62 protein-coding genes and 1 riboswitch (1 of these 63 running past the window's edge) are annotated in these 56,714 nt (G+C 44.0%); of the genes, 43 read left to right on the top strand and 19 right to left on the bottom strand.

The window, feature by feature from the left end:
* Both G8O23_RS12080 and G8O23_RS12075 read left to right on the top strand, forming a co-directional pair.
* Positions 1-306, top strand: the final stretch of a protein-coding gene (locus G8O23_RS12080) for a NupC/NupG family nucleoside CNT transporter (RefSeq protein WP_219932505.1). The gene continues 1,008 nt to the left of window position 1, outside the view; the window shows 306 of its 1,314 coding nt (coding positions 1,009-1,314); the start codon falls outside the window, past its left edge; the stop codon is at positions 304-306.
* Between the two features lie 58 nt (positions 307-364).
* Positions 365-1,123, top strand: a complete 759-nt coding sequence (locus G8O23_RS12075; RefSeq protein WP_166365158.1) for a carboxypeptidase-like regulatory domain-containing protein — start codon at positions 365-367, stop codon at positions 1,121-1,123.
* Between the two features lie 86 nt (positions 1,124-1,209).
* Here the strand turns inward: G8O23_RS12075 and G8O23_RS12070 are convergent, their stop codons facing one another.
* The 5 genes from G8O23_RS12070 to G8O23_RS12050 form a co-directional block, all read right to left on the bottom strand.
* Positions 1,210-2,823 (bottom strand): ABC-F family ATP-binding cassette domain-containing protein, encoded by a 1,614-nt coding sequence (locus G8O23_RS12070; protein ID WP_166365156.1) that lies wholly within the window; start codon positions 2,821-2,823, stop codon positions 1,210-1,212.
* Positions 2,824-3,805: 982 nt separating this feature from the next.
* On the bottom strand, positions 3,806-4,444 hold the full coding sequence (locus G8O23_RS12065) for an AlbA family DNA-binding domain-containing protein (RefSeq protein ID WP_166365154.1): 639 nt from the start codon (positions 4,442-4,444) through the stop codon (positions 3,806-3,808).
* An 8-nt stretch (positions 4,445-4,452) separates the two neighbouring features.
* Positions 4,453-5,637, bottom strand: coding sequence for a serpin family protein (locus G8O23_RS12060; protein WP_166365152.1), 1,185 nt, complete (start codon positions 5,635-5,637; stop codon positions 4,453-4,455).
* A 93-nt stretch (positions 5,638-5,730) separates the two neighbouring features.
* Positions 5,731-6,762, bottom strand: coding sequence for a 23S rRNA (adenine(2503)-C(2))-methyltransferase RlmN (rlmN, locus tag G8O23_RS12055; protein ID WP_166365150.1), 1,032 nt, complete (start codon positions 6,760-6,762; stop codon positions 5,731-5,733).
* A gap of 97 nt (positions 6,763-6,859) precedes the next feature.
* Positions 6,860-7,525, bottom strand: coding sequence for a ferredoxin--NADP reductase (locus G8O23_RS12050; protein ID WP_166365148.1), 666 nt, complete (start codon positions 7,523-7,525; stop codon positions 6,860-6,862).
* 134 nt (positions 7,526-7,659) lie between these two features.
* Between G8O23_RS12050 and G8O23_RS12045 the strand changes: the two genes are divergently transcribed.
* The 28 genes from G8O23_RS12045 to G8O23_RS11915 all read left to right on the top strand — a co-directional run bounded on the left by G8O23_RS12045 (position 7,660) and on the right by G8O23_RS11915 (position 25,807).
* Positions 7,660-7,953: an ArsR/SmtB family transcription factor gene (locus G8O23_RS12045; RefSeq protein WP_166365146.1), complete on the top strand. Its 294-nt coding sequence runs from the start codon at positions 7,660-7,662 to the stop codon at positions 7,951-7,953.
* Positions 7,954-8,061: 108 nt separating this feature from the next.
* On the top strand, positions 8,062-8,304 hold the full coding sequence (locus tag G8O23_RS12040; RefSeq protein ID WP_166365144.1) for a thioredoxin family protein: 243 nt from the start codon (positions 8,062-8,064) through the stop codon (positions 8,302-8,304).
* Between the two features lie 119 nt (positions 8,305-8,423).
* Complete coding sequence (locus G8O23_RS12035; RefSeq protein ID WP_166365142.1) at positions 8,424-8,849, top strand: nitrophenyl compound nitroreductase subunit ArsF family protein; 426 nt, start codon at positions 8,424-8,426, stop codon at positions 8,847-8,849.
* A gap of 3 nt (positions 8,850-8,852) precedes the next feature.
* Positions 8,853-9,566, top strand: a complete 714-nt coding sequence (locus tag G8O23_RS12030) for an aromatic aminobenezylarsenical efflux permease ArsG family transporter (RefSeq protein WP_166365140.1) — start codon at positions 8,853-8,855, stop codon at positions 9,564-9,566.
* Positions 9,567-9,640: 74 nt separating this feature from the next.
* The gene (locus G8O23_RS12025; RefSeq protein ID WP_166365138.1) at positions 9,641-10,972 is read left to right on the top strand and encodes a permease; all 1,332 of its coding nucleotides are present in this window, start codon (positions 9,641-9,643) and stop codon (positions 10,970-10,972) included.
* A gap of 346 nt (positions 10,973-11,318) precedes the next feature.
* Positions 11,319-13,346: a hypothetical protein gene (locus G8O23_RS12020; protein ID WP_166365136.1), complete on the top strand. Its 2,028-nt coding sequence runs from the start codon at positions 11,319-11,321 to the stop codon at positions 13,344-13,346.
* Between the two features lie 158 nt (positions 13,347-13,504).
* The gene (locus tag G8O23_RS12015; RefSeq protein WP_166365134.1) at positions 13,505-13,975 is read left to right on the top strand and encodes a hypothetical protein; all 471 of its coding nucleotides are present in this window, start codon (positions 13,505-13,507) and stop codon (positions 13,973-13,975) included.
* Positions 13,976-13,983: 8 nt separating this feature from the next.
* Entirely contained in the window at positions 13,984-14,511 is a 528-nt protein-coding gene (locus G8O23_RS12010; RefSeq protein WP_166365132.1) for a permease, read from the top strand.
* 75 nt (positions 14,512-14,586) lie between these two features.
* Positions 14,587-14,919, top strand: coding sequence for an ArsR/SmtB family transcription factor (locus tag G8O23_RS12005; protein WP_166365130.1), 333 nt, complete (start codon positions 14,587-14,589; stop codon positions 14,917-14,919).
* Positions 14,920-14,979: 60 nt separating this feature from the next.
* Positions 14,980-15,369 carry a rhodanese-like domain-containing protein gene (locus G8O23_RS12000; RefSeq protein WP_166365128.1) on the top strand — a complete coding sequence of 130 codons (390 nt, stop codon included), beginning with the start codon at positions 14,980-14,982 and terminating at the stop codon, positions 15,367-15,369.
* A gap of 3 nt (positions 15,370-15,372) precedes the next feature.
* Positions 15,373-15,996 (top strand): sulfite exporter TauE/SafE family protein, encoded by a 624-nt coding sequence (locus tag G8O23_RS11995; RefSeq protein ID WP_219932504.1) that lies wholly within the window; start codon positions 15,373-15,375, stop codon positions 15,994-15,996.
* Positions 15,884-16,153, top strand: coding sequence for a TSUP family transporter (locus G8O23_RS17710; protein WP_394351922.1), 270 nt, complete (start codon positions 15,884-15,886; stop codon positions 16,151-16,153). The genes G8O23_RS11995 and G8O23_RS17710 overlap by 113 nt, the downstream gene beginning before the upstream one ends.
* 138 nt (positions 16,154-16,291) lie before the next feature.
* Positions 16,292-17,731: a rhodanese-like domain-containing protein gene (locus G8O23_RS11990; protein WP_166365126.1), complete on the top strand. Its 1,440-nt coding sequence runs from the start codon at positions 16,292-16,294 to the stop codon at positions 17,729-17,731.
* Positions 17,732-17,774: 43 nt separating this feature from the next.
* The gene (locus G8O23_RS11985) at positions 17,775-18,221 is read left to right on the top strand and encodes a rhodanese-like domain-containing protein (RefSeq protein ID WP_166365124.1); all 447 of its coding nucleotides are present in this window, start codon (positions 17,775-17,777) and stop codon (positions 18,219-18,221) included.
* Positions 18,222-18,331: 110 nt separating this feature from the next.
* Positions 18,332-18,469, top strand: a complete 138-nt coding sequence (locus G8O23_RS11980; protein WP_166365122.1) for a hypothetical protein — start codon at positions 18,332-18,334, stop codon at positions 18,467-18,469.
* Positions 18,470-18,573: 104 nt separating this feature from the next.
* On the top strand, positions 18,574-18,912 hold the full coding sequence (locus G8O23_RS11975; RefSeq protein WP_166365120.1) for an ArsR/SmtB family transcription factor: 339 nt from the start codon (positions 18,574-18,576) through the stop codon (positions 18,910-18,912).
* 17 nt (positions 18,913-18,929) lie between these two features.
* Positions 18,930-19,349, top strand: a complete 420-nt coding sequence (locus G8O23_RS11970) for an arsenate reductase ArsC (RefSeq protein WP_166365118.1) — start codon at positions 18,930-18,932, stop codon at positions 19,347-19,349.
* Between the two features lie 2 nt (positions 19,350-19,351).
* Positions 19,352-20,158, top strand: a complete 807-nt coding sequence (gene arsM, locus G8O23_RS11965) for an arsenite methyltransferase (RefSeq protein WP_166365116.1) — start codon at positions 19,352-19,354, stop codon at positions 20,156-20,158.
* A 29-nt stretch (positions 20,159-20,187) separates the two neighbouring features.
* On the top strand, positions 20,188-21,249 hold the full coding sequence (arsB, locus tag G8O23_RS11960; protein ID WP_166365114.1) for an ACR3 family arsenite efflux transporter: 1,062 nt from the start codon (positions 20,188-20,190) through the stop codon (positions 21,247-21,249).
* Positions 21,250-21,433: 184 nt separating this feature from the next.
* Entirely contained in the window at positions 21,434-22,207 is a 774-nt protein-coding gene (locus G8O23_RS11955) for a pyrroline-5-carboxylate reductase family protein (RefSeq protein ID WP_166365112.1), read from the top strand.
* Between the two features lie 120 nt (positions 22,208-22,327).
* Positions 22,328-22,388: riboswitch (Fluoride riboswitch) on the top strand.
* Between the two features lie 16 nt (positions 22,389-22,404).
* Positions 22,405-22,782, top strand: a complete 378-nt coding sequence (gene crcB / locus G8O23_RS11950; RefSeq protein ID WP_166365110.1) for a fluoride efflux transporter CrcB — start codon at positions 22,405-22,407, stop codon at positions 22,780-22,782.
* A gap of 3 nt (positions 22,783-22,785) precedes the next feature.
* The gene (locus G8O23_RS11945) at positions 22,786-23,139 is read left to right on the top strand and encodes a DUF190 domain-containing protein (RefSeq protein ID WP_166365108.1); all 354 of its coding nucleotides are present in this window, start codon (positions 22,786-22,788) and stop codon (positions 23,137-23,139) included.
* Between the two features lie 60 nt (positions 23,140-23,199).
* Entirely contained in the window at positions 23,200-23,670 is a 471-nt protein-coding gene (locus G8O23_RS11940) for an HAD family hydrolase (RefSeq protein WP_166365106.1), read from the top strand.
* 82 nt (positions 23,671-23,752) lie between these two features.
* Complete coding sequence (locus tag G8O23_RS11935; protein ID WP_166365104.1) at positions 23,753-24,196, top strand: rhodanese-like domain-containing protein; 444 nt, start codon at positions 23,753-23,755, stop codon at positions 24,194-24,196.
* A gap of 233 nt (positions 24,197-24,429) precedes the next feature.
* On the top strand, positions 24,430-24,657 hold the full coding sequence (locus G8O23_RS11930; protein WP_166365102.1) for a hypothetical protein: 228 nt from the start codon (positions 24,430-24,432) through the stop codon (positions 24,655-24,657).
* 151 nt (positions 24,658-24,808) lie between these two features.
* Complete coding sequence (locus G8O23_RS11925) at positions 24,809-25,048, top strand: thioredoxin family protein (protein WP_166365100.1); 240 nt, start codon at positions 24,809-24,811, stop codon at positions 25,046-25,048.
* Positions 25,048-25,380: a TraR/DksA family transcriptional regulator gene (locus tag G8O23_RS11920; RefSeq protein ID WP_166365098.1), complete on the top strand. Its 333-nt coding sequence runs from the start codon at positions 25,048-25,050 to the stop codon at positions 25,378-25,380. Before G8O23_RS11925 ends, G8O23_RS11920 begins: the two co-directional genes overlap by 1 nt.
* Before the next feature lie 7 nt (positions 25,381-25,387).
* Complete coding sequence (locus tag G8O23_RS11915) at positions 25,388-25,807, top strand: rhodanese-like domain-containing protein (RefSeq protein WP_166365096.1); 420 nt, start codon at positions 25,388-25,390, stop codon at positions 25,805-25,807.
* Between the two features lie 9 nt (positions 25,808-25,816).
* Here G8O23_RS11915 and G8O23_RS11910 read toward each other — a convergent pair whose 3' ends face one another.
* From G8O23_RS11910 to G8O23_RS11900, 3 genes are read right to left on the bottom strand one after another with little or no spacing between them, the layout of a single operon-like run.
* A complete protein-coding gene (locus G8O23_RS11910; RefSeq protein ID WP_166365094.1) occupies positions 25,817-26,893 on the bottom strand; it encodes an endonuclease/exonuclease/phosphatase family protein in 1,077 nt (358 codons plus the stop codon).
* Between the two features lie 52 nt (positions 26,894-26,945).
* Positions 26,946-27,833 (bottom strand): rhomboid family intramembrane serine protease, encoded by an 888-nt coding sequence (locus G8O23_RS11905; RefSeq protein WP_166365092.1) that lies wholly within the window; start codon positions 27,831-27,833, stop codon positions 26,946-26,948.
* Positions 27,834-27,843: 10 nt separating this feature from the next.
* Complete coding sequence (locus tag G8O23_RS11900) at positions 27,844-28,590, bottom strand: rhomboid family intramembrane serine protease (RefSeq protein ID WP_166365090.1); 747 nt, start codon at positions 28,588-28,590, stop codon at positions 27,844-27,846.
* Positions 28,591-28,883: 293 nt separating this feature from the next.
* Between G8O23_RS11900 and dnaE the strand changes: the two genes are divergently transcribed.
* The 3 genes from dnaE to G8O23_RS11885 all read left to right on the top strand — a co-directional run bounded on the left by dnaE (position 28,884) and on the right by G8O23_RS11885 (position 33,567).
* Positions 28,884-32,486 (top strand): DNA polymerase III subunit alpha, encoded by a 3,603-nt coding sequence (gene dnaE / locus G8O23_RS11895; RefSeq protein ID WP_166365088.1) that lies wholly within the window; start codon positions 28,884-28,886, stop codon positions 32,484-32,486.
* A gap of 103 nt (positions 32,487-32,589) precedes the next feature.
* The gene (trxA, locus tag G8O23_RS11890; RefSeq protein WP_166365086.1) at positions 32,590-32,907 is read left to right on the top strand and encodes a thioredoxin; all 318 of its coding nucleotides are present in this window, start codon (positions 32,590-32,592) and stop codon (positions 32,905-32,907) included.
* 84 nt (positions 32,908-32,991) lie between these two features.
* Positions 32,992-33,567 (top strand): LOG family protein, encoded by a 576-nt coding sequence (locus tag G8O23_RS11885; protein WP_166365084.1) that lies wholly within the window; start codon positions 32,992-32,994, stop codon positions 33,565-33,567.
* Here the strand turns inward: G8O23_RS11885 and ribD are convergent.
* Complete coding sequence (gene ribD / locus G8O23_RS11880; protein WP_219932503.1) at positions 33,564-34,655, bottom strand: bifunctional diaminohydroxyphosphoribosylaminopyrimidine deaminase/5-amino-6-(5-phosphoribosylamino)uracil reductase RibD; 1,092 nt, start codon at positions 34,653-34,655, stop codon at positions 33,564-33,566. The two genes, G8O23_RS11885 and ribD, sit on opposite strands and share 4 nt — an antisense overlap.
* Before the next feature lie 41 nt (positions 34,656-34,696).
* On the opposite strand from ribD, the gene prmC reads away from it, so the two are divergent.
* The 4 genes from prmC (at position 34,697) to G8O23_RS11860 (ending at position 38,173) form a co-directional block, all read left to right on the top strand.
* Entirely contained in the window at positions 34,697-35,569 is an 873-nt protein-coding gene (gene prmC, locus G8O23_RS11875) for a peptide chain release factor N(5)-glutamine methyltransferase (protein ID WP_166365082.1), read from the top strand.
* A gap of 352 nt (positions 35,570-35,921) precedes the next feature.
* Positions 35,922-36,380 (top strand): regulatory protein RecX, encoded by a 459-nt coding sequence (locus G8O23_RS11870; RefSeq protein ID WP_166365080.1) that lies wholly within the window; start codon positions 35,922-35,924, stop codon positions 36,378-36,380.
* A gap of 161 nt (positions 36,381-36,541) precedes the next feature.
* On the top strand, positions 36,542-37,669 hold the full coding sequence (locus G8O23_RS11865; protein ID WP_166365078.1) for an ImmA/IrrE family metallo-endopeptidase: 1,128 nt from the start codon (positions 36,542-36,544) through the stop codon (positions 37,667-37,669).
* Between the two features lie 3 nt (positions 37,670-37,672).
* Entirely contained in the window at positions 37,673-38,173 is a 501-nt protein-coding gene (locus tag G8O23_RS11860) for a DUF4411 family protein (RefSeq protein ID WP_166365076.1), read from the top strand.
* Between the two features lie 88 nt (positions 38,174-38,261).
* On the opposite strand, the gene fumC is transcribed toward G8O23_RS11860, so the two are convergent.
* From fumC to G8O23_RS11825, 7 genes are all read right to left on the bottom strand, one after another.
* Entirely contained in the window at positions 38,262-39,647 is a 1,386-nt protein-coding gene (gene fumC, locus G8O23_RS11855; RefSeq protein ID WP_166365074.1) for a class II fumarate hydratase, read from the bottom strand.
* A 91-nt stretch (positions 39,648-39,738) separates the two neighbouring features.
* Complete coding sequence (locus G8O23_RS11850; RefSeq protein ID WP_166365072.1) at positions 39,739-40,464, bottom strand: head GIN domain-containing protein; 726 nt, start codon at positions 40,462-40,464, stop codon at positions 39,739-39,741.
* Between the two features lie 213 nt (positions 40,465-40,677).
* A complete protein-coding gene (locus G8O23_RS11845) occupies positions 40,678-42,294 on the bottom strand; it encodes a fumarate hydratase (protein WP_166365070.1) in 1,617 nt (538 codons plus the stop codon).
* A 59-nt stretch (positions 42,295-42,353) separates the two neighbouring features.
* Positions 42,354-42,698 (bottom strand): ArsC/Spx/MgsR family protein, encoded by a 345-nt coding sequence (locus G8O23_RS11840; protein ID WP_166365068.1) that lies wholly within the window; start codon positions 42,696-42,698, stop codon positions 42,354-42,356.
* 69 nt (positions 42,699-42,767) lie between these two features.
* Positions 42,768-43,499, bottom strand: a complete 732-nt coding sequence (locus tag G8O23_RS11835; RefSeq protein WP_166365066.1) for a GIN domain-containing protein — start codon at positions 43,497-43,499, stop codon at positions 42,768-42,770.
* A 9-nt stretch (positions 43,500-43,508) separates the two neighbouring features.
* The gene (locus G8O23_RS11830; RefSeq protein ID WP_166365064.1) at positions 43,509-44,645 is read right to left on the bottom strand and encodes an acyloxyacyl hydrolase; all 1,137 of its coding nucleotides are present in this window, start codon (positions 44,643-44,645) and stop codon (positions 43,509-43,511) included.
* Between the two features lie 105 nt (positions 44,646-44,750).
* Complete coding sequence (locus G8O23_RS11825) at positions 44,751-45,569, bottom strand: 2,3,4,5-tetrahydropyridine-2,6-dicarboxylate N-succinyltransferase (protein ID WP_219932502.1); 819 nt, start codon at positions 45,567-45,569, stop codon at positions 44,751-44,753.
* Between the two features lie 158 nt (positions 45,570-45,727).
* Here G8O23_RS11825 and G8O23_RS11820 point away from each other — a divergent pair, with 158 nt between their 5' ends.
* The 3 genes from G8O23_RS11820 to G8O23_RS11810 all read left to right on the top strand — a co-directional run bounded on the left by G8O23_RS11820 (position 45,728) and on the right by G8O23_RS11810 (position 49,979).
* A complete protein-coding gene (locus G8O23_RS11820) occupies positions 45,728-48,142 on the top strand; it encodes a prolyl oligopeptidase family serine peptidase (protein WP_166365062.1) in 2,415 nt (804 codons plus the stop codon).
* A gap of 135 nt (positions 48,143-48,277) precedes the next feature.
* Positions 48,278-49,057 carry a carboxypeptidase-like regulatory domain-containing protein gene (locus tag G8O23_RS11815; protein ID WP_166365060.1) on the top strand — a complete coding sequence of 260 codons (780 nt, stop codon included), beginning with the start codon at positions 48,278-48,280 and terminating at the stop codon, positions 49,055-49,057.
* Entirely contained in the window at positions 49,035-49,979 is a 945-nt protein-coding gene (locus tag G8O23_RS11810; protein WP_166365058.1) for a pyridoxal-phosphate dependent enzyme, read from the top strand. The genes G8O23_RS11815 and G8O23_RS11810 overlap by 23 nt, the downstream gene beginning before the upstream one ends.
* Before the next feature lie 1,049 nt (positions 49,980-51,028).
* On the opposite strand, the gene G8O23_RS11805 is transcribed toward G8O23_RS11810, so the two are convergent.
* The gene (locus G8O23_RS11805) at positions 51,029-52,069 is read right to left on the bottom strand and encodes a hypothetical protein (protein ID WP_166365056.1); all 1,041 of its coding nucleotides are present in this window, start codon (positions 52,067-52,069) and stop codon (positions 51,029-51,031) included.
* A gap of 224 nt (positions 52,070-52,293) precedes the next feature.
* Here G8O23_RS11805 and G8O23_RS11800 point away from each other — a divergent pair, with 224 nt between their 5' ends.
* The 3 genes from G8O23_RS11800 (at position 52,294) to G8O23_RS11790 (ending at position 53,954) form a co-directional block, all read left to right on the top strand.
* A complete protein-coding gene (locus G8O23_RS11800) occupies positions 52,294-53,055 on the top strand; it encodes a hypothetical protein (protein WP_166365054.1) in 762 nt (253 codons plus the stop codon).
* Between the two features lie 75 nt (positions 53,056-53,130).
* Positions 53,131-53,472, top strand: a complete 342-nt coding sequence (locus G8O23_RS11795) for an ArsR/SmtB family transcription factor (RefSeq protein ID WP_166365052.1) — start codon at positions 53,131-53,133, stop codon at positions 53,470-53,472.
* A 38-nt stretch (positions 53,473-53,510) separates the two neighbouring features.
* Positions 53,511-53,954 carry an arsenate reductase ArsC gene (locus tag G8O23_RS11790; RefSeq protein WP_166365050.1) on the top strand — a complete coding sequence of 148 codons (444 nt, stop codon included), beginning with the start codon at positions 53,511-53,513 and terminating at the stop codon, positions 53,952-53,954.
* 109 nt (positions 53,955-54,063) lie between these two features.
* Here the strand turns inward: G8O23_RS11790 and G8O23_RS11785 are convergent, their stop codons facing one another.
* Positions 54,064-56,121, bottom strand: coding sequence for a M56 family metallopeptidase (locus tag G8O23_RS11785; protein WP_166365048.1), 2,058 nt, complete (start codon positions 56,119-56,121; stop codon positions 54,064-54,066).
* Positions 56,108-56,509, bottom strand: coding sequence for a BlaI/MecI/CopY family transcriptional regulator (locus tag G8O23_RS11780; RefSeq protein WP_166365046.1), 402 nt, complete (start codon positions 56,507-56,509; stop codon positions 56,108-56,110). Before G8O23_RS11780 ends, G8O23_RS11785 begins: the two co-directional genes overlap by 14 nt.
* Positions 56,510-56,714 lie beyond the last annotated feature (205 nt).

Below are 56,714 nucleotides of genomic sequence, written 5' to 3'. Positions count from 1 at the left end.
GAAGATATAACCCTGCTTGGTCGGTTGCTTGGCGAAAAGCTAATCATGACCGAATTCATTGGATATGTTAGCTTAGCTGAATTAAAGGCAGCAGGGGCTTTCGCCAGCGAGAAATCGATAATTATGGCCACCTATATGCTTTGCGGATTTGCCAACTTTGCCTCCATTGGCATACAAATTGGAGGGATTGGCTCGCTAGCCCCGGGCAAGCGGGTTCTTCTATCGCGTTACGGTATGAGAGCACTTCTTGGCGGCACACTGGCCTCGCTAATATCGGCAACCATTGTGGGAGTTATTTTGGGTTAGTTTTTCAAAAATAAAATTTTTGCACACTAATAATTGTGTAAACACTAACCCAATTCCTATGAAAAGATTTTTGTTCTCACTGCTAGTATCATTAGCAGGTCTGTTCGTATCGTTACCTTCTGTTGCTCAGTTTGAGCAGATGAAGAATAAGTTTGATGATGTTCTGCTCGAAATAGAGGAGGATATTTTCACGCTCCGGTTTGCCAATGCTGTAACTGGCGACCCTGTGCCCAATGCAACCATTCTGGTTGAAAACCTAGGCGAATTCACCACCGATGAGGAGGGGAAAATCACTTTTCCCCGTCAGCCCGACGGCATGATGCGGGTGCTATTCAAAAAGGACAAGTTTATCTCGGCGGTGTTTAACGTTGAGGTGATTGTGGAAACCATATTCTTCAACCGGTTCTCGGTTTCACCCATCATGAATATCGACCAGTTTAGGGTGGTGCTCGATTGGGATCAAAGGCCAAACGACCTGGATGCTCACTTCGTGAAATCGAACCAGTACCACATAAGCTACCGAAACACTCGTGTACTAGCCGATGGAACGGGTATGCTCGACAGGGACGATATGGATGGCTATGGGCCTGAGACTATTACCGTGGAGCGAATCGACTCAAACGGTGAATACATCTACTCGGTGCATAACTACTCGCATCATGTAAGCAGCTCGGCAGTTCCACTTTCCCAGTCGAAGGCAACGGTTAGGGTGTATGGCAACAACAGGTTGCTAAAAACCTATCAGGTTCCGCAGAACCACCAGGGCAAAACCTGGAATGTTTTCAGAATTGCTAATGGGCAGATAATTGACTTATAACCAATTGTCAACGCAACAGTACAGAGCAAGGCGCAGCTTCAGCTGCGCCTTGCTTTGTATTTACCACTTAATGTTCTGAAAAAGTGCTACCTGTACAACGAGTTTTGCAGCTCCTTAATTTTATCATCGGCTATGTAATCGTCGTACTCCATAATCTTATCAATTATACCGTTTGGTGTAATCTCAATTATTCGATTGGCAACGGTTTGAATAAACTCATGGTCATGCGAGGCCAAAAGGATATTCCCCTTAAAACGCGTTAGCGTATTGTTAAATGCCTGAATGGACTCGAGGTCGAGATGGTTTGTGGGCGTATCCACCACCAGCACGTTGGCGTTAATAAGCATCATACGGGCTATCATGCAACGCTGCTTCTCACCACCCGATAGCACTGTGGAATCCTTGTAAATCTCCTCGCCCGAGAAGAGCATTTTGCCCAGATACCCACGCAGAAAGGCTTCGCTGGTATCCTCCGAGAACTGTCCCAGCCAATCTACCAGCCTCATCCCCTTTTTAAAAAACTTTGAGTTATCGAGCGGTAAGTAAGAGTTCGCGATGGTTTGGCCCCACTCATAGGTTCCAGAGTCGGCTCTTGAAACTCCATTTATGATATCGAAAAATGCTGTCATTCGCCGGTGATCGCGCGAGAGGAACACAATCTTCTCATCCTTCTCAACGGTAAAGCTCAAATTTTTAAAAAGTACCTCCCCGTTTACGCTTTTGGTTAGGTTTTTCACCTCTAGAATCTTATTGCCCGGATCGCGCTCGGGAGTAAAAATGATGCCCGGATACTTACGGTTCGATGGTTCAATCTCCTCGTAGTTGAGCTTTTCAATCATTTTCTTGCGGCTGGTGGTTTGCTTCGATTTGGCCACGTTTGCGCTGAAACGCTGAATAAACTGAAGAAGCTCGGCCTTCTTCTCCTCGGCCTTCTTGTTCTGCTGCTGCTGTTGGCGAAGAGCCAGCTGGCTCGACTCGTACCAGAAGCTGTAGTTACCGGCAAACTGCTTAATCTTACCAAAATCGATATCAACAGTATGTGTACAAACCGAATCTAAAAAGTGCCTATCGTGCGAAACTACCAGAACCGTGTTCTCGAAATTCGACAGGTAGTTCTCGAGCCAGCGCACGGTCTCAAGATCCAGGTCGTTGGTGGGCTCATCGAGCAGAAGATTATCGGGTTTACCAAAAAGTGCCTGTGCTAGCAGCACACGGACCTTCTCCTTACCGCTGAGCTCCTTCATGAGCTTGTAGTGCTGGTTTTCCTTAATACCCAAACCGCTTAGCAGCGAAGCGGCATCGCTCTCGGCGTTCCAACCATCCATTTCGGCAAACTTACTTTCCAACTCGGCGGCCTTAATTCCATCCTGGTCATTAAAATCGGGCTTGGCATATATAGCATCCTTTTGCTGCATTATATCCCAAAGCACAGTATGCCCCATAAGCACGGCGTTAAGCACAGTAACCTCATCGAATGCAAAGTGATCCTGCTTTAGCACCGAGAGCCTTTCGCCGGGGCCAAGGCTAATCGATCCACGGGTAGAGTCTAAATCGCCCGAGATAAGACGAAGGAGGGTTGATTTTCCTGCCCCATTTGCCCCAATAATGCCGTAGCAATTGCCCGGTAAAAACTTTAGGTTTACATCCTGAAAAAGAAATTTCTTGCCAAATTGAATGGCCAAGTTGGAAACTGTAATCATAAATTATGGTGATATTATTATTAATTATACTGTAGAACACCTATAATAATCGCAATTAATGGAACCAAAAGTTGGAAGACAGAAGCTTGGTAAGATATTGCTTCTGACAGTTTAACCCTTAACCCAGCATCAAAGGCAATGTAAAATCCCAAAACCTCACGAGTCCTTAACTAAATATGCGTTAGTTCCCTTAACGATAATCTGAAAAAGGGTGCAAAAGTACTCATTTACTTTGCCATAAAAAATCTTTTCTAATTCTTTTACAACAATTTGCGGGGACACCTTAGTTTTTGTGCTTGCTTAAGGATATTGCTTGATGCTACTTATGGCTGTTGGGAAGTAAGAAAGTCGAAAGTCAGAAAGTCAAAAGTTTTGAGGAGTGAGTGGGCGATGGTTAATATTTATTCTTCTTTGCGGCCTAGCGTCTTAGCGTCGTAAATTTTTAACACAGAGGATTTTTTGCTTGCTTGCGGCGAGGGCTTGCTGTTGCTTATGCATATTGGGAAGTCAGAAAGTCGAAAGTCAGAAAGTCAAAAGTCTTGGGGAGTGAGTGGGCGATGGCGAATAGTTATCTTTCTTTGCGGCTTAGTGCCTTAGCGTTGTAAGTTTTTAACACAGAGGATTTTTTGCTTGCTTGCGGCGAGGGCTTGCTGTTGCTTATGCATATTGGGAAGTCGAAAGTCGAAAGTCAGAAAGTCGAAAGTTTTGGGTGGAGAGTGGGCGATGGCGAATAGTTATCTTTCTTTGCGGCCCTGCCTGCCTTTTTTTTGGCAGGTTAGCGATTTGGCGTTAGATTTTTGGCAGGCCTGCCTGCTATCTTTTTGGTAGGTTGGCGTGAGATTCTTTGAATGAAGAATGTAAAATGTAAAATGATGAAGTTGGGTAGGGAGTGGGCGTTTGTTTACATTTATTCTTCTTTGCAATTTTGAGTATTAACGTTAAAAAGAGGGGGAGGGATGGAAATTGCAGAAGGCTAATCGTTTCAATCAACCTCTTTTGTAACCTCAAAAAAATCGCCTTCGTGGGTCGATTTAAAATCGACAACTCCCAAAACAACCAAATTTACAAGCCTTTTCTCAGCCTCGGCGTACGACATGAAAGCGGCGCGGCCACACTGCTCAACAGTAACCATTTGCTTGGTTCTAATAAAATCGAGCAAAGTATTGTCCTGTGCAGTTAATGAAAGCTGAACGGCTTTTCGGTAGCGGATAGCTTTCCATATTTTCACCTGTAGTGGTGTGGCCACCATATTCTCGTCGTCGAGTCTAAAGTAGGCTTTCCATTTCCCGCCTTTATCGGGTGCTTTGTATAAATTTTTTGGATCGTGCTTAACGTAAACCTCTAGCACAATTTTTCCGTTAATTTCCCAATGGGTAATTTTAAACTTAACCTCGGGTTTGCAGTACATTTGGGCAGCGCCCTCTAGCATATAGAACTCCTCGTCGGAGTTTACGCCCGACACATTGCCATTGTCCTTAACCCCAATCAGCAGCGTACCGCCTGCGGTATTGGCAAAGGCGGCCAGCGAACGGGCTATCTTTTTTGAGTCGGAAATGGAATGCTTAAAATCGAGCTGCTGATGCTCGCCCTGGCTAATAAGGTTCGCAATATGTTTGCTCACTGCCTGTGCTAAATATTTGGATTTGTAACTCGCCCCATGAATAGGATATTACCATCCTTATTCTCGCGGATTATAAAGATAAAGGGTCTATTGGCAAAAAACTCTACGGGCATCGTAATCGACTTGAGTACAATAACTACTGCTGTTGCAGCAGCAGCCTCGGTTCCCTCTTCCGATACCTCAACAAAGGCTTTGTGAAACACCTCGTCAATCTTCAAATCGTTACTTCTCGACATCCTAGAAAGATTAGCTGCATTGCTAAAGGCTATTGGCATCCCCATATCCGATAGTACGGGTTTAAGCTGGTACTCGGCATCGAACTTAAATTTGGGAAACATAAGCTGCACCTCCTTCTCCGAGAGCTTGCTGATGTATTCGTTCAAATTATCGACGCTCAGTCCTCTTTCAATCTCGCCAATCGATCTGTCCTCGTTTGGCAGCAACACAAGCATTGAGAAGTCGTTGCCTTGGTATGGAAGCTCAAGCAGACTTATACCATCACCCTGATATACGTTGAATTTCTCCTTGGCATTCATCATAGGGGTTTTCACCTGCTTACCCTCTAACGTGGTAAAGATATCGTCGCGGGTATTCTCCGCTTCGAACTTTTTATCCCACTGTCCCTTGAAGTATATGGCGTTGGTAAGAACCATTTTGGTTAGGCTCGATATGGATCCATCGGGCAGCAAGTCCTTTATTCTATCGCGGGTTAGCTCCTCAACCCACTGGTTAATTTCAATACGACTTGCATTAGGGTTTCCGCTGAAATCGAGCCTTTTTACTGGGGAGTTATACAATTTTTGTGTGGTACGTAGGTATCGGCATTTAAAACGGTAGCTATTTTCGGCCCACAGCTGGTTGGCCAGGGCAATATCAACGCCCTCCGATTGCTTATCTAACAAATTGCTTTGAAGTTGGCCCATTTGGGCGTGAAAATTCTTATCGTTGTATGGGAAGTTAAGCACCTCGGATATTTGCTTTTTGGTTTCGCCATCGGCTCCGGCGTAGGTCATCCCTAGGGCCATACTAATGCTAATGGGAGAGAAAAAAACATTGTCGTTATCGGCCTGTGCAAACTGTTTGTACATACTCAACGCAAAGGAGTTGGCCTCGGTGGCGGTATAGCTAGTTTGCTGAGAATTGGCTATGCTAAATATGAGCATAAGGACAAGTGTTAGGCTACTCGTTTTCATATCGCAATGGTGTATTAATGATGGCAAGTTAGCAAATAATAGTGAAAAACCATGAACCCAAGGCAAAGGCTGTGCCAATAGGCATCGAGGTAATTACTTCTTCTGATTTAACAGCTCCTTGGTGGAAAGCAGTCCACATGCCGCCTGAATATCCTCGCCTCGGGATGCCCGGATAGTAGTAAATAATCCTTTGGCTGTTAGAGCATCTCGGAATGCAAGAATTTTTTCATCCGAAGATCCTCGGAGCGGGCTATCGGGGATGGGATGAAAACGAATTAGGTTTACCCTACAATTAAGGTTACTAAGCAACCTTGTTAGCTCCTTTACGTGGCGTGGGGTATCGTTTACCCCATCGAACATAATGTACTCGAACGAAACGCGTCGCTGTCCCGAGAAATCGTAATTCCGAATCTCATCAACCACCTCTTGAATGGGGTAAACATTTTGTATGGGCATGAGCGCCCGGCGCTCATCGTCGAATGGGGTGTGCAGGCTCACGGCCAAGTGGCACTGGCTGTGCTCAAGGAACGTAATCATAGCTGGCTTAACGCCAATGGTAGAAACGGTAATACGGCGTGGGCTCATGGCCATTCCCCAATCGGATGTGAGAATTTCGAGCGATGCCAGCACATTATCGAGATTATCGAAGGGTTCGCCCATACCCATGTACACAATGTTGGTAATCCCTTGCCACTCGGGGATGCTACGGAGTTGGTTCACAATTTCGCCTGCCGACAGGTTTCCCTGAAAGCCCTGCTTGCCAGTCATGCAGAACAGGCAGCCCATTTTGCAGCCCACCTGCGACGATACGCAAAGCGTAGCCCTGTCTGCATCGGGAATATATGCCGCCTCAACAAACTTAAGCGACTCGGTGGTAAACAGATATTTTTTTGTTCCATCGACCGACGCTGCCACTTTTTTTGGTTTTACCAAACCTATACGATACTTCTCGCTCAGTTTGCGCCTAGCATCGAGCGACAGATTGGTCATCTGGTCGATACTCTCGATATCCTTTTTGTATAGCCAGTGGGCTATCTGCTTTGCAGTGAATTTGGGTAAGCCTTCGACCAGCACCAAGTCGGTTAGCTGCGAAAGGGTTAGTCCGAGAAGAGGGGGTTTTGGCATATCTTAAACGCTAAGGCGCTAATGCGCAAATTTAATTTACAAATTAAGTTGAGATTCTAAACCTATTGCTTCGCGCCTTTGCGTTTTTGCGTTACAATTAAAAGTAAATCTCCGCATTGATACTCCCAAATGGCACTCCCCTAGATATCAACACATCGCGGGTATCAACAACCATCTCGGCGCTGCCGCAAAGGTAATACTTTTTGGTGGTATCGAGGTTTTGCCACTGCTTTAAGTAGTCGGTTACCCTCCCCTGAAAGTAATCGTCGGCAGGGCAGCGGGAGCAGCACTGGATATAATTACGACCAAGCTTTTGGGTTAGGTAATCGCTATAGTAAAAGTACTCGGGGTAGCTAACACCGTGAATTAGCGTAGGGTTATTCCCTTTCTCCGAAAGAATTCTGGACATAAACGGTGCAATGCCCGTACCCGCAGCAACATAAACAGCGTCATCGGAGAACTGCGTGAACGTTCCAAATGGTTCCGAAACCAAAATCTCATCGCCAGATCGAAAAAGCGGCAAGGCAGGTGATAGCTCTCCCCCCGATTTCTCGGCATAAAGGATATCAACCATCTCGGCCTTCTCTGCACTGGCAATGCTGTATAACCTTGGGGCAATCTCCTTGTTAATCCCAAGCCCAATTACTTGCCCCGCTTTAAAATCAAAATTCCTTTTAAAAGAGAGAATATACGCACCATTGGCAATTTGCCTATGGCTTAAAATTCGCTGTTTGGCGTATTGTAGGTCGTTCCAACTTTTCATTATATAAATATTTTAATAGTTAACCCTAAACACCAACATTAGTTCAAATGATTTAAAAATCTAAAAAAATCATTTCGTATTTCGCCGAAATAAAAACATTTCGTAATATTGCGAAATATTATAACTTATCATCTATGACAAAGCCAAACTATACCGATAGACAAATAGCCCTAGCCCGTTACGCCAAAGCGTTGAGTCATCCGGCAAGGGTTTCAATAATGGAAATTCTCTCGAAGCAAAGCTGCTGTTACAGCGGCGATATAACCAACGACCTTCCCATTGCCCGTAGCACGCTATCGCAGCACTTAAGCGAGCTTAAAGAGGCAGGATTGATACAAGGCGAGTTTAATCCGCCCAAAATTAAGTACTGCATTCGCAAAGAGGGATGGGAAGAAGCAAAGCGGATGATGGGTGAGTTTTTTGAATGATGAACAAGGATTGATGATTTTTGATTTTGGAAGTAACGAATACTTCATAAATCTAAAATCGTTAATCTTCAATCGATATTCATATTATTAATAAAATTAACTCAAATTATGGAAATAAAGGTACTAGGTCCCGGCTGCCCAAAGTGTAAAACACTCGAACAGGCCACACAAAATGCGGTTAGCGAACTTGGCATTGATGCCAATATTACAAAGATTGACGACATTGTAGCAATCATGAACTACGGCGTAATGCGCACACCAGCATTGGTAATCGACGAGAAGGTAATCTTCTCGGGTAAGGTACCAGGCGTTAGCGAGCTAAAGGAGATCATCACAAAAAATAAGCAATAAAGCGTCATTGCGAGCGCTCTTTGCGAAGCAATCTTTTAACAAACAATCTCTTCGTTTCCTCAAAAAGGATTACGAGACTCGCAATTACAAAAGTGTTTAACCAAATAAAAAACTAAACAATGAAAAGAATTGCATTAGTACTATCGATTGCGTTAATAGCAATGATTATGGTAAGCTGCGGAGGCTCAACCGAAAAAAAATCTACAGAAACTACAAAGGCTGAAGTTGCCGAAACGGCAAAGGTAATGGTTTACTACTTTCACAGTAAGCAACGCTGCAAAACCTGCTTAGCTATTCAGGATGTGGCAGGGCAAACCATTTCTGAGAATTTTGCAGATAACGCAGATGTACAATTTGTTGAACTCGACTATACAGAAAAAGCCAACGAGGCCATTTCCACAAAGTACGAGATAGCAGGCAGCAGCCTGATTATTGTATCGGGTAACGAGCACGTAAACCTAACCAGCGCTGCATTTGCCAATGCAGTTAGAAATCCCGATGTGCTTAAGGAAACAATTGTTAACGAGGTAAACAATCACTTGTAGCCCATGGAGCTTCTGCAAAACCTAATAGACAACTCTCAGTTCCCTATACTTACAGCCTTTGCGTTGGGGTTAATGACCGCCATTAGCCCCTGCCCCTTGGCCACCAACATCTCGGCCATTGGCTTTATTAGCAAGGATGTACAGAACAGAAGAAGGGTTTTTATCAACGGTGTAATATACACCCTTGGGCGTGCAATAACCTATACATTGCTTGGAACTATTCTGATAGTAATTTTAAGGCAGGGCTCAAGTATCTTTAAAATACAAAAGGCTATTAGCACCTATGGCGAGATGTTTATTGGCCCACTACTCATTATAATTGGGGTGTTCATGCTCGATCTTATTAAAATAAACCTTAAAGGCTCGGGAAAACTCTCGGCTAAAGCCGAGGAAAAAGCCAGCGGGGGAAGCCATTGGGGTGCATTGCTTCTCGGCATTGTGTTCGCCCTGGCCTTTTGTCCCTATAGCGGAGTGCTATACTTTGGTGGGCTAATTCCACTGTCGGTTTCATCGACAACTGGTTACTTGCTACCGTTTGTCTTTGCCATTGCAACAGGGCTGCCAGTAATTATCTTCTCGTGGATATTGGCCTTCAGCGTTTCTAGTATAGGTAGCGTTTACAACAAGATAAAAACCTTTGAGCTTTGGTTTCGCCGGGTGGTTGCCGTGCTGTTTATTGGGGTTGGGCTGTACTACACAATTATTGTATTCACCTAGCCCGTTAAGTTTCACAGCTAAATGCAATAATATTTGTGTCTTTGCGATTTTGCGTTTAGCATCAAAAAAAATCAATGGAAATTAAAAAAGAACTTCAAATCCTATACTGGATTGTATTTTTCTTTGCCCTGGCATTCTTTATGCCTATTGATAGCGCTAGTTTCCGCACAGCGGTGGATGCTACCCTGGATTTAACCAAGTGGTACGCTCAGGAGCATGTTGTGCTATGCCTACTTCCCGCATTCTTTATTGCGGGCGTAATCTCGGTATTTGTAAGTCAGGGGGCGGTGCTAAAGTACTTTGGTGCCAATGCTAAGAAATGGATAGCCTACACTGTGGCTTCGGTATCGGGAACCATTCTGGCCGTATGCAGCTGCACCATTCTACCCCTTTTCTCGAGCATTCACAAGCGTGGTGCTGGCCTAGGGCCTGCTGTGGCATTCCTATACTCTGGGCCTGCCATTAATATTTTGGCAATAATTCTTACCGCTCGAATCCTCGGGTTCGAGATGGGAGTTGCCCGTATAATCGGTGCAGTGGTTTTTGCCATAGTTATTGGTAGCATTATGTCGTTTATTTATCGTAAGGAGGAAAAAGCTAAGAAGGAGGAGCAAATGAACATTCAGCTCCCTCCCGAAACTCGACCCATGTGGCAAACCTCTTTCCATTTCTTTATCCTTGTATTGATTTTGGTATTCGCCAACTGGGGCAAACCCTCAGCCGACGAAACCAGCGGCGCCTGGTACTTTATATGGAGCAATAAGTGGTACATCACCAGTATTTTCGGTATAGGCTTGGTTTACTCGCTTATCAAAATTTTGAAGATTAAGTGGTGGTGGGTAATATCAGCAGCCGTTGCCACTGGCGTATCAGGTGTGCTTGCTTCAACATATATTGGTGGACCACTAAGCCCACTTGTTCCTATGCTTGTGGCCATTACTGGTCTTAGCATCATCACGCTAAAAAGGGATGATGAGAATCGCGAATGGACACTAGCCTCATGGGACTTTGCCAAGCAGATCATGCCATTACTGGCATTGGGCGTTATTGTAGCAGGATTTTTACTTGGCTCAACCCACGACGAGACCAATATACCTGGCATTATTCCAAGCCATTGGATATCGAACCTTGTTGGTGGCAACTCAATTTTTGCAAACTTCTTCGCATCAATTGTGGGTGCATTCATGTACTTTGCCACGCTAACGGAGGTGCCAATAATACAAGGGCTAATTGCATCGGGTATGGGCAAAGGCCCTGCACTGGCATTACTACTGGCCGGGCCATCGCTATCGCTACCCAACCTGCTGGTAATCCGTGGTGTAATGGGAACTAAAAAAACCGTGGTTTACCTAGTACTAGTTGTAATTATGGCCACCATTAGCGGGATGATTTTTGGGGCGATGTAGGATATGTAGAGCCAACAAGGAAATAATAACATTACAGAAGGGGCTCTTAGATTTTAATCTAAGGGCCTCTTTCCTTTAGGTGCTAATGAACTAAAAAAATTGGCAAACAAATCTATCTAGATTGACTTTATAGCTAGCCACATACATACGGCATAGAATGTTTTACTACTCCGAAACGACCAAAACCCTTATGTAGAAAACAAACCTAAACGTTCAAGGAATCCTAGAAAACATTTACAAGTATTTATTCTCATCCAGGTTGTCAGAAAAAAATTTCAAACTGGTGCCTTAGGTGCAACCTAGATTTAAACAAAAGAATATTAAACCATCTAAACATAATTAAACTATGAAAATCTCTACAAAAATTAAGTTAACAAACCTAGCAGTTTTAATAGCTATTACGCTGCTTACAAGTTGTGGCGCACACAACAAGCTCAGTTCCCCGTCGAGAACATACTACCAAGACGCAAGAAGTCTATACCGCGACAACATGGAAATTGAGGCAATATACCTAGCTACACAAGGGGTTCTTGCCGATCGTGCCTATACTAACTCCAAGGAGTTTCTGTACGAGAACTTCGATAACACCATGCAGAAGATTCATGCTGAGCTAAAGCAGTACGAGAACACCAAGGATACTGCCCAAGCAGTAAGAAGACTGCATATCTACAGCACGCTTGTTGATATCTACAGCAACATCGCCAAAATTGATATGCCTTTAAAGCATCATAAAAACAAGTGGCAATGGGAAACCAAATTCATCGACTACTCTAGCCATAAGGAAGAAGCAAAAGAATACGCATATACAGTCTTCTATAATTTTGCTGTACAGAAACTGCATGCAAGCACAACTAGAGAAGAGGTTACTAACGCAAACTCAATTTTTGCAACAGGGCACAACCGCTACACCGAATCTGGTACTGAAAAAAGGCAAGAATCGTTAAAAAACTTCCAGAACGAGCTATTTGCATATGGAGATAAATTTAAAGATGCCGACACCTGGGAGAAGGTAATACCTGCAGCCCAAGCTTTTTTCCACGCAAAGTCGCTACTTAACGATACTGCACGAGCCGATGAGGAGTATGTATATACTTCAAAAAGAGTGTCGAAACTACTAACCGAGGATGGAAAGGCACACACATCAAAGGGCGATATCCCCTCGTTGCTGCGCGCCGAGCAGCTGTATGGTTGGGCCGTTGGCTGGGACAAAGACAATACCGAAGCCGCAAGACTGCAGGAGGAGATTAAACCAACTATTGCAGAGGCTTACTACCAAGAGGCCGTAGCTGCCGAGCGACAGCCTAACGTTAACTTGGCTGAGGTTAAGCAGATGTATGAGAACGCTCAGAAATGGGTTCCCAACTATAAAGACACCGAGGCTAGAATATATAGCCTTACCATACGCCAAGAGATTATTGTGTTTCAGAAAAATGTTGCCAGCACTCAAAGGGAATACAATGAAATACAGGGCAGCGTGAATACGGTTAACAAGGCCGCCAACTCTGCCGATGAAGTAATGGGTAAAATTACGTACATATCAAGTTCTCTTAAGAAAATTGACAAAACTATGGGAACCGCTAACGCAGCTCTAAAACCAATTAGTTTAATACCGGTTATAGGAATTGTTGCTGCTGGTGTGGACAGGGCAGTTTTTATGGCCAAGGTTCCTGTTAGTAAAAGTGTGTCAACTTTTAATAAAGCCGAGAAACCATTTATCACACCTGCAAAAAACGCAACAGCAAAGATGAAGAGTGTTTCTAACTCCACTAGCGACAAAATGAAGAGCATAAACAACGCCATGACTAGCGGCCAGAAAACAGCAAGAGACCTTGAGAACAACATTCATAAGGTGAAAGATGTTGAGGCGCTTAAGGCAATTGAGGCGGCGATAAGGGAACTAAACAAAAGTCTGAATGTAGCCGAAACTCAATTTAAAGGTTTTAACAATACCACAAACGAAGTGGTGAAAGCTGCAAATATGGTAATTGAGGTATCAAAAGTTATTGCACCCGTTGAGGGGGGGATAAAGGCCATTGAGCCTGCATTAAACCAAGTTGGTAAAGTTACTAAGGAGATAGACAAGGTTTTAAGCCAAAAGGTATTTGGTTTTTCTGTTAAGGACGCCCTCTCCAAAGCCGATTACATTGCTAATGCTGCAATGAAACTCCTAGAGCCCGCCATGAAAGGGTTAGGAATAGAAATCCCTCAAATACCAGGCATTGCTGAGTTGGAGGCTGTCATTGAGGAATTTAAGCCCAAGTACGAAGCTGTTGATAAGGCCAGAGCTGAACTTGAAGGCCAGTTCAAAGCATTTGCAGATATTGAAGGGAACTTAACCAAGAACCTAAAAATAATTCAAAGTCATATCAACTAGTTAATGATATAGTCCAATAATCGCTTATTGCCCCCCTATCCCTAAACATAGAAAAACGGGTGGTAGTAAGCGATTGTTATTTTTGAAAGCACAAGGGTACAAACATTCATCTGTTTTATACCTTTGTGTTTTCTGTTTAATGCTTCATTTTGTTTAGAATGAAACTACTAATCGTCGTCTCGCTAGTTGCAATATCTATTTCGGTAATTGCCAATAGGCAAAAAACGCTGGATGGGTTAAAGCGTGGGTTGATGATGTTCCTTAAACTGCTCCCAACGCTTATCAATGTACTTATTTTGGTTAGCATATTCTTATACCTTGTCCCCAACGATAAATTAGTGCTGTGGATGGGCGAAAGTTCAGGGGTTGAGGGGTACATTATTGCAGGCATCACTGGCTCTTTATCATTAATTCCCGGATTTATTGCCTTTCCCCTGGCTAGCGTGCTAATTAAAAGTGGTGTTTCGTACCCCGTTTTGGCTATGTTTATCACCACGCTGCTAATGGTTGGAATTTTCACTCTGCCAATTGAGAAGCAATACTTTGGCTGGCGGGTTAGCCTTCTCCGAAATGGATTAAGCTTAGTTGGAGCCGTAATTTGTGCATTAATAATCGGATTATTCTATTGATGTTAAAAATGCCACTTAAAGTTAAACCCATACTAAAATACTCATTTGTAATCCTCTTTGGATTACTAATTGGACTTTCGTGGCTATTTGATTTTGCCATAGGTAAAGAGGTGTCGAAAAACTTCTGGGATTTCTTTGTGGAGATGATGCTATTTCTGCCCTTGATGTTTATTCTGATTGGACTATTCGATGTTTGGGTTCCTCGCGACAGGGTTGAGAAACATATTGGCCACGAGTCGGGAATAAAAGGTACGTTGCTGGTTATCGTTTTGGCCACGCTTCAGGCTGGACCGCTATACGGCACGTTTCCGTTTGCCTATTTACTCTGGAAAAAGGGCTGCTCGGTTAAAAATGTGTTTATATACCTAGGTGCCTACTCCACCATAAAAATCCCAATGCTCACCTTCGAAATTGGTTTTCTTGGGCTAAAGTTTTCCCTCCTACGCTCGCTCATAACTCTTGCTGTGTTTATTATCATCGGATACCTGATGGAATGGATTATTGGGAATAAAAATTTTAGGATGACGCAACCATAATCTATAAAATTTTTACTATGTTTGTTGCCTGTTTGGCAAATTAACCAAGTAGGTTTTACTAAAAACTAAGTGCACATGACGGTTATAACCAATATTTACCAAAAGGAAGCAGGCATTTTTAAAGCCCTATCGCACCCTACCCGGCTTTTTATACTTGATGTCATCAACAAGGAGCCACATACAGTTTCGGAACTGGCTGACATGGTAGGCATTGATATTTCAACCATGTCAAAGCATCTCGATATAATGAAACGATACCAAATAGTTGTGGGCGAAAAGAATAAGAACAGCGTGTACTACAAGCTTAACATTCCCTGCCTGTTCGAGTTTTTTAAATGTGCCCAAAGAATTAGCACTAGTGATCACTCGGGGTGTCAAGCAGAGTGCTTTATGAAGATTATTAAGTAACACTTCTACATACACCAAATTATCAATATCAACCCAAAGTTTAGTTAAAAGACAATTAATATGAATGAGTTAGAAAATGTAATTGAAGAGATGGATTTCATTTTTTTTGCAACCGCACAGCATAAAATTGAGCCAGATGCTTTCCTAAAATCAAAAGAAGCAGTTTTTTTAGATGTGCGCGCATCGGAAGAAACGCAAACAGTAAAGTTTCATCTAAAGCTACATATACCTGTGCTTGAAATTCCTTTAAATGAAATTCCTAAAAGGATTAACGAAATACCAAAGGATAAGCTTATTGGCATATTCTGCTCTTCGGGGGTAAGGTGCGTTATAGCGTTTGCATACCTTAAAGCCAAAGGGTTTAAGCAGGTGAAAATACTTGAAGGAGGATACAGCAACCTTATGACCAACCTGCTTCCGGGTAAAATTTACAAACACATCAACAGCTAGGCAATGGATATTCTGTTATTGGCCGTTATTATATTTTTGCTTGCTGCAGTAATGACAACAACAGGGCGTGGAGGTGGAAACTTCTACGTTCTGGCTCTCGCCCTTTCGGGAATAGGAATGCACCAATCAGCCACTACGGGTCAGTTTATCCTAGTTATTTCGTCGCTTACAGCAACCCTTTTCTTCGCAAAGCGAAGAATAACCGATTGGAAACTCATAGCTTTAATAGGAACAATGACCATCCTATCGGCTTTTCTGGGAGGCTTTTTTTCTGGAAATTTCGATGGGAAAGTGCTAAAGATTGTCTTTGCGGTTTTTATCACCATCGCATCGTTTCTAATGCTTAAACCCGTTAAAGAGAAGAAGAACCTGAATAATAGGTTTTGTATTACACTAAAATCAGGCGAAAACGCCTACAGGATTAACCTGCTGCTTACCATTCCATTTGTTTTGGTCACCGGATTTATTTCGGGGATGGTTGGTATTTCGGGGGGGTTCGTTCCTTGTGCCGCTAATGGTTTTGGCTATTGGCGTGCCAATGCACATTGCCGTGGGTACATCAACCGCATTGGTAATGTTCACTGCTTCGGCAGGATTTTTAGGGCATCTTACCACTGGCCATTTTGATGCCTCCATAGCGTTACCTCTTGCTGTTAGTGGTGTCATTGGTGCTTTTGTTGGAACCCGAATGACCGTGAAGTTTAATGCAAAAAAACTTAAAATCATTTTTGCTTCCACTTCTTTTATTGCTGCCATCATTATGGTTTTCAAAATCTTTTACTAAAATATCTTACAAACAAGTTTATAGGTAGGAATTCTTTAAAGATCTTTTTACTTTACGCTAAACTCAGCTTATGCTTATATAAGGAATACTTTAGGATAAATAAACCCCAATAATTCGCATAGTTCAAAATCAAAAAAAATGAAAGTAGCTTTAAACATTACCATTTTTCTCCTGCTCTCATCCATAGCAATGGGGCAAACCGTAACCGAGGTAACATCAAGCGAGTTTAAGCCGATGATTGAGAAACGCAGCAAGCGCCGCTCGGTGATAGTTGATGGTCGTAGCACCGAAATGTTTAACGCTGGGCATATTGCTAATGCTGTAAATATTGATGCATATAGCAACGATGCGGGCGATAAGCTGGCAAAACTTAAACACAACAAAACGCTTTACATTTACTGCACCAAAACCAATAGAATAAACCAAATGGAGAAAATCCTAAAGGATATTGGGTACAAGGGCAATATTGTGAAAATGGTTGATGGGATAACCGGATGGAAAGCCAATGGTTTTGAACCCGTTTTGGGGAACAGCTATCAAGCTGAAACCAAAACCCCCGTTGCCACAACAAAAGATAGCAAAGTACCTAAAGGTAAACCCATTGTGCAGGTTTTTGGTAACTTCGATTACAACGCTACCCAAAATGCACAAAAGCAATACGGATTTTGGTTTGGACGAGCACATTTTGGCTACGAACATCAGTATAGCGAGCAGTTCGCCGGAAAAATTATTATCGATGCTGGGAGGCCCACAACGGTAGGACAAATTCAGATTACCGACCCAATTGGCAATGAGCTAAATGTTAGTAATTCATCCAAAGAGGGCAGCTACCACACCATGACCCTAAAGTTTGCCTCGCTGGAGTGGAAACCTAACGAAGTTATAAAAATACAAGCTGGAAGCATACTTCAAAACCACTACATCACTCAGGAAAAATTTTGGGGTTACCGCTACCTTGCCCCTACTTTTCAGGATCAGTACTTCGGGATTCCAAGTGCCGACCTGGGCGTTATTGCCTACTTCACAATTAACAAGATGTTTGGTTTTGATTTGGCGCTAACTAACGGTGAAGGTTTTCGATTTGACCAAGATCAATACGGTGACGTAAAACTTGCGGCAGGGCTTAATTTTAATCCTATCGAAGGTTTGCAAACCCGACTTTTTTACGATTTTACTAGTTCGCAAAACCCCGCCAAGCCAGCAGACCAACAGCTGCTTTCAGCATTCGTAGGGTATAAGCACGAGAATGCATTTCGGCTTGGCGGCGAGTACAACTACCGCATGAATCATCTCAATATCAACGAGCATAACCTATTTGGGTTTTCAATTTACGGAAGTTTAAGGGTTGCCGAGAAAGTTGAGCTCTTTGCCCGTTACGATAATTTACAATCGAATTCACTTAGCGGTGAGCAAAACGGTTGGTACTTCGACAGCACCGGTAATGCTTACATCACGGGTATTCACTACAATCCGGTAAAAGGCATTAACCTTTCTATAAACTATCAGGGATGGAGTCCAGAGAATACGAGTTTAGATTTTCAGCACCATATCCTGCTTTCATTTGAGTACAGATTATAAAACTCTAAATAATTGGTATTTATCAACCTAAACAACGCTAGCCATGAAGTTAAAAACATTAATACTATTTTTTACGCTTTTCTGCTTGTCCATTACGTCTAAGGGACAGAAGCTAACTATTGAAAACTACCTGCTCAACTTCGATTATGAAGCACGAATTGAGATGAAAATTAGAAGCAGCCAACTGGCAGATCTTATCAAAAAAGGGGAAGTTCAACTGGTTGATATTCGCTTTGAGGAGGAGTTTAAATCGTGGAATATGCCTTTTGCCATAAGCATTCCCTTACCAGAACTACCTAAGAATCTGCATAAAATCAGCAAGGATAAGCTAATTGTTACCGCCTGCCCTCACAACGACCGTGCAATTATAGCCATGGTATACCTAAAAACGCAGGGCTACAAGGTTAAGTACCTTTCCGATGGATTGCTTGAACTTGCTAACTACCTGCGAGGGAACAATGCGCTGAAGTTTATTGGGGAAGATGATTAATGGGCATTAAACTCAAGAGTTTTGATAGTTGTTAAATTATCAAAAGCAATGCCTTGGAAGAGAACATATTTGGTCTGCTCAAACCCATTGAATGTGCGCGTTTATAAGATATGGTGGCATATAAACCAAGCAATGATGGAACTCACAAATTGATTTTACTTACCGCTGTTGGAACAAATATTAGCACCTCGGTTAAACGGCTTAAGCAAACCTACATTCTGGCAATTAACGGTTACCCTGCTATCTGATAAAGAAATGTACTAATGCAATCAATTTAATAATTTTTTAACGTAAAGAAGTTTTATTACACACTTGAATGTCGTATGTTTGCGGCATTAGTTATTAAAAGACGATGAATAAATCAGAAAAATTTGACAAAGAGCTGCAGGAGTTAGCAAAATTTGCAAGGGTTATATCGCACCCAGCAAGGCTAGCTATACTAAAGTACTTGGCCGAAACAAAAACCTGTATCTCGGGCGATATCTCTGAGCATTTGCCTTTGAGCCGAACAACCGTATCACAGCATCTAAAAGAGTTGAGAGACTTGGGGCTTATTAACGGAACTATTGATGGGCTAAAGATAAATTATTGCATATGCGCAACCGAACTTGAAAGATTTTTAAATCTTTTTAATGGGTTCTTCTCTACTATTGATTTGCAAAACGTATCGTGCTCAAATAATTATTATTAAAACAATAAACTACAACCATGAAAATTCTAATTCTCTGCACCGGCAATAGCTGCCGCAGCCAAATGGCTCACGGATTTTTACAATCATTCGACAATGAAATTACTGTTCGTTCCGCAGGAACCCAGCCAGCCGCACAGGTAAACCCCAGGGCGGTTAAGGTAATGAGCGAGGTGGGTATCGACATTAGCCATCACACACCAAAAATGGTTGATGAGTACCTGAACGACGAGTGGGACTACGTGATCACAGTTTGCGATGATGCCAACGAGACCTGCCCCGCATTCTTTGGAAAGGTTAAGCATCGCCTGCACATTGGCTTTGAGGATCCCAGCCACGCCACCGGAACCGATGAGTTTATATGGAGTGAGTTCCGCAGGGTCAGGGATCAGATCAAGGAGCGATTCCATAAATTTTATGCTGATGAAATTAAAGCATAGCCATGAAACCTAACGATATAAAAATTTCCGTACGAGAGAAGTACGACAAGATAGCCCAAAGCAGCAACCTCAAACTCGACATATCGTGCTGTGGCACCTCTAGTTGCTGCGATGGGTTTGGCTTTAGCATGATTGGCGATGAGTACAACAATATTGATGGTCATAATCCCGATGCAGACCTTGGTTTGGGCTGTGGTATTCCAACCGAGTTTGCGAACATTAAAACGGGCGATGCCGTTTTAGATTTGGGCAGCGGAGCAGGCAATGATTGCTTTGTAGCAAGAGCAATTGTGGGTGAAAAGGGTAGGGTTGTTGGGCTCGATTTCTCCGAGGCCATGCTTGCCAAGGCAAATGATAATGTAACAAAACTTGGCTACAGCAACGTCACCTTTGTTAAAGGCGATATTGAGCAGATGCCCCTTGGGGGCAACCAGTTCGATGTGGTAATTTCAAACTGCGTGCTTAACCTTGTTCCCGATAAAAACAAGGCTTTTGCAGAGATATTAAGGGTACTAAAGCCGGGCGGGCATTTCTGTGTATCCGATGTGGTTGTTAAGGGCGATTTACCAGAAAAACTGAAAGCCGATGCCGAGATGTACGCTGGATGTGTATCTGGAGCGTTACCAATTGAAGAGTACCTTGATGCCATTAGGCAGGCGGGCTTTGAAAATGTTAATGTTCACAAGCAGCGAAAAATTGATATTCCTGAGAGTATTCTTAGGAATTATCTTAACGATAATGAGATTCATAGTTTTACCAATGGCGATATAGGCATATACTCAATCACTGTGAGTGGGACAAAAGTGTAATAATATCTAACCATAAAAAAAGAAAAGCAATGAGCAAAGAGTTCAAGGAGATTACAATTACCGGTAAACCTAAAAAAACTATCGGTCTTTTTGAAAAATACCTAACCATATGGGTAGCCCTGGGAATACTGGTGGGTATTGCCATAGGCCATATTGCTGGCGATAGCATTGAATTTATTAGCAGCCTTGAAATTGCAAGGGTGAATATTCCTGTGGCAATCCTAATCTGGCTCATGATTTACCCCATGATGCTACAGGTGGATTTTTCGAGCATAAAAAAAATTGGGAAGAAGCCTAGAGGAGTGGTATGGACCCTTATAATTAACTGGCTTATTAAGCCTTTTACCATGGCTTTCTTTGCTTGGCTTTTCTTCTCCAAACTTTACCAAGCATGGATTGATCCATCGATGGCGGGCGAATATATTGCTGGAGCCATTATACTGGGAGCCGCCCCCTGTACTGCTATGGTATTTGTATGGAGTTACCTTTCCGACGGCGACCCCAACTACACACTGGTTCAAGTCTCGGTAAACGATCTGATAATCCTTGTTGCATTTATTCCAATTGTTGGACTATTACTTGGCATTACCGATGTGGTTATCCCCTACGATACCCTGGTGGCTAGCGTGCTAATTTTTGTTGTTGTACCTCTGGTTGCAGGAGTCATAACCCAACGAATTCTACTAAGTAGTAGAGGAGAGAAGTGGTTCAAGGAAGTTTTCTTACCAAGGCTAAAGCCCGTTAGCATCATTGCTTTGCTAGTAACACTAGTTTTACTATTCGCCTTCCAAGGTCAGAACATTATTAGCAATCCCCTAATAATACTACTTGCCGCTGTTCCACTTGTAATACAAACCTACTTTATCTTCTTCATTGCTTGGTACGGTGGCAAAAAGTTAAAACTACCATACCCTGTGTGTGGTCCGGCGGCCATGATAGGTGCCAGTAACTTTTTTGAACTGGCCGTTGCGGTTGCCATTGCGCTGTTTGGGTTGCAATCGCCAGCTGCACTGGTAACTGTGGTAGGAGTATTGGTTGAAGTTCCAGTGATGCTTTCTTTAGTGGCATTTGCCAATAGAAATAGGTTTTAAACTACATTACACTTAAAAGAACTCCTTTTACTCACCGTGGAAGGAGTTTTTCATTATATCAACAATTAGTATTGATCTTTAAATCATTGTTCCCTAATTTTACATAGAATTTTGATTCAAACCATCAGAAACTTATAAATTACAAAGATTGAAGAAATCAAAAATTAATTAAAAACAGTTTGCTATGAAAACAAAATCAATTGGTTTTATTGGAGGCGGAAGGATAACCAAGATCTTTCTGAAAGCATTTCAAAACAAGGGTGTGGATTTATCGTCAACCATTGTGTTCGACATGAATAGCGATGTCCTATCTGGCCTAAAAGGGCAATCCCCCGATATACAAACAGTTAATACGGCCGATCAACCCGCACAATGCGACATTGTATTTATTGCCCTGCATCCTCCAGCAATTATGGAGTCGCTTACTCAGGTTTCTACAAAGATTTCTGAGAATGCAATGGTCATCTCCCTTGCCCCCAAGATTTCAATTGATAAAATTGCCACGCAGGTAAAATCGCCCAACTTAGCGCGGATGATCCCCAACGCCACCTCATACATTAACGAGGGCTACAATCCAATTAGTTTTGCTAAAACCTTTAACCCAACACATAAACAGGAATTACTAAAACTTCTTGAATTACTTGGTAAAACATTTGAGGTTGATGAGCCAAAGTTGGAGGCCTACGCCATACTATCGGCCATGCTACCAACCTATTTCTGGTTCCAATGGCGGGAACTTATCAGGCTTGGCGATGAGATGGGCTTGTCAAAGATTGAGCGTGAGCAATCTGTTCATCAGTCGATGGTGGCAGCCCTAAACACCTACTTCCATTCTGGATTAACCCCTGATGAGGTGATTGACCTTATCCCCGTAAAGCCCATTGGCGAGCATGAAGAAAGTATTAATGATATATATAGAGATAAACTTTTTTCGCTTTTCCAAAAGATTAAGCCATAATTAAGCTTTTGAGCCACTCTTAAATTTCAAGTGAATTCGACCAAAGATATTCAACGTTTTTTGAACTTCTTAGGTCGAATAGTTCTTGCTAATTTATCATCTTATATTTTCACTATCTTTGCTACCTCTGGCTATGGGGCTAGCCATAAACCGCTTACATGCTAATGGCTCCTGCAACAATCAATATATTTAGTAAAATGCTTCGTTTAATTCTTATTGTTGGTGCTGGCGGATTTATTGGAACCGTTGGCCGTTTCCTGCTCTCGCGCCTAATTCACGCCAACACCCTTACCTCGTTCCCTCTGGGAACTTTTACCGTAAATATTATCGGCTGCCTACTTATTGGCATTATCTATGGAATATCGGGCAAAAGCAACATCATTAGCCCCGACCTACGGCTATTCCTTACCGTTGGGGTTTGCGGTGGGTTCACCTCATTCTCTACCTTTAGCAGCGAGAATATCTTCCTGCTAAGGGATGGCAACTTTGTGCTTTTTGCCCTATACACCAGCCTTAGCGTATTTCTTTGCTTAGTGGCCGTTTACCTTGGAAACCTTATTACTAAACTATACTAACCTATGGAAACCAATAGAGAAGCCAAGCATTTGCGCATTTTTATTAGCAACACCGATAAGTTTAGGTACTCGCCCCTTTACGAGGTAATTGTATTTGCCGCCAAGCGCTACGGTATGGCGGGCGTCACCGTACTCAAAGGGGTGATGGGCTATGGATCGAGCAGCACGGTTAAGTCGATGAAGTTTTGGGAGATCACCGAAAAACTACCCCTGGTAATTGAGATAATTGATGAGGCCGAGAAGGTGGAAAGCTTTGCCAAAACCATTTTGCCCTACTTCGATAAGCTGAAAACGGGTTGTGTTATGACTATTGAGAAGGCGAATATCCTCTTATACAAAACAGGACAAAAGCATTAGATTTTTATTGTCTGTTTTTTAAAACTAACACGGTGTAGGTGCACAAAACATAGGATTGATATGATTAGAATTAATATCCCCAATATAGAGCCAATTGTTGCCGAGCATTTAGTGCTCGACTACAACGGAACACTAGCCATCGACGGACAGCAAATTAATGGCGTAATTAAACTGCTCGGCAAGCTCTCGGAGCACCTTTCGGTTCACGTTATTACTGCCGACACGTTTGGAACGGTTGAGAAAAGCTTTGCCAATACCAATATCAACGTAAAAATTATTGATGGGAAAGAGCAGGGGAGGCAAAAGGCCGATTTTGTTGCCAGCCTAAACCCCCAATCGGTTGTGGCCATTGGTAACGGAGCAAACGATGCGCAAATGCTTAAACTGGCTACTCTTGGCATTGCAGTTGTTCAAGCCGAAGGAGCATCGGTTCAGGCGCTGATGAATGCTGATATTATATGCACCAGCATAATTGACGGCCTTAATCTTCTGCTAAACCCCAAACGTATTGCAGCTACTCTAAGGATATAGTATTCAACATTCTCCTTAGTCATCCTGTTACTATCATTTAGCACATCCATACCATATTTATTATCTTTGCAAAAAAATAATTATGAATACTACCGATACACCAAAGCACCAAGCCTTTACCCTGCCCGGGGTTAGCCATATTGGCTCCTATGCAGCCGCCGATGCCGTTGCAAACCATAACGCACTTATTGTTGATATAAGGGAGGACGATGAGCTCGACATTATCAAGTTCGACTCCACCGAGGTAATCCATCTGCCCATGTCGGTAATTGCCGATAGGTATGGCGAGCTGCCCAAGGACAGGCCGCTTATAGTTGCCTGCAACAACGGCGTGCGAAGCGTTAAAGCAGTAAATCTGTTGAACTACCAAGGGTATAGTAACGCCAGCAACCTCGACGGGGGTATTATTCAGTGGAACCGCGATGGGCTGCCGCTTATCCTTCGTCAGGATTTAATTGATGATGCCGAGCACTGCGGAGGCCACAATCAGTCGGGCGGTTGCGGTGGATGTGGCTGCGGATGTTAGTAAATTTTAAATAGCAAAGGATAAATGGCTACACCTCCTATAATCACTGGAGCAATCAGTCAACCAATCAGTGAACCTTATAGTTGGCAGTTGGCAAGAAGCAGTTGGCAATGGGTTACCGTTGCAACTAGGAACCCGTCACTCGTTAGCTAATCCTGCTCTCGTTATCTCGTCAAATAATGACGAGACCCGAGACAGGCAGGTATCCAATCAATCAACCAATCATTTCTAATATGCCAACATTCTACTGCAAAACGTGCGATTTAAAATTTGAAGCTGAGGGCACAAAACAGGAGTGGATAGACCCAACCTTTGGCCCCTGCAGCAAGCTAACTGCTCCTTGTCCAACCAATGGCGAGGAGTGCAGCGAGTATCAACCACCAAAACAATCGAAAGAAGCTGCTATGCCTAGCGCCCCTGCGTGTGGTATGCAAGGAGGGTGCTGTGGGTGCGGAGGGTAAGAAACAAAGAATAACAAATAGTGAAGGATTAGGACACCAAGGACAAATGCACAAAATGATAATGACCAATCCAAACCAAAACTTCATCTTTCGAAATTCGAGATTCAGTGTTCGATATTAAATCACATTAACCTATAAACAAATCAAAACAATGGATATTAAGGTTCTCGGCCCCGGTTGCCCAAACTGCTTACGGCTCGAAGCAATGTGTCGTGAAATTGCGGATGAGCTTGGCATAGATGCCAAAGTTGAGAAGATAACCGACGTAAACCTGTTCCCCAGCTACGGCGTGTGGCTTTCGCCTGGACTAATAATTAATGGAGAACTAAAAATCCAAGGGAAAATGCCTACACCAGCCACACTAAAGGGGTGGATTAAGAGTGCAACATAATGGACCAAGCCAAAAAGCAAGAATTTGAAGCGCTTATTGCATACGAAATTGAAAAAACTCAAAAGATAATTGAGGACTTCAAGCAGATATCGCAGCCAGTTGCACCCGACAATGCAATAGGGCGCGTATCGCGAATGGATGCCATTAACAATAAGGCGGTTGCTGACGCAGGTTTAAGGCAAGCCGAAGATAAGCTGAAGAAGTTAAACTATGCCCTTAGCAAAATCGATTCCGAAGAGTTTGGAATATGCCGCCGCTGTGGTGGCGATATCCCTTTAGGAAGGCTTGCGCTTATGCCCCAGAGCTTATTCTGTGTGAAATGTGCAAAATGAACTGAGTATGAAATACTTTTTCGAAGGGTATGGATTTACCATTGATGGCATGCTACACCTCTCGCCCCGCGAGGCCAACGAGCTGTGTAAGAATGGTGCAATCCTACTCGACCTCCGTCTTGAACTCCTCCTTAAAAACAAACTTTTCGATGTTCCAGAATGTCTCTACTGCCACGATAAGGAGATTGAAAACTACTACCACCACCTACCCACCGACCGCCCAATAATTATTGCCGATGCCGTGGGAATTCACAGTAAGGAGGTGGTCGAATTCCTCCAGGGCAAAGGGTATACTAACGTGGCAAATCTTGCTGGCGGAATTCATGACTGGGAGCGCGATGGGCTTCCGCTTATTGTTGACAAGGATCAAACCATGACCGGAGGTTGTATGTGCCAGCTAAGGGTTTGGAAAAAGAAGAAGGATTAGAAATTGTTCCTACTCCTTTCGCAAGGTGGCCACCACAGGGTAATGATCGGAATGGTAAACCCTTGGGCTGTAGTAGCTGGTAGCCGAAAACTTTGGGTTGTACAAAATGTAATCAATCCTAAACGATGGGAAAAAGCCCTTGTACGTATACCCTACCCCAGCCCCTGCCTCAACAAACGCATCGTTCAGGTTTTCCCTCATTTTTCGGTAGTTGTAGGATATGGGCGACTCGTTTAAGTCGCCACAAACTATCACAGGGTATGGGCTGCTTAGTATGTGGTCGGTGACCAGCTCCACCTGCTGAGCTCGCTTGCGCAACGCATCCCTAAATCTGAATGAAATATCTTTGATTTCGTCCATTGCCTGAGCTTCCTTCCGGCTACTTTGGTTTTGTAAAAAACTTATATTACTCTCCCTAAGCCTTAGCGATTGTAAATGGTTATTGTAAATCCTAACAGTATCTGATCCAATCAGAACGTCGGAATAGATGCAGGCATTGGCGCTATTCTCAAACTTTATCTCGCCTGAATTCACAATTGGGAAACGGCTATATGTGGCCAAACCGTATCCTGTTTTCTTGCCCTTGGTAATGTATCCAATATGCACATCGTAGCTAAGAGCCTCACGCGCCTGCTGCTCTGTAAACTTATCGCTAACCACGTAAAACTCCTGCAAACAAACTATATCTGGATTCTCGTCGCGAATAAAGGCGAAAACATGGCTATGTGTAGGTGGCTCTTCGGCCCATGAATAGAGCTGAAAAAGGTTTACATTGTACGATACAATTTTCAGATCATCGGTAGTCACCGCACTATTTTTCCCAAAGGGAAACTGAAAAAAATTGGCAAAATGCGATACACCCAACAGTATGGCAAGTGTAGGATACACGAAAAGCCATTTCCAGCGAATAATCCAGTAAACCAAAAAGGCAACATTTATAAGCAGTAGGAACGGGTACGATAAACCTACTAACCCCAGAAACCAGAAAACGGTAGGCTTAATGTGAACAGAAAGGTATGCCAGCAGCAGCGAAAGCCCTGACACAAGCGTAAGTATTTGCAGAATTATGTCGACAAACTTTCGCAATTGGCATTCAGTTAGTTCAACAAAAGTTTATTGGTGCCACGTATATCGATGTCTAATGTCCCTTCATCCTAAAAAGGGTCTTCTTCTCCTCAGCCGTAAGGCTATCGTATCCACCCTTCGATATCTTGTCTAAAATCGCATCAATCTCTTTCTGCTGTTCGGCTTTCATCTTGTTGTACTCGTAATCGTCCTTGGGCTTGCTATACTCCACCTTCATTTTCTTCCGACGCTGAGCCGAAGGGCTGGAGGTAAAGGCATCAATAAAAAAGTAAACCGGCTTGGCCAAATCAACATTCTGCTTTTGAAAGTAGATGAATAGGTATCCAAACAGCGCTCCGCCCAGGTGGGCAATATGGCCACCAGCATTGGCTCCTGCAATACCAATAATATCGAGCACAACCATGAAGGCAGCGATATACTTGAGCCTTACTGGCCCAATAAACATAAGGTTAAGCGTAAAGTTTGGTGCGTAAGCTGCCGCCGCAAACACCACTGCAAGCACCGATGCCGATGCACCTAAGGCAAATGAACTTGGCAACACCTCGCTGAATGCTGGGAAGATATTGTAAAACAAAATATACAAAAAGCCGCCAGAAATACCCCCCATGATGTACACGCCAAGCAGCTTGCGCTCGGTCATAAATCCTAAAAATATGCGTCCCAACCAGTAAAGCCAGAGCATATTGAATAGTATATGGATAAACCCCTCATGAAAAAACATATACGTAAAAAGGGTCCAGGGCCTACTGGCTAGATTAGGGAAGTATGCAGGAACAGCAATATATTGCGATAGCTTAAAGCCAATATCAATACCCCCTAAAAAGAGTATCGCTTTTAAAATATTGAAAGCCAAAAACACTCCTAGGTTTATATATATCAACCTAACCAGCGTTCCACCCTGCTTAAAGGATTGTTTTATCTCATCGAAAATGCTACCCATACCAAAACTTTTAGAAAAATCTATCACGTTTCTTGGACCAGATCTTTATCAAAATAAAGCCAAACACCATACCCCCCAGGTGGGCAAAGTGTGCAACTCCGCTATTTGCTTGTGTAAAACCTAGGTATAGTTCAATTAAACCATAGCCAATTACAAAGTATTTAGCTTTAATGGGAATTGGCGGGAAAAGCAGCATCAGCTGTGTATTTGGGAAATACATACCAAACGCCAGTAGCACTCCAAACACGGCTCCAGAGGCACCAACCGTAGGAATATTAAACAGCATATTAAGCGAAGCCATTCCCGAGTGCATATAGTTTTTGCCTTGCATAAAGATGGCAGTACCCTCAGTTTTAACCAAGTTGATTTGCTCGGGGGTAAGGTTTGCCATAATCGATTTGGCCTCAATAAAGTTCACCATGGAGTGAAGCACCGCAGCACCCAACCCCGTGAAAAAATAGTAGATAAAGAAACGCTTGCTACCCCACACCTGCTCTAGCACTCGACCAAACATGAACAGGGCAAACATATTGAAGAAAAGGTGGGCGATACCCCCATGCATAAAGATGTGTGTAACCAGCTGGAATGGTTTAAACTGAGGCGATTCGAAGTAAAAAAGCCCCAGTTCACGGTTAAGGTCGATGCGCATTACGCTACCAAACATAAAAGTGGCAAGCAGCATAATGGCATTGATAATTATCAGATTCTTAACAACTGGGGGGATATTTGCGAAGGGGGATTGTCCGCTAAAGCTCATTTTTGTTGATTTTAATATGGTTTCTCTCGAAGTTCAAAGATAGCAATTTTAAGCCAACCACCCGATTAGATGAACTGGTCTTTGTATAATTTAACCATTACCATTGCAAATTGTTTACATCATCAAAGTTCTGCAACCAACATCCTTGTTCCTACTAAAAACACTATATCATAGGTAGATATATATTTTATTCAATAGTTTTCAACATCACTCAAATTTTGCTACGCAATGAGCTAACTTTGGAAAACCAAATCAATTCGTACGCAAATACTGTAATCCCCTACTAATAAGCAATGAGCAAGTTTGTACATCTTCACGTTCACACCCAGTACTCCATTCTCGATGGCGCCTCGAGCATAAAAGGTCTTGTAGAAAGAGCCAAAAGCCTTGGTATGCGCGGAATAGCCATTACCGACCATGGTAATATGTTTGGGGTTAAGGAGTTTCTTAACACGGTGAACAAGGTAAACGACCAGCACACTTGCGAAATTAAGCTGCTTAAGGAGGATATCAAGAAGCTGGAGGAATCGGGCGAACCCAACGCAACCCTTACCGAGCTGCAAGAGAAGTTAAAAGCTGCCGAGCAGAAGCTTTTCAAACCCATTATTGGCTGCGAGGCCTACGTAACTCCCGACAGGAGAAGTCGCGATAAGGACGACAGGGGTGGCGATCACCTGGTTCTACTGGCCAAGAATAAAACCGGATACCATAACCTCACTAAAATGGTATCGTACTCCTGGACCGAGGGCTTTTACCAGAAACCTCGTATCGACAAGGAGCTGCTACGCAAGTATAGCGAGGGAATAATTGTTTCATCAGCCTGTCTGGGTGGCGAGATCCCACAGGCCATTATAAAGGGAAACCTTGCAAGAGCCGAGGAGGTAATATACGAGTTTAAAGAGATTTTTGGCGACGACTTCTACCTCGAGGTTATGCTGCATCCGGTTAAGCCGGGAGGGTTCTCAGAGGACACCTATCTTGAACAGAAGAAGGTGAACGAGGTCATTTTTCAGCTAGCCGAAAAAACTGGCGTTAAGTGTATTGCCACCAACGATGTTCACTTCATCAACGCCGAGGATGCTCAAGCGCATGACAGGCTTATATGCCTAAATACCGGGAAGGATATAGACGACCCCAACCGTATGCACTACACCATGCAGGAGTACCTCAAAAGCGAGGACGAGATGATTAGGCTTTTTCCAAACCATCCCGAGGTAATTCACAACACGCTCGAAATAGCCGATAAAGTTGAGGTCTACTCCCTTAACCACGCCCCCATTATGCCCCACTTTGCCCTACCCGAGGGCTTTACCGAGGATAACGAGTACCTTAGGCACCTCACCTACGAGGGTGCAAAAATGCGATGGGGCGATAGTATTACCGATGATATTCGCGAGCGCCTCGACTTTGAACTTGAGGTTATCAAGGGCATGGGGTTTCCCAGCTACTTCCTTATTGTATGGGACTTCCTGCGCGCTGCTCGTGAGATGGGCGTTTCCGTTGGCCCGGGAAGGGGCTCGGCAGCGGGTTCGGCTGTGGCCTACTGCCTCCGCATTACCGATATTGACCCCATAAAGTACGACCTGCTGTTTGAGCGTTTCCTAAACCCCGAGCGTATATCCATGCCCGATATCGATATCGATTTTGATGAGGATGGACGCGAACTCGTATTGCAATGGGTTGTAAATAAATATGGCAAGGACAAGGTAGCACACATCATCACCTTTGGCACCATGGCTGCCAAGATGGCCATTCGCGATGTTGCCCGCGTACAGAAGCTCCCCCTACCCGAGGCAATCCGTATCGCCAAGCTGGTACCCGAACGACCCGGAACAACGCTTGCCAAGGCATACAAGGAGGTTCCCGAGCTGTTGGAGTGTAAAAAATCACCCGACGACCTGGTTCGCTCAACCCTACAGTACGCCGAGGTTCTTGAGGGGTCGGTTAGACAAACCGGTGTGCATGCCTGCGGTATTATTATTGGTCGCGATAACCTTGAGGAGCACATCCCCATTTGCATTAACAAGGATGCTGAACTCTACGTAACCCAGTACGATGGGAAGCACGTTGAGGATGTAGGCCTGCTTAAAATGGACTTCCTTGGGCTTAAAACCCTCTCCATTATTAAGGATGCATTGCAGTTCATTAAGGAGTCGAAAGATATTGACATTGATATAGATAGAATTCCGCTCGACGATAAGGAAACCTTCGAACTCTACGCGCGGGGCGACACCACAGCGCTTTTCCAGTTTGAATCGCCCGGGATGAAGAAACACCTGCGTGCGCTTAAGCCCAACCGATTCGAAGACCTTATCGCTATGAACGCCCTTTACCGTCCGGGCCCCCTGGAGTACATCCCCAATTTTATTGCCCGTAAACACGGACGCGAAAAGATTGAGTACGATATCCCCGAGATGAAAGAATTCCTTGAGGAGACCTATGGCATTACCGTGTATCAGGAGCAGGTGATGCGCCTTTCTCAATCGCTGGCTGGGTTCACCAAGGGGCAAGCCGACTCGCTGCGTAAGGCCATGGGTAAAAAGCAAAAGGCCGTAATGGATAAACTTAAGGCCCAGTTTGTTGATGGGTGCCATGAGCGGGGCTTCGATAAGAAAAAGGTGGAAAAGGTGTGGAACGACTGGGAGGCCTTTGCTCAGTACGCATTCAACAAGTCACACTCCACATGCTACGCCTACGTATCGTACCAAACTGCTTACTTAAAAGCGCACTACCCCAGCGAATTCATGGCGGCAGTGCTTAGCCGAAACCTATCGGATATTAAGAAGATTACCCTCTTCATGGATGAATGCCGCCGAATGGGTATTCAGGTGCTTGGCCCCGATGTAAACCACAGTAACTACAAGTTTACCGTAATGCCCAACGGTGATGTACGCTTTGGGCTTGGAGCCGTTAAGGGGGTTGGCGAGGGAGCCGTTGCCAACATTATTGAAACCCGAAAGGATGGCCCATTCAAAGATTTATACGACTTTGTGGAACGCATCAACCTGCAAACGGTTAACAAGAAAAACGTGGAAGCACTAGTGCTAGCAGGAGCTCTCGACAATTTGGGGGGACTGAAAAGGGAGCAGTATTTTGGGGTCGACCCCAAAGGTGTATCCTACATTGAGCAGCTCATGCGCTATGGTGCCAAGGCCCAAACCGAGAAGAACAACGTTCAGCAAACGCTATTCGGAGGAACCGAATCGGGCTTCGAGTTACAAAAACCCGAGGCTCCGCAGGTTGAACCATGGTCGAAACTTGAAAACCTAAGCAAGGAAAAGGAGCTTATTGGGATATACCTATCGGCGCATCCGCTGGATGACTTTAAGCTTGAGGTGGACAACTTCTGTAACACCACCCTTGCCGAGATGTATGATCCCGTTTCGCTTAACGGACGAGATATTACGGTAGCCGGCATTGTGTCAGATGCCAAGGTGCTGCCTACCAAAAAAGGAACATACTACGGACGCATTACCATCGAGGACTTTACCGACTCGTACGAATTCACCCTCTTTGGAAAAGATTTCGAGCTATATCGTAGGTTCTTTTACGTGGGTTACCCCCTAATGATTAAAGGCCGATTTAACCCCAGCCGATTCAGACAGGGCGAGCTGGAATTTAGCATCAAGAGTATGCATATGCTATCCGATGTGCGGGAGGAACTGGTTAAAAAGATTACCCTAACCCTAATGCTCGATGAGGTAACCGACGATTTGATCAAGGATATCAAGCATGTGGTATCGGAGCATCCAGGAAATGTTACGCTAAACTTTAAGCTGCTCGATCCCGAGTCGAGCATTGGCATTCAGCTGTTCTCGCGCACTTTCCGCATAAGCGTAAGCAACGAGCTAGTCAAACATCTTAACCAAATGGATATCAACTACAAGGTGAATTAGCGACAAATCATTTTTCTCATCGTTTAAGCATTGAGGAACATTTTTAAACCAAAGCTGTTATCTTTACAAATAAAAATTCATTAACAAATAAAACTTACGAACTATGGCACTTGCAATTACCGATGCTAATTTTGAAGAGATTGTTCTCAAATCTGACAAACCTGTACTACTCGATTTTTGGGCAGAATGGTGCGGACCATGCCGCATGGTTGCCCCTTTTGTTGAACAGATTGCCGAGGAATTCGAAGGCAAAGCAGTTGTAGGCAAGGTTGATGTTGACAGCAACCCCGGCGTAGCAGGCAGGTTTGGCATTCGCAATATCCCCACCATCCTATTCTTCAAAAACGGTGAGATAGCCGATAAGCAGGTTGGTGCTGTACCCAAGGCAACATTGGTTTCAAAGCTCGAAGCGTTACTATAAACAACCTACATAATATATATCGCCAAATCATTGCCGGTTTGGCGATATTCGTATTATTACTACCGCTCGCTTACAACTTTTACCATGAAAATATGTGTATTTTGCGCCTCCAGCGCAAAGATTGATGAGAAATATTTTGAGGCAACCAAAACCGTTGCCCACGAGTTGGTTAAAGCCAACGCCACAATTCTATACGGTGGGGGATCAGTAGGCCTAATGGGCTGCTTAGCCGACACAGCCCTCTCGCTACAGGGAAGGGTGGTTGGTATCCTGCCACAGTTCATGGATAAGGTGGAATGGGGTCACAAGGGGCTTACCCAAATGGTGCTTGTTAAGGATATGCGCGAGCGCAAAAAGCAGCTTACCGAAAACGTAGATGCGGTGGTTGCCCTACCCGGTGGGTGTGGAACACTTGAGGAGCTGATGGAAGTGTTCACACTAAAGCGGTTGGGAAAGTTTACAAAACCCATTATAGTTCTTAATACCGACGGTTTTTACTCACACCTGGAGCTACTAATAGAGAAGATGATTGAGGAGCGCTTCATGCGCCCCGAACACAGGCAAATTTGGCAAATGGTATCAACCCCAGAGGAGATAATTCCGGCAATTAAGTCGGCTCCACATTGGGATGAGTCGGCAATTGAATTTGCAGCCGTTTAACCCCTCGAGAGTCTATTCCTGTAAGTAAACAGCTTGCTATCGCCCACCTCATCGTAGCTGAACAGCTCGCCACTTAGCTCAGGGGCTTTAACACCATCGCCAAAAAACTTATTGCCAACAAACACACGGGCTTCATCCCAATAGTTTTTCTTCACAAAGCTGTTGATAAGCATAGCTCCACCCTCAACAATTACCGAGTTAATACCCCTATCGTACAGCTCTTTCAGAACCTGATCCTCGGCCCCCTTCGCAAAATCGATGGTAAGCAACTCTATGTTGGGTACCGAGGCAAATGTTTGCCGTTTGCTGGCAGCGCTACTGTTGTTCCCAACAAAAACTATGGTTGGCAACGAACCGTCGTACACGTTCACATCGGGCGATAGCCTAAGCTTGCGGTCGAGCACTATTCGCATGGGTGAGCGTCCGCTCCAATCGCGCACATCGAGCCTTGGATTGTCCTTGTCCACAGTGTTGGTTCCAATCATTATGGCCTGCTCCTCGCTACGCCATCGGTGAACCAGGGTTCGCGACAACTCGTTGGTTACCCAAACCGGGGCAATGGGATCAGATGGTTTACGAACAGCATCTATGTAGCCATCGAGGGTTTGTGCCCACTTAAGAATTACGTATGGCCGCTTTTTGATATGGTACACAAAGAACCTACGGTTCAACTCCTTGGCCTCCTTTTCGAGCACACCAACCTTCACTTCAACACCTGCATTTTTGAGCAATTCAATCCCCCGGCCTTGCACTTTTGGGTTGGGATCCAGTGTTGCCACTACTACCCGCTTTATCTTTGAGTCAATTATTAGGTTTGCACAAGGGGGTGTTTTACCAAAGTGAGAGCAGGGTTCAAGCGATACGTATAGGGTTGATTCACTGAGAACATCGGTATCCTTAACCGCATTAATGGCTGCCCGTTCGGCATGATCCTTTCCATACTCCGTATGGTATCCCTCGGCAATTATCTTGTTATTATGCACTATAACTGATCCCACCATAGGGTTTGGTGCCACGTTACCCATACCGTTGCTAGCCAGCTCAAGGCAGCGGCTCATATAGAGTTGATCAAGACTCGGCTGTTCCATATTTATTGATTACTTTTGAGATACAATTCTGCAATACTACCATGAGCGACAACAGCATCCTTTTAAGGTACAAATCGATATGTAACGAACTCGAACCTATCTACCCTTTGTCGGAGGCTAAGGCCATAGCCCGTATGGCAATTGAATCTGTTTCCAACAAAAAAATTCACGATGCCATTGCAAATCCTCAGCTTACCCTTTCGGACGGTGAGATCACCCAGCTAGAATACTATATTTCGCAGCTAAAGTTACAAAAGCCAATTCAATATATTTTGGGAAATACCGAGTTTTTTGGTCTTAACCTCAAGGTAGCCCCAAGCGTACTTATACCACGCCCCGAAACCGAGGAACTGGTGGACTGGATTTTAACGACACACAACGAAAGTTCTCCGTCAATCCTCGACATAGGTACTGGGTCGGGTTGTATTGCCATTGCCCTTGCCAAGAACATCCCCGGAGCCAAGGTTTTTGCGCTCGACATTTCATCCGAAGCCCTTGAGGTGGCATCGAAAAATGCAACGGAGAATGGGGTAAGCCTAACATTAATCAATGAAAACATACTCAACCTGCCCGCTGAGCTGAGCGGTTCTCCTTTTGATATTATTGTGAGCAATCCGCCATATGTACGCGAAAGCGAGAAGGAACTAATGGCTCCCAATGTGCTGGAGAACGAGCCGGAGCTGGCGCTATTCGTTAGCGATGTTAACCCTCTGGAGTTTTACAAAGCCATTGCCAGCGTGGCGCAAAAACACTTAAAACCTAAGGGTTGGGTTTATTGCGAGATTAACGAAGCCTTTGGAATTGAAACCGCATCGGTATTTGCCGAGAGGGGGTTTGTGAATGTCACACTGCGCAAAGATATTAATGGCAAAGAAAGAATGCTGAGATGCAGAAGAGGGGAAGTTGAAAGTTGAAAGTCAGAAAGTCAAAAGTCTTGGGGAGTGAGTGGGCGTTTGTTTATATTTATTCTTCTTAGCAACTTGGCGTCCCTGTCTGCCGACAGGCAGGTTGGCGTGAGATTCTTTGAATGTAAAATGTAAAATGTAGAATGAAAAATGATGAAGTTGCGATGGGGAGTGGGCGCTGGCTAATATTTAATCTTTTTAGCGTACTAGCGTTTAAAAAGGGAGGATGCGAATTTCAGAAGGCTAGTCGTTTCAATCAATCTTGGTGAAAACATCAATCAGTCAATCAATCAATTTTTGCGTATTCGTGTTTTGCGTAAAAAGTGTAGAAAACTTAAGAATTTCGGAATAAATTAAGCCAATGGATACAAAAAAAGCGCTCGACCGGGCCCAATGGCTTTGCAGCCAAAGCGAAAAATGCCCCTACGATATTAGGCAAAAGCTTCTTCAGTGGGGGGTAGACACGGAAGAGATCAAGAAAATTATCGACCTACTAGTTAAAGATGGATTTATTGACGAGAGCCGATATGCCATTTCCTTTGCCCGCGAGAAGGCCCGGTTTAACAAGTGGGGTCCTAAAAAGATTGAGATGGCGCTCCGCGCCAAGCGCATAGCCGATGAGCACATTGCCACAGCCCTCTCCGAATCGGCAGAGCACAGCAACGACGATATGCTCCGTGAACTCCTTGCCGCCAAGGCTAAAACCATAAAAGCTAAGGATAGCTACGACCTTAAAACCAAACTAATACGGTTTGGGATGTCGCGTGGGTTCGAGTACGGGAGGGTGTTGGGTATAGTGGAGAAGATAGTTGAATTATGAAGTAGTTGATTCTAATAACTTTATTGGCTGCAAGTGAAAGTACGCATAAGGAAATTTATTTGGTGAAAGGATAAGTAAATTAAGACGTTGACATACAATCCAAATATTTGGTGTAATTAATTGTCTTAGTTTGATGGTCTAAATTGTTATATATTTGCAATATGAGAACTGAAGTAAATATCAACGCAGATATGCTTACATGGGCAATTGCCCGTGCTGGATATGATCTGCATGACTTTGCCAACAAAGTTCCTAGTATTTTTGATTGGATTCAGGGTGAGAAAAAACCAACAATTAAGCAACTTGAAAATTTATCTAAAAAGGTTTATCTACCTTTTGGTTATTTCTTCTTACCCGAACCACCCAAAGAAAAAATTCCAATTCCTTTTTTCAGAACCAACAATACTCAAGCCACTCAAGTAGGTGTAAATATTTATGATACAATCTTGTTATTACAACAAAGACAGGATTGGCTTAAAGATTACCTTAAAGAGAGTGAATTTGAAACATTAAGCTTTGTTGGTAAATACAGTAATAGTAATAATTTTCGGGAAATTGCAGCAGATTTGCGGAGAAGTCTAAATTTATCTGAGAATTGGGCAAGTCATTATAAAACATGGCAAGATGCTTTAGAGTCCTTAATTCGTCATATTGAGGATATTGGTATTATTACAGTATTCAATGGAATTGTTGGGAATAATACTCATCGACCAATTAGCGTTGAAGAATGTCGTGGTTTTGTCCTTGTAGATGAAATGGCACCTTTCATGTTTATCAATAACTCTGATGCAAAAGCTGCTCAAATGTTCACTATTGCTCATGAATTAGCCCATATTTGGATTGGACATAGTGCCGGTTTTGACTTCAGAAAACTTGAACCAGCAGATGATCCGATTGAGAGACTTTGCGATAAAGTAGCAGCAGAATTTCTTGTTCCAGAAATTGCTTTTAATGAGGTTTGGAATACTAATCCTAACATTAAAAATACTGCAAGGTATTTTAAAGTTAGTGAAATCGTTATTGCTCGAAGGGCTTTAGACTTAGGAAAAATAACAAAAACTCAATTTTTGGGATTTTACGATGAATATACAAATAGAGAGTTCATCAAAAAAGAAACTCAAAGTTCGGGTGGTGATTTCTATGCTACAACGAGAAAGAGGTTAGGTATAGCTTTTTCTGCACACATTAATAATGCAGTAAAGTCAGGAAAATTATTGTATCGTGACGCCTATAAACTCACAAGTTTAAAAGGAGACACTTTTCAAACATATTTCACAAAACACATATAGTGGATGGGAGTCTATATAGTAGATAGCAATTTTTTTATTCAGGCGCATAGAGACACCTACCCACTTGACGTTGCTTTCAGTTTTTGGAATAAAGTAAAACAATTAGCACTTGAAGGTAAAATAATTAGCATTGATAAGGTGAAAAATGAGATTTACGATAAAAATGATGCATTAGAATATTGGTGCACAAATAATTTACCTGTTAATTTTTTCAAAGACACTATAGAAGTTATTAATGAATACAGGCTAGTTACACTTTGGGCTTTTTCAAGAAACTCTCATTATTCACAGAATGCTATAAATGAATTCTTAGATGCTGACGAAGCAGATGCCTTTATTATTGCTTACGCTTTGGGTGACACAACCACAAGGACAATTGTTACCCAAGAAGTGAGTAGACCTGAAATGAAGAGCAAAATTAAAATCCCAGAACCCTGTAAAGCTCTTAATATTCGTTACATAAGATCAATGGAAATGTTTAGAGAATTAGGAGAAACATTCTAATTAGCTATCGATAATAAATCTAACACCACCAACCGTTGGGATTACAACTTCAAAATTCGGTGTTCAATATTCATTATTCATCATTCTTTCACCTCCCCACCATCCTCCTAGGATCCACCCACCTATCAAACTGCTCTTCGGACACATAGCCCAGCTGCATTGCAGCCTCTTTGAGCGTCAGATTCTGGTCGTAAGCCATTTTGGCTATCTCAGCCGATTTTTCGTAACCTATATGTGGGTTAAGGGCTGTGATAAGCATTAGCGAGTTGGCAAGGTTACGATCAATATTTTGCAAGTTGGGCTTTAATCCCTGTAGCGCATTGGTATTGAAGCTCTGCACAGCCTGCGCTAGCAGCTTAGCCGACTGCATAAAGTTTTGAATAATGAGCGGTTTAAACACGTTGAGTTCAAAATGGCCATTCATCCCACCTACGGCAATGACCGTATCGTTACCAATAACCTGTGCACATACCATGGTGAGCGCCTCAACCTGTGTTGGGTTAACCTTACCGGGCATTATGGATGAGCCGGGCTCATTGGCCGGCAGGATTAGCTCACCAATTCCACTGCGTGGACCTGAGGCCATCACTCGAATATCGTTGGCAATCTTCATAAGGCTTACGGCTATCTGCTTGAGCGCCCCGTGGGTTTCAACAAAGGCATCGTGTGCAGCCAATGCCTCAAACTTATTGCCTGCCGAAACAAATGGATATCCAGTAAGATCTGCTATGATTTCGGCCACCAGCAGGGAAAAACCTTTGGGGGCATTTATCCCTGTACCCACTGCGGTGCCACCTAACGCCAGTTCGAGCATATGGGGCAGCGTATTCTCTAAAGCCTTTATGCCATGCTCAACCTGAGATGCATACCCAGAGAATTCCTGCCCAAGGGTTAGCGGTGTGGCATCCATCCAGTGGGTGCGACCAATCTTTACTACCTCAGAAAACTCATTGCTTTTTGCAACGAGCAGCTTGTGCAAAGCGCTTAATGCAGGTATGGTTTGTTCTATCAAGGTTGAGTAGGATGCAATATGCATGGCTGTTGGAAATGTATCGTTGCTACTCTGCGAGAGGTTCACATCATCGTTGGGATGAAGGATTTTCTTTGCATCAAGGAGCGAACCACCGCTTAGCAGATGCGCCCTATTGGCAATAACCTCGTTCAGGTTCATATTGGTTTGAGTACCCGAACCCGTTTGCCAAACCACCAACGGAAACTGATCGATATGCTTGCCGTCAATAATCTCATTGGCCACGGCTACAATCAAATCCATTTTATGTTGGGGCAAAACCCTAAGTTTATGGTTAGCTAATGCAGCTGCCTTTTTAATAATGGCAAATGCTTTTATCACCTCTTCGGGCATCCGCTCACTGCCTATCCTAAAATTCTGAAGCGATCGCTGGGTTTGAGCCCCCCATAGCATATCGGCTGGCACATTCACCTTGCCCATAGTATCTCTTTCGACCCTGTACATAGTTGAAGTCTTTTGTTACTAAAATAGTTTTAAGCAAAAGGGAGAAACCGTAACGCTTTCTCCCTTTTATATTTAGTAACAAAACTTGAGGCTATTTGTTTCTAATTCGTCCCGAACCCGATACCTTACCATCGACCAATGGGTTTCCGGAGTACACAATGTCGCCGCTCCCAACAACACGAGCCTTAAGGCTCTGACTAGCGACTAGGTAAGCATCACCGGAACCAGAAATGCTTACCTCGGCATTATTGAACTCAATTCCATGAAGAGCAACATCGCCCGAACCGGTAACCTTAACGCTGGCATCTCCAGCACTCCCTTTGCCCGACAGCTTCACGTCGCCCGAACCAGAGACGGCAACATCCAAATCACGAACCGTTAGGTTGGATATGTTCACATCGCCACTTCCCGAAACACGTACACTTAGGTTCTCTGTAGCGATTGGGGTTTGAGCCCGAATATCGCCAGAGCCAGAAACGGTAAGGCCATTAACCTCGGGCATAGTTACAAAAACCTTTACCTTCAGATTTCTCCATCCAAAGTTTACCCAACCCTCGGTTTTAATAACAAGGGAGCTACCCTTTACCTCGGTGATAACTTCGCTCAAAAAATCTTTATCACCCTCGATGGTAAAGCTATAGGTATCGCCCTGCGATAGGTACAAATCGGCCGGAATGGCCAGCTGAATGGATGAGAAGTTAGCTAAAGCCCTATCCTCCTTAACGGTTTCGCCGCTATATGTGGTTACACATGACGATGTAATAATGGCCACGCTTAATGCTATGGCTACGCTTAGGTGTTGAATCGCATTTTTCATGATCTTTTTACATAATTGATTTGACACCAAAACGACGAGTTGAAAATTTATTTGCTGCATAAGTTTCAATGTTTTTTAATAATTCGGGTAAAAATGCGTGTCTTAAGACTGAAGACAAGACAATCATCAATTCCGTGCTATAATTCTGTATAACCTGTCCAATAATTTAGCCACAACGTCTGGGTCATTGAAATTGCTGGAGATATCTTGATGCTATATCATGGCATAAAAGTCGTTGCCCTTGTCATCCACAAGGATAAAGGCTGGAAAATCCTCAACCTCGATGCGGTAAACAGCCTCCATTCCCAGCTCGGGATACTCAATAAGTTCAACCTTTTTAATATTCTCCTGAGCCAGTATGGCTGCTGGCCCACCAATACTACCCAGATAGAACCCACCATACTTCTTACACGCATCGGTAACTGCCTTGCTCCTATTGCCTTTGGCAATCATCACCATGCTGCCGCCGTGGCTTTGGAACAGATCCACATACGAATCCATTCGCCCAGCGGTGGTTGGGCCAAAGGAACCCGATGCCATTCCTGCTGGTGTTTTAGCTGGTCCGGCATAGTATATGGGGTGATCCTTAATGTATTGAGGAAGTCCCTCGCCGCTCTCAACTCGCTCTTTAAGCTTAGCATGGGCTATATCGCGCCCCACCACAATGATGCCGCTTAACGATAATCTTGTGCCCACCTTATGCTTTGAAAGCTGCGCTAGGATCTGTTCCATTGGTTGATTTAAGTCGATGCTTACAGCACCCTCTGTATTATCCTTTCGATATTCATCGGGAATAAAGCGCCCAGGCTTACCGTCGAGTTTCTCAATCCAAATACCCTCTTTGTTTATTTTTGCTTTGATATTTCTATCGGCTGCACAGGACACTCCCATACCCACTGGGCAGGAAGCACCGTGACGAGGCAGGCGGATAATCCTGAGGTCGAGAGCAAAATATTTTCCACCAAACTGAGCTCCAATGCCCAGCTTATACGCAGCATCTAATATCCTCTTCTCCAGAGCCACATCACGAAAGGCTTGCCCCCCCTCATTCCCTTCGGTAGACAGGCTATCCATATATTTGGCCGATGCCAACTTCACGTACTTGAGGCAGGCCTCGGCAGATGTTCCACCAATCACAAATGCAATGTGGTAGGGCGGGCATGCAGCCGTTCCCAGCGAGCGCATCTTGTCAATTAAAAACTGCTCTAACTTTTCGGGGTTAAGCAAAGCCTTGGTCTCTTGAAAAAGCATGGTTTTATTGGCCGAGCCCCCTCCTTTGGCTATAAAAATAAATCTATAATCATCGGTGCATGTGGCGGTTATATCTATCTGTGCTGGAAGATTTGTGCCAGAATTCTTTTCGGTATACATATCGAGGGGAACGATTTGCGAGTAGCGCAGATTCTCCTCGGTGTAGGTTTTGTATACGCCCAGCGACAGCGCCTCCGCATCGTTCGCTCCTGTCCAAACGGTTTGCCCCTTACGGGCAAAAATAACCGCAGTACCTGTATCCTGACAGTAGGGAAGTACACCCTTGGCCGACACTTCGGCATTCCTAAGGAGGGTAAGCGCCACGTACTTATCGTTTTCGCTGGCTTCGGGGTCGCTTAGCACCTCGCCCAGCTGCTGCAAATGCTCCGTACGAAGCATGAATGACACATCGCGAAGCGCCGTTTGCGCCAAAAGGGTTAGCCCCTCGGGCTTAATCTTTAGAATTTCATGCCCCTCGAAATTTGAGGTAGACACAAAGTCCTTGGTAAGCAGGTAGTAGTTGGTTTTGTCATCACCCAGAGGATAGGGGTCGAAATACTTAAATTGTGGGGTAGCCATAGTATTTGGTTTTAGGGTTTAGCAAACAAAAAAGTGACTACTAACAAAGAACACCGGTATTATCGCAGCACCTTATCAATTTCATGGGGAGGGTTTCCGATAACGGCTTTTAACTTGCCTACAACAATAGGACGCTGCAACAGCTTGGGATTTTCCCTGATGATCTTAACCCATTCGTCCACGGTAAAACTCTTCCCTTTCAGGAATTTTTTGAAATAATCTTCCTGCGGGCGAACAATGGCCGAAGGTTCGAGGTTGGTCTTCAAAAGAATCTCCTTTATCTCGTCGGTGGTAAGGGTGTTCTTTAGGTACTCACGAACTTCAAACTCACCGGTTTTCGATTTCAGATACTCTAGCCCTGCACGGCTATGCTTGCAGCGAGGATTATGAAAAATCTTAAGCATGACAACTTGTTTTTGGGAGTACAAGTTATAGCTAAAAACCTTTCGAGTCAACTTAATTATGGTTCTTGGCTAAAGAGGATACAGATTACCCGTGGAGCTTCGCTCTTGGATATCGATAGTGGTAGGGTTTCCGGTGTAATATACGTTACCGTACGAGTTGAGAACGACCCTTAAGGTTTGGTTTACCTGCACATAGCTATCGCCCTTGGTATTATTTATCATCCTAACAAACCCAGCATCGAGCGATAGGGCGTTAAGCGAGGCGGAATTGCGCATCCAAAAACTTGCGTTGGCAGCCCTTCCCGACACAATAAAGATCCCAGAGTCGATTGAATTACCAGTGATGATATTAAGTCGATCCACATCTACATCCAGCTCAACTACACCGGTATGCAAGGTTGTTAGTATGTATAACGATTCCTGCTGAACAGTGCCTATGGTTTTAATGTTGGCAGGTGCAGCAATGGAAATATGTTCGAGTACTGGAAAGCAAATGGTAACACTAGGGGTTACGTATGCAGGATTCCACTTAAAACCGTTTTTATCGGAGAGCGTGAGCACACCCTCATTCACATCAAAAACAATATCACCCAACATTGCACTGGGTGCCTCAACAATAATTTTATAAAGAGTATCGGGTTTTAGGTAGATGTTAAATCCGTTAAGCACTTCAAACTTGGTGATAACAGGTAGCGTCTCCTCAACCGTTTCAATATCGCCGTATCTATCCAATATCATATCTTCGCATCCGCAAAGCGAAAGCATACATATAATTGCTATGGCTAATAATTTGCGACACATACCCATTACCTAAAGATTAATATCGTAACCTACTCCCCACTCGATGTATTCGGCAGCTAGTTTACTCGATTTTAGACTACAGTTAACAAAAAGCTTATTGGCAAACCTATACCTTATGCCTACCCTTGAAAAAAGTATCGACTCGTTGGGGTTCGAACTTAACACCCTTACACCCTGTTGAATTACAAACGAAAGCTTATCCCAAACAAACTCGTAGCCAAAGTGTATACCTCCCGACAGAGGGGCGTAATCACTTACCATCTTATTTTCGGGGTATATCGAATAATCTATGGGGATATAAAACATATCAACTCCAGCCCCTACCCTAGCCATTGGGTTAACATAGTACGAGTAATAAGTAGCATAACCCAGCGTATAGCAGGGAATAGGTTTAGATTTGTTATCCTCAAACACACCACCATTAAACAACAGCGTAATTCTATGCCTATTGGGTAAATCTGTTAAATCATCAACTTGACTAATTGCACTAGGCGATTGCTTAAGCATATAGTTTGCCCCCAGCCTTAAGGCAAAAGTGTTTATGCCCGAGTTGGGCAACTTAACTCTTCCGTTCGATGCATGTGAATAAATAGGGCTTACCATTATTGAAAGGTCTGATGAAACCCTGAATTGCATCTCGAGCGATAGCTGTATAAATGCATTCCAGTGCGAACCATTGGCCTGATTCATAGGGTTGTCTATCCTATGGTATGGCCGGGTAATATACCCTAAACCGCTGGTGATAGTTGTACCAAGCGAGAATTGCTTACCTGTAACGTATTGCGATGTGAAGAATACAAAGCCACTGTACAAATTGCCATACACACGGCTATTCCCAAGGCCAGACGCATATACCCCCACTCCCAGCATAGGCGGATTTAACGGACGAACCTTAGGCAAATTTTTGCCCACGCGTAGGTCGAGCCCATTAACAAATCCACTTGCATGAAACTGGATATAATCATGGTGCGGATATACAGCCCCCCGATAGTATGCAGCCTGAAAGAACGACTGGTTTACCACATCATAATCCTTATTGTGGGATGTTTCAGAACCAACAACTACCGATTGGGCCAACAGAACAGAAAGAGCCGTAGCAATTACTGACTTTAGCCAAGCCTCAACCTTACTCCTTGCAAATGACATATGCATACTATCCCATTACCTAAGAAACACTGGCCTAAACAAGCGCATCTTACCAAACGACTCTACCACAATTAATAAAGAATTATTGAGAAAGAAAACAATAAGCTAAACCGCAACACTATGCTCCCTTAGGGCATCGTTTAGGGAGGTTTTAAGATCGGTCGACGCCTTACGCTGACCAATAATCATGGCGCATGGAACTTGAAACTCCCCTGCAGGAAACTTTTTGGTATACGACCCCGGTATAACAACCGAGCGTGGAGGAACCTCGCCCTTATACTCAATGGGCTCACTTCCAGTAACGTCAATTATTTTGGTCGATTTGGTTATTACCACATTGGCTCCCAGCACAGCCTCCTTACCAACCCTAACGCCCTCAACAATTATGCAGCGCGAACCAATAAAACAACCATCCTCAATAATTACTGGGGCTGCCTGCACTGGTTCAAGCACGCCACCAATGCCTACTCCGCCGGAGAGGTGGACATTCTTTCCAATCTGGGCACACGAACCCACAGTTGCCCAAGTGTCAACCATTGTACCCTCATCAACAAAAGCACCGATATTAACGTACGATGGCATCATGATAACCCCCTTGGCCACAAACGATCCGTAGCGGGCTATAGCATGTGGCACCACGCGCACCCCTAGTTCGGCATAATTCTTCTTTAGGGCTATTTTATCATGAAACTCAAATGGCCCCACCTCAATGGTCTCCATCTGGCGAGTGGGGAAGTACATAATTACGGCCTTTTTAACCCACTCGTTCACCATCCACTCATCGCCCTTTGGCTCAGCAACTCTAATAGTTCCCTTGTCCAACATCTCAATTATATGCTCAATAGCCTCTAGGGTTTCTTCCGAGAAACCACTCTGACGATTTTCCCAAGTGTTCTCAACTATAGCCTTATACTTCTCCATCATCTTTGTTGATTTTTTATTCTAGTTTACCGAATGCCAAAAATAATTGTTTTTTGGAGGTTTGTAAAATTCCTTAAACCAAAAATGGTAATTTTGGTCAAAACAGTTCAAGCAGCCTCAACATCGAACTTCAGAATATTTTAACCCATAAACTCTACACAATGAAAAGAATTGCCATCTTCCCAATTACGCTAGTGCTTATTGCCTGCACAATAGCAAGCATTGCCCAAGAGCCAACGCGCTATATGGAACCTGCGAAGGAACTTCTTGAGCTAATTGATGCACCCTCAACACCATCACTATATCTAAACCCAACACGCTCGCACGTGCTATTTGCCTACCCACAGGGAATGCCCGACATTGCCGAGATGGCGCAAACCGAATTGAGGTTAGCTGGCATAAGGCTAAACCCCGAAAACTTCGGATCGAGCAAGCCTCGGCTTTGGGAAAAACTCACCTTTCGTAAATTCGAAGCAAAAGATGAGTACCCCGTTACTGGGCTACCAAGCAACGGCAATATTAAAGGTTTTAGCTGGTCGCCCGACGGTAACAAGCTGGCCATCACCATATACTTTCCAAAGAATATTGAGATTTGGGTAGCCAACGTTGCCAATGGAGAGGCCACACGCTGGGCAAGCAATGTGCACGAGGTGCTTGGGCGCGGAACCGTTGAGTGGGCACCCAACAGCCAATATTTCATCTACTCATCACGGGTACTCGAGCGCGAAGGACTAACCTTCGAGGATGCTTTACCCGAGGGCCCATCGATTCAGGTTTCATCAGGGAAAAAAACAACGGTACGTACCTATCAGGATCTTCTGCAAAATCCACTTGATGAGCAAAAGTTTGAGTACTACGCCACCAGCGTTCTAAAAAAAGCATCCGAGGGGAACGATCCCGAAACCATTGGAAACCCTGGACTTATTGGTAGTTACTCCATATCGCCCGATGGGGAGTATATTCTGGTTCAACAAATCATTCGCCCCTTTTCGTACATTGTGCCTTACCATCGGTTTCCTCAGCTAGTGGAGGTTTGGGATACCAACGGAAAGCTAATTAAGAAACTTACCGAGGTACCGCTTACCGAAAGCATTCCCCAAGGATTTAGCGCTGTGCGCAAAGGTCCACGTAGCCACCAGTGGCGCAACGACAAGCCATCGACCATAGTTTGGGTAGAAGCGCAAGACGAGGGAGATCCCAAAAGGATTGCCGAGATTCGTGATCTTCTCTACACGCTTGATGCTCCATTCAACACCAGCGCTACCCCTTTCCTCTCGCTTAACTTCAGATATGCTGGAATTACTTGGGGCTGGGACCAGATGGCCGTTGTTTACGAACGCTGGTGGGAAACACGCCGAATGGTGGTTAGTTTCTTCAACCCATCGGATGAGAGACAACCCAAGCGTGTAGTTTGGGATAGATCCTATCAAGATGCATATGGCGATCCCGGCAGCCTTATCACCGAAGCAAACCCCAATGGGTACCGAACGCTTAGAACCGATAAGCATAGAACGAAGCTATACCTATCGGGTCAAGGTGCATCGCCCGAAGGTGACATGCCTTTTCTTGACGAATTAGATATTGAAACGCTTAACACCAAAAGGCTATGGCAATGCCAGGCACCCTACTACGAGCGGTTCGTAGCAATTCTTGACGACCCCATTCGTAACATCTTAACCCAACGCGAATCGGAAACAGAGCAGCCCAACTACTACATCAGAGATTTACGTAGGAAGCGTATTACGCCATTTACCGACTACCCACATCCTTACCCACAGCTAAAAGAGGTTCAGAAGGAGATGGTGCGCTACAAGCGCAACGATGGAGTTGATCTGTCGGCAACCCTATATCTACCAGCTGGATACAAAAAGGGTTCCAAGAAACTCCCCGTTCTCATGTGGGCTTACCCCAGAGAATATGTCGATCCAGAATTGGCCGCACAGGTTACAGGCTCTCCATATCGTTTTATTCGCCCTTCCCGATTATCGCCAATTTTATGGGTTGCCCGTGGATACGCCGTTCTCGATCAGGTTGGTATGCCCATTGTGGGACAAGACTCACTCCTCCCCAACGACACCTTTGTTGAACAACTTATTGCGAATGCCAAGGCAGCCATTGACCACTTGGTAAACGATGGTGTAGCCGACCCAAAGCGCATAGCAATTGGTGGGCACTCGTACGGTGCATTCATGACTGCCAACCTACTTGCCCACAGCGACCTGTTTGCAGCGGGAGTTGCCCGAAGCGGAGCATACAACAGAACGCTAACGCCCTTTGGTTTTCAAGGCGAGGAGCGCACCTACTGGGAGGCTCCCGATGTATACAACAGCATGTCGCCATTCATGCATGCCGACAAGATTAAAACCCCAATACTACTAATTCACGGGGTTGACGACAACAATAGCGGTACGTTCCCCATGCAAAGCGAGAGATTCTATCAGGCCATCAATGGCCATGGTGGGCCTGCACGTTTGGTTATGCTACCCTTCGAAAGCCATGGGTATAGAGCCAGGCAATCGATATTACATCAGGCATGGGAAATTGACAGCTGGCTAAAGCAACATCTTGGCAGGTAGATTCAGTTTTTATTGGTTGATTAGATGGCCCTCTATAGATCAGCATGATGCCGTTAAAATTAGCTAAGTAAAACTCCGATGGCTAAATAATTCCAAACATCCTTATAAATTTGGGGTATCGAAAAATCAGAAGATTTGAAAACGATACCCCAAATTTTTTTGCTTACAATACTTTGCTCAGCCGCATTGGCTCAGCATAACAAGGACACCTTACGTACCGTTCATTTTCAGCTGGTAAACGCCAGCAATGGTAGCCCCATTGCACTTGGCCATGTGGTAAATACAGGTATCCGAAAGGGTGTTGTTGCCGATATGCTAGGCTATTTTGAAATGCCAGTTGCGGCTGGCGACACCCTTGTGATTTCGGCCCTAGGTTTTCACCAGATGAGGATTCCCTCGTGGGGACAATTTAACCCCGACTCTCTTTACTACCCCATTCGGCTTACTCCCAAATCGTACGAGATAAGAGAAGTTAAGATAACCCGCTTCGGTTCATACCAACGATTTATAAAGGAGGTTGCCTCTATGGATATACCCAAATCGGAAAACGAGGAGCTACAGGAGAAGCTTAATGAGTACGTAAAGAAAGTCATCGACCGAATGGAACTTGTGAATACTCCCCCAGCAACAGGTGGGTTTGTGTTTGGCGAGGACTGGTACTCGAAACAGATGAAAAAGATTGAGGAGAAAAGGGTTGAAGAGCAGCGATGGGATATTATTTCAAGAAAATTCTCGGCTGGGATAGTGAACGAACTAACAGGACTGGAGGGGGTTGAAGCCATCAGGTTTATGGAGTTTTGCAGTTTTACCGAAGGTTTTCTCCTTATTGCCAGCGAGTACGAAGTTAAAAAGCGCATTTTAGATAATTTCGAAGCATACAAACAGTTGAACTATGATCGCTCCAACAAAAAATGATATTGTTAAAGCCTATAGCATTGTAAAACAATACGCCCACTGTACCCCAGTACTCACTTCGCAATCGGTAAGTAAGATCTTAGGCTGTAATGCGTACTTCAAGTGCGAAAATTTTCAAAAGGTTGGGGCTTTTAAGTTTCGCGGGGCATCAAATGCAGTGTTTAGTCTCTCCGAAGATCTTGCCCAAAAAGGGGTCTGCACCCATAGCTCGGGCAACCATGCCGCTGCGCTGGCATTAGCTGCATCGATGCGAGGGATTCCTGCGTACATTGTAATGCCAGAAAATGCCCCAGCCATAAAGCGCAAGGCGGTTGAGGGCTATGGTGCCAAGATTTTCACCTGCGAATCGACCCAGGAGGCTCGCGAAAGGGAGTTGAAAAAAGTTCAAGCCGACACGGGGGCAACCTTTATCCATCCCTACGAAAACTTTCATGTGATATGCGGACAGGGCACTGCATCGCTCGAGTTGCTTCAAGAAGTTACCGATTTACAAGCAATAATTACACCCGTTGGCGGCGGCGGGCTATTCTCCGGAACGCTAATCTACACCAAGGAAACCAACCCAAAAATTGAGGTTTACGCTGGCGAGCCTCAAAATGCCGACGACGCTTTCCGCTCGCTTCGCGATGGGGTGCTTTACCCCTCGGTACAACCCAATACAATTGCCGATGGTCTCCGCACTTCGCTTTGTCCTCTAACATTATCAGTTATACAGAGGTATGCCAATGGTATTTTAACCGTTAGCGAAGAGGCTATTGTTGAGGCTATGCGGCTTGTTTGGGAAAGGATGAAAATAATTATTGAGCCATCATCGGCAGTACCCGTTGCCACCATAATGCAAAACCGCGGGGTTTTCGAAGGGAAAAAGGTGGGTATCATCATATCGGGTGGTAATGTTGATGTTGAAAAACTTCCTTTTTAACCTTGTAAATTCCTAAATAAGGTTAACCGTTTTTCTTTTCACTCAATTTCTCATTTAATTATAGAGCGATTTTTTGAGCCTGCTAGAATTTTGGCAGGCTTGCCTGACATCTTTTTGGCAGGCTTGCCTGACATTTTTTTGGCAGGCTTGCCTGCTATCTTTTTGGCAGGTTAGCGCCTTGGCGTGAGATTCTTTTAACACAGAGTTTTTTTGCTTGCTTACGGCAAGAACTTGATGTAGCTTATGCCTGTTGGCAATTGGATGGGGTGCTGACAATACTTGAGGAAACACAATGGGCACAGAGGTTGTTTTGCGCCTTTGCCTTTGGCAAATGCTTAAAATGGGTGGGGCGTGGGCGCTCGTTATTACGTTTCTGTATGTCTCCTGCTTCTAAACTTGGGGCCAAATGTGTAATAGCTATGGCTGTTTGATGCCCCCAGCGGGGGCAAATAGCGATAGAAACAAAACCATAGCAAACAGCACCCCAGCGGGGTGCAATAGGTATTGGGTAGGATATGTGAGTTTTTGCCTGCCAAGGGAACGGCAAACTTGCCTGACATTTTTTTGGCAGGCTTGCCTGCTATCTTTTTGGCAGGCTTGCCTGCTATATTTTTGGCAGGCTTGCCTGCTATATTTTTGGCAGGTAAACATTTAAACAATTAACACAGAGTATTTTTTGCTTGCTTACGGCAAGAACTTGCTGTTGCTTATGCCTGGGCAACTGGATGGTTTGCTTACAATACTTGAGGTAACACTAAGGACACAGAGTTTGTTTTTAAGCCTTTGCCCTGCGGCAAATTCTTAAAATTGGTGAGGAGTGAGCGCTGGCTAATATCTTACTATCCTTTGCGTACTTGCGCTTTTGCCTGCTATCTTTTTGGCAGGTAAACGTTTAAATCTTTGACACCCCGGTGGCAGTTGTGTCCGAAATGATTAGGTGCGACAGAGGATGGTGAATCAGCCAACGGGGAACTTTTTGCTGGCAAAAAGGTGGGGATAATCCTGTCGGGTGGAAATGTAGATGTTAAAACTCTTCCATTCTAAAGATTTTATCCCTCGGCAATCCTCTTCATGAGGTCATCAATTTGCTTATTGATGTTCTGAAAAAACTGAAAACGCTGCTTTTCTGATGTACCGCTAATTAGAGTCGATTTCTTAATTATATTGTTTAGCCACTGCTCGGTATTCTTACAGTAGGTGTCGTTGTTGGTATGCATGGCATTAAAACTGAAGTGCCCAAGGGAAACAGCCTGCAACTCACCATAGTTGCTAAGCTGGCCGTTGTTGCTAATTTCAATATCGCTTAAAAACAGCTTAAAGTTGGCTGGCCGTTGGGTGTCGGCCTCAACACTTTGTGGTTGCTCCCCATCGTTGGAAACTAGCACCTTGGTTTCCGTTTCGGCCATACGCTCAATATCCTCAATCTCTTTGCTCAGGTCGGCACAAACGCGCAGGGCATCCTCTTTGGATTCAAATATACCAGCCTCCCAGTAAAATTGAATTTGCTTAATAATGCTACCTACAGTAGAATTGGTCCAAACCTCAACCGAAGGGATTCTTATGTAGGCATCATAGATTGTCTGTCCTTTCGCTAGCAACTCATCGAATCTAAAATCTGCGTCGTACTTCACCTTGCTCAGGTCGGGCAAGTTCATCACGGTTCGCATCCAGTAAAAGAAAACGAAGTTGGCCAGCTCGGGGTAGTTAAAGTGGTAGTACATTGGAACCTCGCAACAGGTCAGTAACATTCGTGAATCCTTGGCCGAAGCCAGCTGCACCAGCTGTTTTCTGGTTATCTCGAGAAACTCGGCAAAGCTCTCAGCACTTATCTCTAAAGGTAAGTAGCTAAAGGTAACCATACCGCTTTTAACCTTGCTAAAGGCATCAAACGAGATTTGATAGTGCTCGCACAGCTTAACAATCTCATAAATATTGAGCAGCGTTTCGCCACGCATTCGTCTGTAAGCACTGTCGTTACTTATTTCTAGTATGTCGGAGAGTTCTGATACTAATGATGTGTTTGCAGGAATAACATCTTCAATTCCTCTTAGGAACTGTGCTTGTATTGACGATGCTTCGGATGTAGTCATACTTTAATATTATCGAAATAATGAGAACTAGCAGTTTTAATTTTGCGAAATATACAACCTTTTTACCAAAGCGTTGCAGAAAATGCAAACCTTTAGTTTTTACTGGCTGCTTAAGCAATAAATTTGCATCCATTAGTTGCAAACACTAGGCATTGACCATAATTCAGTTTTCAACATCTATAAAACCTAGATAACTTTGGTCACATAATCAACACAACTTTCCCATGAAGCGAATAGTAAACCTTATGCTTGTAACGCTAGCATTCTCCTCATGCGTTCCACTATACTATATGCCTAACAATGCCAATATACCTTTGCTAAAAGAAGAGGGTGAAACGGTAGCGCAAGCACATTATGGAGCAACCGACGACATGAACTTTTTTGGACTAAACGCAGCACATGCCATTGGGAAAAACACTGCCCTTATGTTCAACACTTCCGCGTTTATTACTGATCATAAACCTGAAGAAGTAAGCTCACCCATAGAAATTGAAAACAACAGAAACTACAACTCAAGCGTTAGAGCCTTTATGGCCGAGGCTGGGGTAGGTTTCTTTATACCTGTTAGTAAGGATAGCGTTTTTGTTTTTGAGACGTACGCTGGATACGGATTATATTCAGCAAACAGGGCACTGAACTCTAACCAAAGCATTACCTACAATATTCACCGCCCATTTATTCAGCCCTCAATTGGCATTAGGTACAAAAGGGTTGAGCTATCCTATGGTCTTCGGTTATCCAAACTATTCTTTGCCAACTCAAGACCGTCCACAGCTTTTGAAATTGATGAAATAGCTATGTCAGGTTATGATGTTTGGGACAAGGCGTTTAGACTTGAGCACAGCTTTACCCTAGGTATTGGGAACGATCGAATTAAGGCTCAGATCCAATGGATAAACACGCCCTTTTTCAACATCCTATCCGAAACGGCAACGGGTATCGAAGGGAACTCGAACATTAGTATGGGTATTCGCTATCGGTTCTAATTAGCAAAAATTCACTTCAAAAGGATTTCAGATTCCGATAGATGTAGTATGTTTGCGTCATCAAACAGAAAAAGCATGACGTATCACAAGACAGACCTATTTGATGCCGATTTGCAGGAGATAGCCATTATTTCGAAGGTTCTAGCACATCCGGCACGACTTGCCATACTTAGGTATTTGGCCAATGCCAACACCTGCATATCGGGCGATATATCGAACGAAATACCCCTAAGCCGCACCACCGTTTCGCAACACTTGCAAGAGCTTAAAAAAGCAGGGCTAATACACGGCGAGATTGAAGGAACGCGAGTGTGCTACTGCATTTGCAAGGAAAGTATGCAGCGGGCTAAACTCCTTTTCGATGGATTCTTTCAAGAAATAGAAGCCAGCAGCTCCAACTCGTGCAATACAAAATAAGAACACACAGAAACGTATTGATCAATTTAAAAGCAACCATGAAGATTCTAATTCTCTGCACCGGAAACTCATGCCGCAGCCAAATGGCCGAGGGTTTCCTAAAATCGTTCGACGAAACCATTGAGGTTTTCTCGGCTGGCACCCAACCCTCAAATGAGGTTCATCCTCTAGCCATAAAGGCAATGGCCGAGATTAATATCGATATTTCAACGCATCAACCCAAAAGCGTTGATGAGTTTATAAACCAATCGTTCGACTACGTGATAACCGTTTGCGCTGAAGCCAACGAGAGCTGCCCAACCTTTACCGGTAGAGTAAGCAATCGATGGCATATTGGATTCGACGATCCAGCAGAGGCCACCGGAACCGACGATGAGGTGATGGCAGTATTCCGTCGCGTGCGCGACGAGATTGGTGAGGGCTTTGCTGGGTTCTACAAGTCGGAGATAAAAAAGGGAGGAGGCTGCTGCTGTTGTGGATAGCAAAGCAAAGCGCCCATTTTGCCTTTAGCGTGTATATAAAACACTTGAATTACGGAATACCTAAAGGCGCAAAGGGGCGCTGCGAAAGTTTTTGGCAGGAGCCAAGCAGTTAGTTTTTAACCAAGCAAAACCCCATAGTAACTTTCGCCGATACGGGTTTACCATAGGGTTTTTCGGATTTCCAGCCGGGCATTTGGCTAATTACCCGCACCAGCTCAGCATTTACCTCAGGGTTTATTCCTTTGGTTACCATTACATCACCTATCTCTCCTCCCTCTGATAGGTCAAATTCAACCTCAACCAAATCGGGGTTGCGGCGTTTCGGTTTGTACGATTTGGGGTAATTTATACTCTCATGAATATAGCTAAGGGGCCAGCTTGTGGCATCTTCCCCAATCCTAGTTAAGTTTGTATTGTCAATGTCGGGATGAAAATCGGGTTGTGGCAGCTCGAAGTTATTGCACCTCACACCTACTGAAAGATAATTGGGGTTACCGGGCTCACCTCTTTTCATTGAAAACTCAAGTTTTCTAGCATTGATCGAAAGTTCTTGTTCCTGCTTCTTGCCAAGGCTATCAACTTCACCCTTACTCGAATGTTGAACTACAGTAACCTCACCATCGTTTTCGTTCTCTAGCGTAATACGATAAGCCTCAATTGCTGCTTTTGAATTGGTTTCCTTCTCCCTAAGATAAACCGTCCTATCCATCACCTTTATTCCAAAGTCAACCTTACCATCACTTCCTTTGGGTAGAACTAGGTAGTACAGCACCGAATCTAACTGCTGATAGTTGCTAATTCGCATAGTGTACTCACCTTCGGCTTCAATCATATATGATTGCTTAACAAAGTCGTTAAGCACTAAATCAGACAAGGGCTTTACCACTGATCCATCACTCTTTGACGTAATTACGAACTTGGGCATATGCTCACCATATGCTGTTCCCAAAATTGTAAAAGCTGTATTATTACCTAGAGCAAGGTTCCCGAAAAAGAGGTCGGCCTGTGGTTTTTGAAGAATGGATATAATCTTCTCCAAATCAGCATCAATCTCCTTATCGAGGCGGGAATAAAGTACGGAAGAGTCCTTCTCTACATTTTCATTAATATCAGCCAAAGCCTTGGGCTGATTTAAACTTGCCTCCTTCGAAAGAAAATCTGTTTCTTGGCTCTCATTTGGCTCAGCTAACCTTACCTGTTCATTTACATCATCTTCTGATTGCAAGCGGTATTCCACCTTACGCTCAACGGTAAACGAGAACAATCCAAAAAGCACAGCCGCACTGGGCATAAGAAGTAAATATCTATAGATGCCTCTACTTTCTTTAACATTTGTAAGCATAGCAAATCGATTTTTTAAAAGTTTAGCACTAAAGGAATTGGCAACCCGTGGGGCAACCAAGGTAGATATGCAGTCGAGTATAAGCTGCTTATACTCCAGGCTATCGACCCCGTGGCGCACAACGCACTTGTCGGCAATAAACTCATGCACCTCGGCTAAGGATCGCTTATACCAATAAACAAGGGGATTGAACCAGAACACAACGGCAAACAGTTCGGCCAGAAGCAAATCGAGCGAATGCAGCTGATGGGCATGCACCAACTCGTGCTGCAGCAAGAGGTGGCGATTGGGATTTCGAAGATCTTTCTCCGAAAAAACAATCAAACCAAAAAACGAAAAGGTTTGGCCCCAACTATCGCACACCCAAATCTTAGTATCTCCCACAAGCTCAACACGAGCATTTTTTTGTATCGATAAAGCAAACCTTACAACCTGCCATACCAATCGCACAGCCATTACACAAACAACGGCCAAATAGGTCATTAGCCAGAACTGCCAATTCAGGATAAATGGGTGAACTATTGGATCTACATTATTGCTTGCGACAGTAGCTTCAACCATACTATCTGCATCAGAAATATCTGTTGATAAAAAATTAGGGTTTGCATTATGATTGGTGTTTTCGGCAACATCAACCACCTTAGTAACCGTATAGCTTACTGACAGCAAGGGCAACGCAAGCGAAACGATTATTGCTGCAAGCAAAACAAATCGATTTGCAACTGGCTTGTTCTGCCTTGCCAAAAAGAGCAAGTAAAGCCCATACAGCAGCGAAAAGCAAACGGTTACTTTTGCTAGGTATATGAATATACTAGGAATTACCATCGCCCCCCTCCTCCTTACGTTTACTGATCTCCTCTTCCAACATAGCCTTCATCTCCTCGAGTTCGGTTAAACTTAAGTTACTGTCGGCTGCAAAAAAAGAGGCAAATCGCTTTACCGAGCTGTTAAAGTGTTTCGACAGCACATGCTTAAAACCTAGGCGTGCATAGTCCCTCCGGCTAACAACCGGGTAGTACTGATGATTTTTACCATACGCGGTATGGCTTACCATTCCCTTTTGCTCCAGAATTCGCACAATGGTCGATACCGTTGTGTAGGCAGGCTTGGGTTCCGGGAACAGCTCTAGAATGTCGCGAACAAAGGCTCGCTCAAGCTTCCACAAGTATTCCATTACTTGCTCTTCGGCTTTGGTTAACTCTTTAGTTTTCATACCACAAATATATAACTATATTTTATAGTTACACTACTATTGACTATAGTTTCTCACTAGTGTCCGACTAAATATTTTTTAAATGATAATAATGTAATAGATTTCTCGCTTCGCTCGAAATGACAGGCTATTACGCTGTAAGGGGTGAGGGGGTGAAGGCGGCTTCGCCGCCTTCACCCCCTCACCCCTTAGACCTCTTGAAAGT

The sequence above is a fragment of the Perlabentimonas gracilis genome, assembly GCF_011174675.1.
GTDB lineage: Bacteria > Bacteroidota > Bacteroidia > Bacteroidales > Tenuifilaceae > Perlabentimonas > Perlabentimonas gracilis.
The sequence above is the reverse complement of the archived record's forward strand: the minus strand, read 5'-3'. Positions and strand labels throughout refer to the sequence as shown.

What these genes read in the sequence shown, in the direction of transcription:
- G8O23_RS12075 (WP_166365158.1), top strand. Translation starts at nt 365, where the DNA reads ATGAAAAGATTTTTGTTCTCACTGCTAGTATCATTAGCAGGTCTGTTC.
- G8O23_RS12070 (WP_166365156.1), bottom strand. Translation starts at nt 2,823, where the DNA reads ATGATTACAGTTTCCAACTTGGCCATTCAATTTGGCAAGAAATTTCTT.
- G8O23_RS12060 (WP_166365152.1), bottom strand. Translation starts at nt 5,637, where the DNA reads ATGAAAACGAGTAGCCTAACACTTGTCCTTATGCTCATATTTAGCATA.
- rlmN (WP_166365150.1), bottom strand. Translation starts at nt 6,762, where the DNA reads ATGCCAAAACCCCCTCTTCTCGGACTAACCCTTTCGCAGCTAACCGAC.
- G8O23_RS12050 (WP_166365148.1), bottom strand. Translation starts at nt 7,525, where the DNA reads ATGAAAAGTTGGAACGACCTACAATACGCCAAACAGCGAATTTTAAGC.
- G8O23_RS12045 (WP_166365146.1), top strand. Translation starts at nt 7,660, where the DNA reads ATGACAAAGCCAAACTATACCGATAGACAAATAGCCCTAGCCCGTTAC.
- G8O23_RS12040 (WP_166365144.1), top strand. Translation starts at nt 8,062, where the DNA reads ATGGAAATAAAGGTACTAGGTCCCGGCTGCCCAAAGTGTAAAACACTC.
- G8O23_RS12035 (WP_166365142.1), top strand. Translation starts at nt 8,424, where the DNA reads ATGAAAAGAATTGCATTAGTACTATCGATTGCGTTAATAGCAATGATT.
- G8O23_RS12030 (WP_166365140.1), top strand. Translation starts at nt 8,853, where the DNA reads ATGGAGCTTCTGCAAAACCTAATAGACAACTCTCAGTTCCCTATACTT.
- G8O23_RS12025 (WP_166365138.1), top strand. Translation starts at nt 9,641, where the DNA reads ATGGAAATTAAAAAAGAACTTCAAATCCTATACTGGATTGTATTTTTC.
- G8O23_RS12020 (WP_166365136.1), top strand. Translation starts at nt 11,319, where the DNA reads ATGAAAATCTCTACAAAAATTAAGTTAACAAACCTAGCAGTTTTAATA.
- G8O23_RS12015 (WP_166365134.1), top strand. Translation starts at nt 13,505, where the DNA reads ATGAAACTACTAATCGTCGTCTCGCTAGTTGCAATATCTATTTCGGTA.
- G8O23_RS12010 (WP_166365132.1), top strand. Translation starts at nt 13,984, where the DNA reads ATGCCACTTAAAGTTAAACCCATACTAAAATACTCATTTGTAATCCTC.
- G8O23_RS12005 (WP_166365130.1), top strand. Translation starts at nt 14,587, where the DNA reads ATGACGGTTATAACCAATATTTACCAAAAGGAAGCAGGCATTTTTAAA.
- G8O23_RS12000 (WP_166365128.1), top strand. Translation starts at nt 14,980, where the DNA reads ATGAATGAGTTAGAAAATGTAATTGAAGAGATGGATTTCATTTTTTTT.
- G8O23_RS11995 (WP_219932504.1), top strand. Translation starts at nt 15,373, where the DNA reads ATGGATATTCTGTTATTGGCCGTTATTATATTTTTGCTTGCTGCAGTA.
- G8O23_RS17710 (WP_394351922.1), top strand. Translation starts at nt 15,884, where the DNA reads ATGGTTTTGGCTATTGGCGTGCCAATGCACATTGCCGTGGGTACATCA.
- G8O23_RS11990 (WP_166365126.1), top strand. Translation starts at nt 16,292, where the DNA reads ATGAAAGTAGCTTTAAACATTACCATTTTTCTCCTGCTCTCATCCATA.
- G8O23_RS11985 (WP_166365124.1), top strand. Translation starts at nt 17,775, where the DNA reads ATGAAGTTAAAAACATTAATACTATTTTTTACGCTTTTCTGCTTGTCC.
- G8O23_RS11980 (WP_166365122.1), top strand. Translation starts at nt 18,332, where the DNA reads ATGGTGGCATATAAACCAAGCAATGATGGAACTCACAAATTGATTTTA.
- G8O23_RS11975 (WP_166365120.1), top strand. Translation starts at nt 18,574, where the DNA reads ATGAATAAATCAGAAAAATTTGACAAAGAGCTGCAGGAGTTAGCAAAA.
- G8O23_RS11970 (WP_166365118.1), top strand. Translation starts at nt 18,930, where the DNA reads ATGAAAATTCTAATTCTCTGCACCGGCAATAGCTGCCGCAGCCAAATG.
- arsM (WP_166365116.1), top strand. Translation starts at nt 19,352, where the DNA reads ATGAAACCTAACGATATAAAAATTTCCGTACGAGAGAAGTACGACAAG.
- arsB (WP_166365114.1), top strand. Translation starts at nt 20,188, where the DNA reads ATGAGCAAAGAGTTCAAGGAGATTACAATTACCGGTAAACCTAAAAAA.
- G8O23_RS11955 (WP_166365112.1), top strand. Translation starts at nt 21,434, where the DNA reads ATGAAAACAAAATCAATTGGTTTTATTGGAGGCGGAAGGATAACCAAG.
- crcB (WP_166365110.1), top strand. Translation starts at nt 22,405, where the DNA reads ATGCTTCGTTTAATTCTTATTGTTGGTGCTGGCGGATTTATTGGAACC.
- G8O23_RS11945 (WP_166365108.1), top strand. Translation starts at nt 22,786, where the DNA reads ATGGAAACCAATAGAGAAGCCAAGCATTTGCGCATTTTTATTAGCAAC.
- G8O23_RS11940 (WP_166365106.1), top strand. Translation starts at nt 23,200, where the DNA reads ATGATTAGAATTAATATCCCCAATATAGAGCCAATTGTTGCCGAGCAT.
- G8O23_RS11935 (WP_166365104.1), top strand. Translation starts at nt 23,753, where the DNA reads ATGAATACTACCGATACACCAAAGCACCAAGCCTTTACCCTGCCCGGG.
- G8O23_RS11930 (WP_166365102.1), top strand. Translation starts at nt 24,430, where the DNA reads ATGCCAACATTCTACTGCAAAACGTGCGATTTAAAATTTGAAGCTGAG.
- G8O23_RS11925 (WP_166365100.1), top strand. Translation starts at nt 24,809, where the DNA reads ATGGATATTAAGGTTCTCGGCCCCGGTTGCCCAAACTGCTTACGGCTC.
- G8O23_RS11920 (WP_166365098.1), top strand. Translation starts at nt 25,048, where the DNA reads ATGGACCAAGCCAAAAAGCAAGAATTTGAAGCGCTTATTGCATACGAA.
- G8O23_RS11915 (WP_166365096.1), top strand. Translation starts at nt 25,388, where the DNA reads ATGAAATACTTTTTCGAAGGGTATGGATTTACCATTGATGGCATGCTA.
- G8O23_RS11905 (WP_166365092.1), bottom strand. Translation starts at nt 27,833, where the DNA reads ATGGGTAGCATTTTCGATGAGATAAAACAATCCTTTAAGCAGGGTGGA.
- G8O23_RS11900 (WP_166365090.1), bottom strand. Translation starts at nt 28,590, where the DNA reads ATGAGCTTTAGCGGACAATCCCCCTTCGCAAATATCCCCCCAGTTGTT.
- dnaE (WP_166365088.1), top strand. Translation starts at nt 28,884, where the DNA reads ATGAGCAAGTTTGTACATCTTCACGTTCACACCCAGTACTCCATTCTC.
- trxA (WP_166365086.1), top strand. Translation starts at nt 32,590, where the DNA reads ATGGCACTTGCAATTACCGATGCTAATTTTGAAGAGATTGTTCTCAAA.
- G8O23_RS11885 (WP_166365084.1), top strand. Translation starts at nt 32,992, where the DNA reads ATGAAAATATGTGTATTTTGCGCCTCCAGCGCAAAGATTGATGAGAAA.
- ribD (WP_219932503.1), bottom strand. Translation starts at nt 34,655, where the DNA reads ATGGAACAGCCGAGTCTTGATCAACTCTATATGAGCCGCTGCCTTGAG.
- prmC (WP_166365082.1), top strand. Translation starts at nt 34,697, where the DNA reads ATGAGCGACAACAGCATCCTTTTAAGGTACAAATCGATATGTAACGAA.
- G8O23_RS11870 (WP_166365080.1), top strand. Translation starts at nt 35,922, where the DNA reads ATGGATACAAAAAAAGCGCTCGACCGGGCCCAATGGCTTTGCAGCCAA.
- G8O23_RS11865 (WP_166365078.1), top strand. Translation starts at nt 36,542, where the DNA reads ATGAGAACTGAAGTAAATATCAACGCAGATATGCTTACATGGGCAATT.
- G8O23_RS11860 (WP_166365076.1), top strand. Translation starts at nt 37,673, where the DNA reads ATGGGAGTCTATATAGTAGATAGCAATTTTTTTATTCAGGCGCATAGA.
- fumC (WP_166365074.1), bottom strand. Translation starts at nt 39,647, where the DNA reads ATGTACAGGGTCGAAAGAGATACTATGGGCAAGGTGAATGTGCCAGCC.
- G8O23_RS11850 (WP_166365072.1), bottom strand. Translation starts at nt 40,464, where the DNA reads ATGAAAAATGCGATTCAACACCTAAGCGTAGCCATAGCATTAAGCGTG.
- G8O23_RS11845 (WP_166365070.1), bottom strand. Translation starts at nt 42,294, where the DNA reads ATGGCTACCCCACAATTTAAGTATTTCGACCCCTATCCTCTGGGTGAT.
- G8O23_RS11840 (WP_166365068.1), bottom strand. Translation starts at nt 42,698, where the DNA reads ATGCTTAAGATTTTTCATAATCCTCGCTGCAAGCATAGCCGTGCAGGG.
- G8O23_RS11835 (WP_166365066.1), bottom strand. Translation starts at nt 43,499, where the DNA reads ATGTGTCGCAAATTATTAGCCATAGCAATTATATGTATGCTTTCGCTT.
- G8O23_RS11830 (WP_166365064.1), bottom strand. Translation starts at nt 44,645, where the DNA reads ATGTCATTTGCAAGGAGTAAGGTTGAGGCTTGGCTAAAGTCAGTAATT.
- G8O23_RS11825 (WP_219932502.1), bottom strand. Translation starts at nt 45,569, where the DNA reads ATGATGGAGAAGTATAAGGCTATAGTTGAGAACACTTGGGAAAATCGT.
- G8O23_RS11820 (WP_166365062.1), top strand. Translation starts at nt 45,728, where the DNA reads ATGAAAAGAATTGCCATCTTCCCAATTACGCTAGTGCTTATTGCCTGC.
- G8O23_RS11810 (WP_166365058.1), top strand. Translation starts at nt 49,035, where the DNA reads ATGATCGCTCCAACAAAAAATGATATTGTTAAAGCCTATAGCATTGTA.
- G8O23_RS11805 (WP_166365056.1), bottom strand. Translation starts at nt 52,069, where the DNA reads ATGACTACATCCGAAGCATCGTCAATACAAGCACAGTTCCTAAGAGGA.
- G8O23_RS11800 (WP_166365054.1), top strand. Translation starts at nt 52,294, where the DNA reads ATGAAGCGAATAGTAAACCTTATGCTTGTAACGCTAGCATTCTCCTCA.
- G8O23_RS11795 (WP_166365052.1), top strand. Translation starts at nt 53,131, where the DNA reads ATGACGTATCACAAGACAGACCTATTTGATGCCGATTTGCAGGAGATA.
- G8O23_RS11790 (WP_166365050.1), top strand. Translation starts at nt 53,511, where the DNA reads ATGAAGATTCTAATTCTCTGCACCGGAAACTCATGCCGCAGCCAAATG.
- G8O23_RS11785 (WP_166365048.1), bottom strand. Translation starts at nt 56,121, where the DNA reads ATGGTAATTCCTAGTATATTCATATACCTAGCAAAAGTAACCGTTTGC.
- G8O23_RS11780 (WP_166365046.1), bottom strand. Translation starts at nt 56,509, where the DNA reads ATGAAAACTAAAGAGTTAACCAAAGCCGAAGAGCAAGTAATGGAATAC.